The sequence below is a fragment of the Mycolicibacterium tokaiense genome, from assembly GCF_010725885.1.
GTDB classification, from domain to species: domain Bacteria; phylum Actinomycetota; class Actinomycetes; order Mycobacteriales; family Mycobacteriaceae; genus Mycobacterium; species Mycobacterium tokaiense.
Genome location: NZ_AP022600.1, coordinates 5,466,793 through 5,523,795 on the forward strand (window position 1 = coordinate 5,466,793; position 57,003 = coordinate 5,523,795).

Sequence of the window (57,003 nt, forward strand, 5' to 3'; positions counted from 1 at the left end):
TTCAATTACGCTGCGGTGGTCGAGTTCTCCGAGCGGTTGGCCGCCACCCTGCCCGATCCCCTGGACACCGTGTTCCTGGTGAACTCCGGCTCCGAGGCGGTGGATCTGGCTCTGCGCCTGGCGTTCACCACCACCGGCCGCCAGGATGTGGTGGCCGTCGCAGAGGCCTACCACGGGTGGACCTACGCCACCGACGCGGTGTCCACGTCCACCGCCGACAATCCCAACGCCCTGACCACCCGGCCGCAGTGGGTCCATACCGTGCCCTCCCCCAACAGCTTTCGCGGACACCACCGCGGAGCCGACGCGGTTGCCTACGCCCCCGAGGCGGTGGCCGTGATCGAGCACCTGAGCACCCAGGGCACCCCACCCGCGGCGTTCATCGCCGAACCCTTCTACGGCAACGCCGGCGGCGTGGCGCTGCCGGACGGCTACCTCGCGGCGGTGTACGCCGCAGTGCGGGCGGCGGGCGGGCTGGCCATCGCCGACGAGGTGCAGGTGGGCTACGGCCGGCTCGGGCACTGGTTCTGGGGCTTCCAGCAGCAGGGCGTGCTGCCCGACATCGTGACTGTGGCCAAGGCGATGGGCAATGGCCAGCCCCTCGGCGCCGTCATCACCACCAAGGCCATCGCCGACGCCTATCGCGGCCAGGGGTACTTCTTCTCCTCCGCCGGCGGCAGCCCGGTGTCCAGCGTGGTGGGGCTGACAGTGCTGGAGGTGATCCAGCGCGACGGCCTGCAACACAACGCCGCCCAGGTGGGCGAGCACCTGCGCCGACGGCTGACGGAGCTGGCCCAGCGGCACCCGCTGATCGGCGCCGTGCACGGCAGCGGCCTCTACATGGGGGTGGAGCTGGTCCGGGACCGCCGGACGCTGGAGCCGGCCGACACCGAGACCGCGGCGATCTGCGAGCGCATGCGTGAGCTGGGAGTTATCGTCCAGCCCACGGGCGATCACCTGTGCGTGTTGAAGATGAAACCGCCGATGTGCCTGACGGTGGAATCCGCCGACTTCTTCGTCGACATGTTGGATCGGGTATTGCGCACCGGGTGGTGAACCGGCAGCTCACAGCCCGCGTCGGCGGGTCCCGGCCGGGGGCGCGTTGCGCTGGTTAGCTGCGCGAATTAAAGTCCAGACACATGTCCAGACACAGCAGCGCGTTACTCCCCGTCTTCAGCGGCGCCGCGGCTGGTCGGGTATAGGTGAAAGGCATGCGCATCGCCCTGCTGTCGTACCGCAGCAAGACCCACTGCGGCGGCCAAGGGGTGTACGTCCGTCACCTGAGCCGTGGCCTGGCCGATCTGGGCCACCACGTCGAGGTGTTCTCCGGGCAGCCCTATCCGGAAGGCCTGGACCCCCGGGTGCGGCTGTGCAAGGTGCCCAGTCTGGACCTCTACCGGGAACCGGATCCGTTCCGAGTACCGCGGCCCGGCGAGATCCGCAGCGGGATCGACCTGCTCGAGCTCGGCACCATGTGGACCGCGGGCTTCCCGGAACCGCGCACCTTCGGCCTGCGCGCCGCCCGGTTGCTTGCCGAGCGGCGCAGCGAGTTCGATGTGGTGCACGACAACCAGAGCCTCGGTACCGGGTTACGCCGGATCGCCGCGGCGGGCCTGCCGGTGGTGGCCACCGTGCACCACCCCATCACCCGCGACCGGGTGCTCGACCTGGCCGCCGCCAAGTGGTGGCGCAAGCCCCTGGTGCACCGGTGGTACGGCTTTGCCCAGATGCAGAAGCGGGTGGCCAGGGGCATCCCTGACCTGTTGACCGTCTCCACCACCTCGGCCGCCGACATCGCGGCGGATTTCGGCGTCAGCCCCGATCAGCTACATGTGGTGCCACTCGGCGTGGACACCCACGTGTTCGCCCCCACCGACAACCCGCGGGTCCGCGGCCGCATCATCGCCATCGCCAGCGCGGACGTGCCGCTCAAGGGTGTGGCGAACCTGCTGCAGGCGGTGGCCAAGCTGCGCACCGAACGCGACGTCGAACTGCAACTGGTGGCACGGCTGGAGAGCAAGGGCCCCACCGAGAAGCTGATCGCCGAGCTGGGCATCTCCGACATCGTGCACATCTCCAGCGGAGTGTCCGACGCCGAGCTGGCCGCCCTGCTGGCATCGGCCGAGATCGCCTGCATTCCTTCCCTGTACGAGGGTTTCTCGCTGCCCGCGGTCGAAGCCATGGCCAGCGGAACACCCATCGTGGCCAGCCGGGCCGGGGCACTTCCCGAGGTGTTGGGCACCGACGGGGACGCTGCGGTGCTGGTGGCGCCGGGCAACGTCGAGGAACTCACCACGAGCCTGGGCGAGCTGCTGAGCTCGCCGGACGAACTGCACCGCATGGGGATTGCCGGCCGTCGGCGCGCGGTGGACATTTACAGCTGGGAATCGGTTGCCGCACAGACGGTTTCGGTGTACCAGCGCGCAATCGATCGGGGACGTACATGCTGACAGTGGACTTCGACCGGCTCGGTGTCGGCCCGGGCACGCAGGTGATCGACGTCGGCGCCGGAGCCGGCCGGCACAGTTTCGAGGCCTACCGCCGCGGCGCACATGTGATCGCGTTCGACCAGGACAAGGAAGAACTCGAGAACGTCAGCACGATGTTCGAGGCCATGGCCGCGGCCGGCGAGGCACCTGAGGGCGCCGAGGCCGAGGCGGTGGCCGGTGACGCCCTGGCCCTGCCCTATGCCGACGGCACGTTCGACGTGGTGATCGCCTCGGAGATCCTCGAACACGTCCCGGCCGACGAGGCCGCGATCGCCGAGCTGGTGCGAGTGCTCAAGGTCGGGGGCACGCTGGCGGTCACGGTGCCGCGCTGGTTGCCGGAACGGCTGTGCTGGCTGCTGTCCGACGACTACCACGCCAACGAGGGCGGCCACATCCGGATCTACAAGGCCGACGAACTGCGCGCCAAGGTGGAGGCCCGCGGGATGCGGTTCATCCACACCCACCACGCGCACGCACTGCATTCACCGTACTGGTGGATCAAATGCGCTGTCGGCGTGGAGAAGACCCAGCATCCCGCGGTGAGCGCCTACCACCGGCTGCTGGTGTGGGACATGATGTCGGCGCCCGCGCTGACGCGCACCGCAGAGGCCGTACTGAATCCGCTGATCGGCAAGAGCGTGGCGCTCTATTTCGAGAAGTAGGGCGATGATGGCGCGGCGCAGCGAGGTTCCCGAGGTGGCCGGCGTCCTGTCGGCCGAGCAGTGCCTGGAGACGGCGCGGTCCATCGCACGGGCACAGGAACCGTCAGGCGCAATCCCGTGGTCGCCGATGGCGCACACCGACCCGTGGGATCACGTGGAGTGCGCCATGGCCCTGACCACCGCGGGCCTGGTGGAACCCGCCAGAGCGGCGTTCGAATGGTGCCGGCGCGAACAGCGGCCCGACGGCTCGTGGCCGCTGCAGTTCCGGGCCGGCGTGATCGAGGACGTCAACAGCGACAGCAATTTCTGCGCCTACATCGCCACCGGGGTGTGGCACCACATGCTGGTCACCGGCGACGACGGCTTCGCTGCGCGGATGTGGCCCACCGTGCGCGATGCCATTGATTTCGTGATCGGGCTGCAGCTCGACGGCGGGGAGATCTGCTGGGCCGCAGGACCGGCCGGGCGCATCGAGGAAGCGCTGGTGACCGGCAATGCGAGCATCTACCAGAGCATCCGGTGTGCGCTGGCACTGGCCAACTACATGGGCGAGCCGCAACCGGAATGGGAGGTGGCCTGTGGACAGCTCGGGCACGCACTGGTCGCGCACCCGGGACTGTTCACCGACAAGCCTCACCATTCGATGGACTGGTACTACCCCATCCTGGGCGGCGCGCTGCGTGGCGCCGGAGCCCACGAACGCATCGCCGAGCGCTGGTCGGATTTTGTGGTCGACGGACTGGGCATCCGGTGTGTCGATGACCGGCCGTGGGTGACCGGGGCCGAGACCTGCGAGCTGGTGCTGGCGCTGGACGCCATGGGTGAAACCGACCGGGCCCATCAACAATTCGCGGACATGCAACACCTGCGGGAGCGCGACGGCTCGTACTGGACGGGCCTGGTGTACACCGACGGCAAGCGGTGGCCGGTCGAGCGCACCACCTGGACCGGGGCCGCGGTGATCCTGGCCGCCGATGCCCTCTCTCAGACCACACCGGGCGCAGGCATCTTCCGCGCCGATGGGCTGCCCCGCGGCCTGGAGGCCGACTTCGGCTGCGAGTGCGTGGTCAGCGAGCGCTGACGATGCGCTCGAGGACCCGCAACGACTTCATGCTCGAGACCTCTGTGAATTCGCCGCTGTCCAGCGCCCGCCGGTAGATCAGGTACGGTGCCTGCCCGCCGTCGCGGGGATCGGGGAACACATCATGGATCAGCAGTGCCCCGCCGGTCTGCAACCACGGCGTCCAACCCTCGAAGTCGCGCTGCGCGGCCTCCTCGGTGTGCCCGCCGTCGATGAACAGCAGGTTCAGCGGCGTCCGCCAATTCCTGGCCACCACCGGCGATTTGCCCACCACCGCAATCACATTGTCGGGCAACGCCATCTCGTCGAGGGTGTGCCGGAATGTCGGCAGCGTGTCGAAGAGGCCGGTGTTGGGGTCGACCATGGTGGTGTCGTGATACTCCCACCCAGGCTGATGCTCCTCGGAGCCGTGGTGGTGGTCGACGGTGTAGAGGACGCTGTCGGTGGTCAGAGCCGCGGCGCCGAGCAGTACGGTGGATTTTCCGCAATAGGTGCCGATCTCCACTCCCACCCCGCCGTCGAGATACGACGCCGCCGCTTCATAGAGCGCCCGGCCCTCGTCGGCGGGCATGAACCCGGTCACCCGCTCGGCCAGAGCGAACAGACGCTCCGTTTGCTGCGCACGGGTGGTTCCGGGTGGGGTGTCGGTACTGGCCATGCACGCAACTTAACCGCTCGTCACCGCGATGGCCAGCGCACATCCTTGCCCGCCCAGATCTGTTGTAGTAGCGTCCGGACATGTGTCCGATCCGGTAGCTCGGGAAGCCACCAGGCGACGACTGACCGCCAAGCAGGCCGACACCGTGGACCGGCTGGGCCGATCCGCTGTCGACGTACTCAGCCGCGAGGGTTTCGCGGGCCTGACCATCCGCATGGTGGCCGCTGAGGCCGGTGTCGGCGCAGCGACGGCGTACACGTACTTCTCCTCCAAAGAGCATCTGGTGGCCGAGGTGTTCTGGCGCCGACTGGCCGGCACTCCGGCGCCGCCCAACGACTCTCCGGACCGCACCACCCGCGTGATCGCCGTGCTGCGGCACATCGCGCTGCTGCTGGCCGACGAACCCGAGCTCGCGGGTGCGGTCACCACTGCCCTGCTGGGCAAGGACCCCGACGTCGAACACCTGCGACAGCGCATCGGGCGGGAGATCAACACACGTCTGACCGGGGCGCTCGGTGATGACGGGGACCCGGCGGTGATCGAGACCCTGGAGCTGATGTACGCGGGTGCGCTGGTGCGCGCAGGTATGGGCTACAACTCCTATCAGGAGATCGCCGAACTGCTGGAGAAGTCGGCGCGGTTGATACTCACCTGAGCCGCAGCGGGTACCCCCTTTCCATGTTCGAACGCGTGGGCGCCGGGCCCGAGCGGGACGAGACGCACACCGAGAAGCTGGACCGCAACTGGGCAAGTCTGCTGCAGGAGCTGCGGGTGGCGCAGACCGGCGTACAGCTGCTGACCGGGCTGCTGCTGACCCTGCCGTTTCACGACCGTTTCGCGGATCTCAGCCCGCTGCTGCGTACCGTCTATCTGGTCACCGTCGGTTGCTCGATCGTCAGCACGGTGCTGCTGGCCAGCCCGGTGGCCATGCATCGGGTGCTGTTCCGGCAGCACCGCCTCGACCAACTGGTGGCAGCGGCCCACAAGACCACCTACGTGGGCCTGATGTTCCTCGGGATCTCTCTGGTAGGGGTGGTGGTCCTGGTGTTCGGCGCCGTGGCGGGCGATGGTGCCGGGGTGCTCGCCGGCGCGGCGGCGCTGGTCGGATTCCTGCTGTTCTGGGTGGTGCTGCCGCTGGCGATGCGGGCCAGACCGAAGCCGCCGACCGCCCCTCGATCACGGTGAATCACGGGGTTTGTTCCACCGGTAAGCGGGGAACACGGCGGTCATGTTGCTTCGCCGAGTAGCCCGTCCCCTGTTGTCCGCCGCCTTCATCGGCCAAGGCATCGAAGCGTTACGCAGCCCCAAACCGGCTGCCGACGCCGCCCGGCCCACCCTCGAAGGTTTGCAGAAACTGCCAGAACCCGTGGGCCCCAACGTTCCCAAGGACGCGGAGACGTTCGCGAAGATCACCGCAGCGGTCCAGATCGGCGGCGGCGTGTTGTTGGCCACCGGCAAGGTGCCGCGGCTGGCATCGGCAGCCCTGGCGGCCACCGTCATTCCCGCCAACCTCGGCTCCCACATGTTCTGGTCCGAGGCCGATCCCGAGCTCAAGGCGCAGAAGCGCAAGGACTTCCTGGTGGACCTGAGCCTGCTCGGCGGGCTGATCATCGCCTCCGCCGACACCGCGGGTAAGCCGTCCATCGGCTGGCGCAGCCGCCGGGCGGCCCACAAGGTCAGCAACAAGGTGACCGCAGCACTGCCCAGCGGTTCAACCCCGGCGCTGATCGACGGCGAAGTCGTCGACAAGGTGGGCAAGAACCTGCAGGGTGGCCTGCACGCCGGAGCCGAACGCAGCCGGGAGCTGGCCGAGCGCAGCGCGCCGTTGCTCGGGGCGGCCCGCGAGCGCGGTGCCGAGCTCGCCGAGATCGCGCTGGACCGCGGGTCGGAGTGGGCGCACGTGGCCCGCGAGCGGGGTGCCGAACTCGCCGAGATCGCCCGGGAGCGGGGCTTGGAACTCGCTGACGTGGCCCGGGATCGCGGAGGCGATTTCGCCGACGTCGCCCGCGACCGCGGTATCGAGCTCGCTGACGTGGCCCGCGACCGCGGCCTGACTCTGGCCGAGGTGGCCCGTGACCGCGGCGGCGATCTGGCCCACTCGGCCCTGAGTCACAGCGAGGACCTGTCCCGCAAGGCCCGGAAGAAGGCGCGTAAGCAGGCCAAGGCGCTGCGCCGCTGAGGCGATCGATCGGCTCCTGCTCACTGTGCGGCAATGCCGCACAGCGAGTCTTGGTCGCGGTAAGTTAGAGCGTCCATGACTTCGAGCAGGAGCCGATCTGATGACTTCGGGTGACTATCCCAACAATCCGGATCCCAACTACCCGCCTGCGCCCGGCGCCTACCCGCCGCCTCCCCCACCGCAGCAGTACGGACCGCCGCCCGGTGGGGCCTACCCACCCCCGCCGCCCGGCAACTACCCGCCGCCGCCCCAGGGCAACTACCCGCCTCCGCCCCCGTCGCAGTACGGGGCGCCGGGCGGGTACCCACCCCCGCAGTTCGGTCCGACGGGCGGGGCCGAGCCGGGCAGCCTTGGCATTCGCTTTGCTGCCCGACTGATCGACAACATCATCACCGGGATCGTCATCTCGATCCTGCTGCTGGTCCTCGGCTTGTGGGACGGCTATGTAATCCCCGGCATCGTGTCCGGTCTGCTGACCTTCGCCTACTTCGTGGGCTTCGAGGTCACCCAGGGCTGGACCCCGGCGAAGAAGATGCTGGGCCTGTCCGTGCGCGGCCCGGGCGGTGCACCGAAGCCGGACTTCCAGCAGTCGGCCATCCGTAACGCCTTCACGCTGTTCTCGATCATCCCGTTCGTCGGCGGCCTGCTGGCGTTCATCGCCTACATCGTGATCGCCGTGACCATCAACGGCAGTCCCACCAAGCAGGGCAAGCACGACGAGCTCGCCGGTGGAACTCAGGTGGTCAAGGGCTGACCAACCCGCCACGCCGATAAGTAGCGGCCCCCACCTCCAGGTGGGGGCCGCTTCATTTTGCCCGTTCAGGCCTGATTGACCTCGAAGTTCATCATCAGCCCATCCACCGTGGTGACGGTGACCACGGTGTCCAGCGGCTCCCCGCCGAGTTGCATGGAACAGTTGGTCTCGGTGCCTTCGGTGCCCTCGAGCCCACCGTCGCAGGTCACCCCGGTGACGTCGTCTCCCGCGGTCTCGGTGACCAGGTTCGCCACCGCCTTCTCCAGCTGTTCCTGCGAGAGTGCCGGGGTCATCTCGTAATTCACCGTGGTGCCGTCCACCTTGGTGACCTCGACCACCGGCTCGATGGCATTGGTGTCACTGAGCACCACCTCGCACGTGGTGGTCTTGCCCACGACCCCTTCGAGATCAGCGCTGCACGTCACCGACTGCGGCTTCTGGTCGGCATCGGCGAGTCGCTGGGTGATGTCCTTCTCGAGATCGGCCTTGCTCACCGTCGGCGGACCGGAGCCGGCACTGAAGCTGCAGCCGACGGCCGCCGAGACGACCACGGCCGCGGTGGCGACCGTGCGGACCAGTGTGCGCATGACGACCTCCCGATGCTCCCGCCACCGGCGGTGTCCCGGTGGGCGCAGGCAACATAACAGGCGACCGGCGGCGACGGTGGAATACTCCAGCCGTGAGACGTTCCCCCGCACTGGCCCGCCGATTCTTCGATCGCTTCGAACCCGTGCACGCGGTGACCTACTTCGCACCCGAGGCCAGGCGGGCAATGGACGACCTGGGTCTGCGCGGGTTCTGGATGGGCTATTTCGCGGCCCGGTCGGCGCCGCTGGGTCGCGCGCCGGCCGAAGTCGTGGCCGCCACGTTCCACAACTTCTCCAGGTGGCGGGTGGCCACCGCACTGGAGGCAGCCTGGCAGCGCACCACCCCGGGCCAGGCCGTGCAGGCCCGTTCCGGCGGGGCGGTGGCCGCACTGCGCCGCTATGGCCTGGACGAGCACCAGAGTCTCTCTGCCACAGCGGAACTGGCCGCCAAGGCGGCACTGGGGGCAGTGCTGGACGGGCGGCCGCTGTTCGCCGCCAACGCCGCTCTTCCCTGGCCAGAGGAGCCGCTGGCTCGGCTCTGGCACGCGACCACCCTGCTGCGCGAACACCGCGGCGACGGGCATGTGGCCGTGCTGACGGCGAACGGGATCAGCGGTCGTGAGGCCAACGTGTTGCACTGTCTCTCCGGTGCGGTCAGTGAGCAGTACATGCGGCGGGCCCGAGATTACGACGACCAGGAGTGGGCGGCATGCCGGCTCGGTCTGGCCGCGCGCGGCCTGGTCGCGGGCGAGGAGTTGTCACCGGCGGGATGGCGCCTCAAGGACGACATCGAAACCGCGACCGACCGGCTGGCGCTCGACGCACTGTCGGTTTTGGACGACGCAGAGGTGGAGGCGCTGTTCGCCGGCCTGACACCGTTGACCCGTCTGGTGGTCGCCGGCGGCGATGTACCGGAACTGACTCCGATGGGACTGCGCCGAGATGAACTCGACGACAACAGTTCCGGCCTGCGCTGAGCACGGGCCTGCCGGCGGGCGTAGTTTCTTCGGTGTCAGACGGTTCCAACTTCGGCAGAAGAGGCGGTCCATGCCCACCCTCACCACCAGCGACGGCGTCGAGATCTTCTACAAGGACTGGGGATCCGGCCAGCCCATCGTGTTCAGTCACGGTTGGCCGTTGTCCTCCGACGACTGGGACACCCAGATGTTGTACTTCCTGTCCCAGGGCTACCGGGTGGTGGCCCACGACCGCCGCGGTCACGGCCGGTCCACCCAGGTGGCCGACGGCCACGACATGGACCACTATGCCGATGATCTGAAGGCCGTGGTGGACCACCTGGATCTGCGCGACGCGATTCACGTCGGGCATTCGACGGGTGGCGGCGAAGTGGTGCGCTATCTGGCCCGTCATGGTCAGGACCGGGCCGCCAAAGCCGCTCTGCTGTGCGCGGTTCCGCCGCTGATGGTCAAGACCGACGCCAACCCCGACGGGCTGCCGAAAGACGTCTTCGACGGCCTGCAGCAGCAGCTGGCCGCCAACCGCTCGGAGTTCTACCGCGCCCTGCCCTCCGGGCCGTTCTACGGGTTCAACCGACCGGGCGCGCAGGCATCGGAGGCCGTGATCGCCAACTGGTGGCGCCAGGGCATGATGGGCGGCGCCAAGGCCCACTACGACGGCATCGTGGCGTTCTCCCAGACGGACTTCACCGCGGACCTGGGCACCATCACCATCCCGGTATTGGTGGTGCACAGCAAGGAAGACCAGATCGTGCCCTACGTGGCGTCCGGGCCACGGACGGCCGAACTGCTCGCCAACGCGACGCTCAAGACCTACGAGGACTTTCCGCACGGCTTGCCGACCACACACGCCGACGTGCTGAACCCGGAGCTACTGGCGTTCTTCCAGGCTTGAGTTCCGGTTCCACTCGAGCCATCCCGTGCCGTGGCGGCCGTCACCGGTGGTGACGGTCGCCCAGGCGCGCGGAAACTGGCTGACCCGGCCGTCGGCGGCCACCAGCCGCACCGGCGCGTGGCCGACGATCGCAGCCGACACCACCAGCCCACCCGGTTCCAGGCTCAACTCGGTGCTGATCGGAAGAGCGTTGTCGCCGAACACTTCCCGTGCGGTCACGGCGGTCAGTTCGGTGAGCTTACCATCGTGCTGTACGTAACCCACGCCGATCGGATCGATGCCCGGCAGCCGCAGGTCCAGCCCGTGCAGACTGGTGCCGTCGTCGAGGTGCAGTGCGCTCCACACCCATTCCATCCCCCACCAGTCACGGGTCCCCCAGGAGTGGTCGCGCTGCCCGGGCGCCTGCTCGAGGTGCACGGTGCGGCCGTCGGCCACCACCGTCCCCGAGACCACACACGGGATCTCGTAGCGCGCCGCGATCGGATACTGGTAGGGCGTGCCCCTGGTGGTCCAGACCAGGTCGAACTCGGCCTCGACAGGCCGGCCCGGTTTCCCCTGCAACAGCGCCTGCGGCTGGTCGTAGGCCTGGCCCGCACCGCGCACCGTCACCGAGTAGCTCTGCAGCGGTGCGGTCGCGGTGTGGGCGACCCTGATCTGGTCGGTGACCAGCCGGTGCGGATCGGCCGGCAGCGGCGCGTCGAAGTCGGACAGGGCGACGGTCGGCATCCCCGGTCCGCACAGCAGGGCCTGAATCCAGCAGCGCTGTTCATTCGGGATGAGCCCAAGCCGGATCCACCCACCCACCTGCTGCTCGGGGTCGACGAAATCGAAATACCAGCTCTCGCTCCACAGCGGTTCCGCATCGTGCGGGTGCGCTCCTTCGTCGGCAGCAGCGGGGGCGCTCACAGGACGTCCAGCGCGCCGGTGTCCAGCACGTGTGCGCAGTGGCGATCCAGCATCGTCAAGAACATCTGGTCGCCACGCTCGGTGCGCACCACAAGCATGGAGGAGACGATCGCCATCATCACCCCGAAGAAGGTCTGCCGGCGCACCCCCTCGCGCACCGCGTCCACCGTCAGCGGCGCATCGGGGCCCAGCGCGTCGTGATAGGACCGCAGCAACTCGTCGTAGTGCGCGCGCCGGGCCTCGACGGGCAGCGCACACCCCAGGAAGTAGGCCAGGTCGGTCAGCGCGGGTCCCCAGGTGACGGTCTGCCAGTCCACCACGGTCAGCGGGCGGTCGGCGCCGGGCCGGCCGAACAGCAGGTTGTCCAGGCGGTAGTCGCCATGGACCAGCCCGTGCGGCAAGGGATCCTCGGCGTTCAGATAAGCGTCGAAGCCGGCCACCAGCCGGTCACAGACCAGCCGGTGGTCTGCGGTGATCGACGCGCCGTAGCGGTCGGCGAAACCGGCGTAGAGGGCGCCGAGTAGCTCACTGGTGACCGGGGCGTCGCGATTGAGCCAGGCCGCGCCCGCCAAGGACGGGTCGCCGAGCACCGGACCGTGCAGGCGGCCCAGCTCGGATACCGCCAGTTCGGCCTGTTCCCTTGTCGCACCCCGAATCTCGTCGCCCACCTCGGCCGGCGCGGCATCGGCGAGCACCAGGTCGAATATGCCGGTGGCCGGGTCGATGGCCGCGTGCAGGCAGGGCGCCACCGGACCTGCATCCGCCGCCAGCCGGGGTGCGATGTCGGTGTAGAACCGGACCTCACGCTCGTAGAGGCCCAGCGCGGCTCCGGTCTGCCTGCTGGTCGGATCCGACGCCGACACCTTGAGCACCACCGACGCCGACCCGTGGTCCAGGGTGACGCGATAGCACTCGCTCATCTGACCGGTGCCGATGCGCTCGAAGTCGAAGTGGCTCACCGGTTTCTGCGTGATCTCACTGAGCCATTCGACGGTCAGGTCGGCGGGCCGCTCCAGCGCGGTGTCAGTACGCACCGCATCAACGTAGGGCAATGGTGACGCCGGACACAATGGTTTGCGCCGACTTTCTTGACGGTTGTCAATTCGGGGCGTGACAGTGGGCGGGCGGGCTCGCAGGAACATCCAGCGACGGGTTGCGGTCGAAGAATCCGTACGGCTTGAGCCAGAACGACACCACATCGACCGGCATGATCGGCCAGTCCTCCGGCCGGGTGATGTGGTGGATGCCGAAGACGTACCAGAGAACCACATCGGTGTTCTCGATCGACCGGTTGGCGCGGATCCACGCGCCGATTCCGGTGTCCCGGGCCGACTGATTGACGAATTCACCTGCAGGCCAACGCTCATCAGGGCTGTTGGGCGTCACCCACAGGGTGTGGCCGATGACCGTGGCCCGCTGGAACACCGGGGACTCCGGATGGAACATCGACGGCAGCGCGCCGGTGGGCACCAGTTTGTAGGACGGGTGCGTGCCCAGGCCGTTGACGACGTTGGTGTTGACGACCTTCCAGGCGCGCTGCGTCGCGAAGTTCAGATCCTGGATGCCTTGGCCCTCCGAGCGCAGCGGCACGTTGCGCTGCACCACCGACAGTCCGTAGGGATTGTCGTCGCTGGTGGGGGCGGCGTGGGACTCGGTCATGTACACCGTGTTCTCGGTGCCGTCGACGTCGAGGTCCAGGCGCGCCACCAGGAAGTGCTGGTGGAACGGCGCATAGGTGCCCTGATCGACCAGGGTGCCGTTGGGATGCGGTTTGCCCGGGGGCACCGGCGTGGTGACCATGATGCCGGTGGCACGCACCTCGCACTCGATGTTGCCGTCCTGATACAGCCGCCAGTAGATCAGGTACTCGTAGTTGGCCACCGTGACGTGGCTGGAGATGGTGAGCCGCCGCATCCGGCGCACCTCGGCGCTGCCGGCATCGACGTGCTTCCACAGCACCGCGTTGTCCTCCTCGTGGATGCACACCGCATTGGCGATGGTGTACGGCTCACCCTTCGAATTGTGCAGGGTGGCATCGAGGTAGCGGATCTCCCCCAGACAGTCGCAGCCCAGCGCCAGGGAGGTGGTCATGAAACCGAGGCCCCACTCCCCGATGTCGAAGGCGGTGCGGCGGTAGTGGTCCACTGACGGATCGCGGTAGGGCACCATCATCTCCGCAAAGGACAGCCGGTGCGCCACCGAACGGTCCCGTTCACCGTCGCGGTACTTCAGCGTGTGCAGCGTCATGCCCTCACGGTGGTTGAACCCCACCCGCAGCGACCAGTTCTGCCAGCGCAGCAGGTTTCCGGTGAGCGTGAACGACGGCCCGTCGGGCTGGGTGATCTCCAGCGGTTTCAGCGGCTCACGCTGGTAGCCCGCCTTGATCCGGTCCGGAATGTGCTTGGGCACATACTCGCCCATCGTCACCGGCGGTCTACCGCCGGCGGCGAACGGGTCGTCGTCCTCGACCCGCAGCAGTTCCATCGAGTTCAGGTCCACCACGCAGTGCAGGCCGCTGACGGCGGTGGCGTAGGGATTGGCGCCGGGAGCGCTGCGCAGCCAGGTGTCCGACCATCCGATGCGGCGGTCGCGGAATTCCGGGGGCGCCACGGCGTCGCCGTAGGTCCAGGTGTCCATGAAGACCAGCTCCATGTCGGTGATGCCCCGCTTGGCCAGCGCCGCGATGACGTCGGGGTGGCTGCGCAGCATCTCGTCGCACTCGTGGAATTCGTCGACGGTGAAGTTGGCCTGCACACCGGGGACGTGGTCGAAGGTCTCCACCCGGTCGTCGGTCAGCGACACCACGCTGCGGTAGGTCGCATTGGCCGCGCGGTCCAGGCACAGCACCAGGGCCCGGCGCGCAGGGCGCTGCCCGCCGCCGTCGAACGCGGCCAGCTCTGCTTTGCCCGGCTCCACCATCTCGACGCAGTTGATCCGCCAGCCCTCGCCCACCCCGCGCTCGCGGCGCAGGATCGCCGATACCGCGGTGAACTCGTCGGCGGACAACGGATCCAGGGGATGATCGTTCATGGCGCTACGCAATCACATCCGCCGAGGCTGCGCATGACATCGGCGACAAACTCAGGTGGCGGTCACGGCGCCGGGATCACGACGTCAGCGAGAAGCCCGACCACGCCGAGCGGCGGTCCCGATCCGGGTCGAGTTCCACCCGGGTGCGCCGGTCGAACACCAGCACCGACCGGTCGTCGTGGTGGTACGCCGGCCAGTCCCCGCCGGGCACACCGGTGCGGCTGAACTCCAGCCACCGGCTCTGCACGGCACGGGTGACGGCGGCGGCCGAACGCTGATCACCCGCTGCGGTGAGCAGCGAGCCGAACCGGGTGCGGTACACGTCGAAGACCGCCAGCAGTTCGGTGGCATGGGTGGCACCCAGCCCCGACCACTTCAGCGTGCGCGGGGCGTAGTCGTAGCGGTACAGGTAGGTGGGAGCATGGCGGCTGTGGGCCTCGGCGATGTCCCAGGCCGCCGAGGCAAACGCGAAGTCCCCGCCGAGCTGGATGCACGCCGCCGGGCGGGGATAGTCCGGGTAGGCGGCGGTGATGCGGGCGCGGGCATCCGGTCCGGCCTCCGCCAGCAGCGCCTCGATCATCGGTTCGGTGGTCGGCAGCAGTTTGAGGAACCGGGTGAACAGCCGCGCCTCTTCGGCGTTGGTGCCCACGATGAGCGGCACACGGTGCGCCGAACCCCGGCGCATCGCCTCCAGCGGCTCGACCGGCAGATACTCGTCGCCGTGGGTGGGACCGGCCGGGAAGGCGCCGAGCATCTCCTGGCTGCCCTGGGCGATCAGCCCATCCATCGCGTTCACGAGTTCGGCGGCCGGTGCGGTGCGCAGAACCCGCGCCGCCTCGGACTCCTCGATACCCAGCAGGGCCACGAAGCGGTTGGCGAACTCCGCGGCCTGCTCGGCCGACGAGGACATGCCGGCGGCCGGGCTCTCCGAAATGACTTGCGAGAAAAGGCCTTCGGCGGCAGGAACGGCCAGCAGAGAGGTGACGGCGTGGGCGCCCGCGCTCTCTCCGAAGATCGTGACGTTGGCCGGGTCCCCGCCGAACACCGCGATGTTGTCCCGCACCCAGGACAGCGCCAGCACCAGATCACGCAGGAACAGGTTGGAATCGATCGGATGCGCCGCGGTACCCAGCGCCGACAGGTCCAGGCACCCCAACGCCCCCAGCCGGTAGTTCACCGACACATAGACACAGCCCTGGCGGGCCAGCTTCACCCCGTCGTAGATGGGGGTGGCCGAACTACCCAGGATGTAGGCACCGCCGTGGACGAACACCATCACCGGCAGCGGCTCGTCCGACGCGGCCTCGGGTGCGACGACATTGAGCGTCAGGCAGTCCTCGCCCATGGTCTGGTAGCGACCGATCCCGGTGAGGGTGTACTTGCGCTGCTGTGGCGCGCAGTTGGCGAATCCGTGGCAGTACCGCACGCCCCGCCACGGCTCGGCAGGCATCGGCGCGCGAAAACGCAGTGGTCCCACCGGCGGCTTGGCGTACGGGATGGAGCGCCAACGGTTCACCCCGTTGCGGGTGAACCCCTCGACGACACCGCTGGAGGTGGTGACGCGCTTGGTGTGCTCGTGCATGACCCGACGGTAGCGAACTACCGTGGTCAGCATGCGGATGGTTGTGGTTGTGGCGGCGTCGGTGCTGGTGGCGGGATGTTCGACCGGCTCGCAGGAGGCTTCCACCCCCAACGCGGACACCTCGTCACCTGCCTCGACCGCCCTGACGCCGCGCAGCAGTGCGCCGAGTTCGGTCCCCGCGGGACCGCCGCCCGCCGGGGCTCCGGTGACAGCGGTGATCTCGTGGGTGCAAGCGGGCCCGGCCGCCGATCCGGGTGGATTCCGCTCGGCCACCCGCGACGACACGGTGACCGACCTCGGTGATGATGTGGCCTTCGTCACACCATCCGGCACGACCCAGTGCCGGACCGCCGCCGACGTGTTCGACGGCGCCATGGCGTGCCTGGTGGAGCTCACCGACCCGCCGCCGCCGCCGGCCGAGGTGTACGGCCAGTGGGTGGGCAACTGGGTGGACTTCGACGGCGCCGCCGCCCAGATCGGATCCGTGCACGGCGACCCGGGTCCGTTCAGCGAGGGCACCGGCAGTGAGCTGCCCTATGGCAGCTCACTGCGGTTCGGCGACTATCAGTGCCGTACCGACCCGGTGGCCCTGTTCTGCGTCAACTTCGCCCGCCAGACCGCGCTGCAGATGTCCGACGCGGGGGTGGTGCCGTTCGGCTGCCTGCAGAACGTGACAACCCCCGCCGATGTCGGCATCCGCTACGAATGTCGTTGAGCAGCAGAATCTCTGGTTGATCAGTCCTTGGTGAAACTGGTGTCGCCGGTGACCAGCTCGGCAACCACGGGCTGACCGTTGATGGTGGTCCGCAGACCGTCGACGGTCAACGCAGGCGCCGGCGTCAGCTCGCGGGCGTTGCGCACCCGCTGACGAAACTCCTCACCCTGCAACTCGAAGACGGTCTTGTCGTCATCGCGCGGGGTGAACTGGACACCGGTCATGGTGTCGTCGGGGCGCACCACCCAGGAGGCCCGCACGCCACCGAGTTCCGCGGTGTACATCCCGGCCGGGTCGGCCACCTGCGGGGCCGTGAACGTGTAGGAGACCCCGTCCATCGTCAGGTCCCCGACCACGTTGCCACCCTCGTAGTCGGCCACCAGGGTGTCGCGGAACTTGCCGGTGATGTCCAGCGCACCGTCGTCCTGGCTGCCGAAGAACCACGCTTCGTCCTTGCTGCCGTCGCAGGCATAGGCGACCACCTTCTCGCCGCTGACGGCCACGCCGAGGGTCATCGTGCCCCCGTCGGGCATCGGCATGTCGGCGATGTAACGCGCTGTCTGCGGGAAGTCTTCGGCCGGAGCGGCCGCCGCCGAGGTGGCGGTGGTGGAGGATTCCGCCTCGGTGGCGGGACCCGACGAGCTGCCGCCGGAGCAGGCCGGCAGCGAGCCCAGCGCGATCAGGGCGCCGGTGCTGATCATCAGGGTGCGGAACGGTTTTCTCATGCTGACCAGCATGGCGTTCGACCGGCGCCGTTACATGGAGAGAGTGTGGAGATTGGCTGGAGATCTCACGGTCTCAAGAACGCAGCGACCTCGTTGCGGAACACCGCCCACGCCGGCTCGGCACCGGTCAGCAGATGGTTCTTGCTGTCCAGCGTCACCAGGTGCGCGTCCGGAATCAGCGCCGCGAGTTCCTGACCCGATTCCATCGGCACGCGGTGATCCTCACGTGAATGCAGGATCAGCGTGGGACACTGCACTTCCCGAGCGAGGTCGCGCACGTCGATCCTGGCGAACTCCTCCAGGAAACGGACGGCGTTCTCGCCGGAGGTGGTCCGACGCTGCAGCTGGTCGAAGGCCGCCCAGTCCGCGCGGGTCCCGTCGGGCAGGAACTGTGCCGCGAACACCTGCCGGAAGGCCGGATCATCGCGGCCCCACCCCACCCGGGCAAGGTCGAGATCCAGTGCCGCGGCGCGTTTTTCCTGATCACCCACCGCACGCACCGCTCGCCCGCGGGCATAGGCGCCGCACAGCACCAGTTTGCTCACCCGCTCAGGATGCCGAGCCGCGTAGGCCACCGCGACCGCCCCGCCCTGTGACACGCCCAGAAGCGGGAACCGTTCCAGACCAAGGGCTCCGACCACCGATTCCAGGTCGGCCACCCAGTCGTCGAAGGTGAATTCCCCGGCCTCCCAATCGGAGAGTCCGCAGCCTCGCTCGTCGTAGCGGATGAAGGTGTGCCCCTGGGCCAGATCGCGGACCCAGTGACTCCACACCGGGCTCTCGATGTCGTAGCCGAGATGGGTCATCCAGTTGGCGGCGCGTATCAGCGGCGGGCCGTCACCGGCGACGGCGTAGGCCAGCCGAATTCCGTCCGCGGCACGGGTGAACGCGATGCTCTGGCGCGGCAGCGGCGCCTGGGGCGGCTCGTCGGTCACCGACGCATCGCCGACCACGGTGCCGACGAACTGATACCCGCGGCCGCGCACCGTGCGGATGTAGCTCTGCGCTTCCCCGTCGTCCCCGAGCGCCCGACGGGCGGCCTTGATCCGGCTGGTCAGTGCGGCTTCACCGACGAACCGTCCGCCCCAGACACTGTCGAAGAGTTCCTCCTTGCTCACCAGCCGATGCCGGTTGGCCACCAACTGGGTCAACACGTCGAACACCTGTGGTTCGATCCGGATCACCGCACTGTTGCCGCGCAGTTCGTACTGCGCGGTGTCGAGTTCGAATTCGTCGAACCGCCACACCACACCCGCGGACTCGGGTCCGCCGACCGGGCCGGCGGACATCTGATGAGTATTCACGCTCTTGCAAACGGATAGGTCACCCTTACCCATTCCTCCCAGGGTGTGTCAGCGCCACCCATCGGCGGCTTTGGCCGCCCGCACCAGCGCGTCGCACAAGTGTCGCAACTCCTCGCCGTCTGCGCCCTCGTCGACGGCGGTGGCCACGTCTTCGGCGGCACAGCGCACCTGGAACACCCGGTCGGACAATTGTGCGGCCTCGTCGGCCGAGAGCACCACGGCATCCTCCGGTACCGAGGAGCCCTTCACCATCGCCCGCTGCTCGTAGGCCCGCTGGCGGCACGACTGCCTGCAGTACTGCCGCCGCCGGCCCAGCCCGGCGTCGGGCACCTCGCGGCCACACCACCGGCACGGCTGCTGGCGCGTTCTGCGGGTCACGAAGCAGAACTGTAGACGTGCGTGGGCGCCGGGCCGCGGATCCTGAGGGTATTCTGAATAGTCGCGTCGCCACGTCGGGAACCGCTGCGGGCGCCGCTGCGTTGATAGACGCGGAACATCTGTGCTTGAAGGAGTTGACGACGATGGCTGATCGTGTCCTGCGAGGTAGTCGCCTCGGAGCTGTGAGCTACGAGACCGACCGCAACCATGACCTGGCGCCGCGTCAGGTAGCGCGGTACCGCACCGACAACGGCGAGATCTTCGACGTGCCCTTCGCCGACGACGCCGAGATTCCCGGGACGTGGCCGTGCAAGAACGGCATGGAGGGCACCCTCATCGACGGCGACGTGCCGGAGCCGAAGAAGGTCAAGCCCCCGCGCACCCACTGGGACATGCTGCTGGAGCGCCGTTCGGTCGAGGAACTCGAGGAGCTGCTCAAGGAGCGCCTCGACATCATCAAGACCAAGCGGCGCGGCTGATCACCTGGTGACGCCCCGGGCCCGGTCGAGGCGCCCGTTCAACCCCCACTGAGCGACCTTGACCAGGGCCTCGCGGATGTTCGATCCACTCATCTTCGACACCCCGAGCTCCCGCTCGGTGAACGTGATGGGCACTTCGACCACCCGGAAGCCGCTGTTGATGGCACGCCAGGTCAGGTCGATCTGGAAGCAGTAACCCTTCGAGTCCACCGCGGCCAGGTCGATCTTCTCGAGCACCTCGCGCCGGTAGGCGCGGTAGCCGGCAGTGATGTCGTGGATGTCGACGCCCAGCAGGATCCTCGAGTATCCGTTGGCGGTGCGGGACAGCACCAGCCGGCGGGTGGGCCAGTTGCGCACGGTGCCGCCCGGCACATAGCGCGAGCCGATCGCCAGATCCGCGCCGGCATCGACGGCGTCCAGCAGCCGGTGCAGCTGCTCGGGGGCGTGGCTGCCGTCGGCGTCCATCTCCACCAGCACCGTGTACTGGCGGTTGAGACCCCAGGCGAAGCCCGCGAGATAGGCCGCACCGAGGCCGTCCTTGGCGGTGCGGTGCATGACGTGCAGCCGGTCCGGATCGGCCAGTGCGAGTTCGTCGGCCAACTTGCCGGTGCCGTCGGGGCTGCCGTCGTCGACGACGAGCACGTGCACGTCCGGCAGGGCAGCATGGATACGTCCCACGATCAGCGGGAGGTTCTCCAGCTCGTTGTAGGTGGGCACGATCACCAAGGTGCGCTGACTGGGTCGTTCCCCAGGCAGGGACGAACCTGAGCCGATGGTCATGAAGCTCCTCGGGTTTCCAACTCGGAGGCGCCCTGCGTCGGGCGCAATAACCCTCTATTGTGCCGCACTCTGCGCCATGCTCCTGCCAGGATTGCTCCCACACCGAGCGCCACCAGCGCGTATTGCACCAGCGGACCCCACCGGGTGGCGGGCGTGAGGTCGGTGCGCAACCGGATGGCCATGGTGAGCGTGCCCGGCTGGAACCATTCGGTGCGGGCCAGTTCGCGGCCATCCGGCGCGATGATCGCCGAGATGCCGGTGGTGGCGGCCACCACGACGTAGCGGTTGTGCTCCACCGCCCTGGCCCTCGAGAACGCCAGTTGCTGCTCGCTCATGGTCTGGTCGAAGGTGGCGTTGTTGGTGGGCACGGCCAGCACCTGAGCACCGGAGAGCACCGCCTCGCGGGCAGCGCGGTCGAAGATCACCTCCCAGCACGTGGTGATGCCGACGGGGACGCCGGCGGCCTGCACCACCCCGTTGCCCTCGCCGGGCACGAAGTAGCCGGCGCGGTCGGCGTAGGACGACAGTTTGGCGAAGAAGCTGCGCCAGGGCAGGTACTCACCGAACGGCTGGATGATCTTCTTGTCGTGCCGCTCCCCCGGGCCGTTCACCGGGTCCCAGACGATGACGGTGTTCAGCGCGGCCGGGTTGTCCCGGGTGCTGCCGGGCTTGGTCACCACCGACCCGACCAGGATGGGGGCGCCGATGGCCTCGGCCGCCAGCGAGATCTGTTCACCGGCGTCGGCGTTGGCCAACGGATCGATATCCGAGGAGTTCTCCGGCCAGACCACGAATTGCGGTTGCGGCGCCCGGCCGGCCCGCACCTCCTGGGCCAGCCGCATCGTCTCCCTGACGTGGTTGTCCAGGACCGCGCGACGCTGGGCGTTGAAGTCCAGCCCCAGTCGCGGCACATTGCCCTGGATGGCGGCCACGGTCACCGCCGGGTCCGCGTCGGAACCGGCGCCGGACTGCCGCACGCCGGGGTGCACCACCGCGATGGCCAACAGCGCCGCCGCGATGCACAGTCCGGGCAGCACCACCGCGGGTGGCCGGTCCTTGGCCGACTGGCGCCACCAGCTGAGGATCTCCAGGCCGATGGCGACCAGGCAGGCAGCGACGACCGCCACCACGAACGACACCAGCGGCACCCCGCCGAGTCTGGTCAGCGGCAGCAGCGGGCCGTTGGTCTGACTGAAACCGAGTACCCCCCAGGGAAATCCACCGAACGGGATGACGGATTTCAGCCACTCGGCCACCATCCACACTGCCGCGATCCACACCGGCCAGCCGGGCAGGTCCCGCACCCAGATGGCCAGCCAGCCGAACAGGGCCGGGAACAGTGCACACATCAGCGACAGCGCCACCCAGGGCACCGCCCCCACCAGGCCGCTGATCCACGGCAGCAACGGCAGGTAGAACGCGGCGCCGCACAGCGCGCCATATCCCAGTCCGCCGGCCGCGGTGGTGGCCGGGTCCTTGAGCACCACCACCAGCAGCGCGAGCCCGACGATCGCGGCCCACCACCAGCCCAGCGGCGGGAAACTCGCACACAACGCCAGCCCGGCGACGATGGCCAGGCTGAGCCGGATCGCGCGGGGCACCAGCCAGCCCGACACCCTAGACACCGAGGCCGCCGAACAGCACCCGGCCGCGGTGGACGGTCTGCACACAGCGCGGCGAGCGCTCGGTCAGCGCCGGCAGGGCGGGCACGCGGGAGCGCGGATCGGTGGACCACCGGGCCACCGAGTCGGCCGGGGCGGCCACCTCGAGGTCGCCGGCGTCCCAGACCGCGTACGACGCGGGTGCCCCGGCGACCAGGGTGCCGGTGACACCGTCGTGTACCCCGCCCGCCCGCCAGCCACCGCGGGTGGCCGCCGAGAACGCCGACCGGGCCGACACCGCCGCGCCCGGGGTGTGGTGCTCGATCGCCGCACGCACGGTGGCCCACGGGTCCAACCCGGTCACCGGGCTGTCGGAGCCGAACGCCAGCGGTACCCCCGCCGCGGCCAGTTGCGCCAGCGGGTTGAGGCCCAGCGCGCGCTCGCGGCCCAGTCGCTGGGCGTACATCCCGTCCGCCCCGCCCCAGAGGGCGTCGAAGTTGGGTTGCACGCTGGCGATGACACCCCAGGCGCCGAGTTTGGCGGCCTGCTCGCCGGTGACCATCTCGAGATGCTCGAGGCGGTGCCCGCACCGCGCGACGGCGGGCACCCCCAGGGCGTCGACGACCCTCTGCAACGCGTCCACCACGAGGGCAACCGCGGCGTTACCGATGACGTGGAAGCCGGCGGTGATGCCGGCTTCGGTGCACACCCGCAGGTGGGCCTCAACGGCGTCGGTGTCGAGATAACACCGCCCGCAGTGGTCGGCGTCGGCGTAGGGCGCCGAGAGGTAGGCCGTGCGCGAGCCCAGGGCGCCGTCGATGAACAGGTCTCCGGCCAGGCCTCGAAAGCCGTTGTGTGCCATCAGCTCCCGCGCCTGGTCGACCGAGCTGACGGCCTCACCCCAGTACCCCAGCACGTCGACGGTGTGGTCGGTGGCATGCAGGGCGAGCCAGTCGTCGAGGCCACCGATCTGCGGGCCTGCGCACTCGTGCACGGCGACCACACCGGCGGCGGCGAAGGCGTCCAGTGCAGCGGTGCGGGCGTCGCGCTGCTGGGTATCGCTGAGCAGGGTGCGCGCCCGGGTACGGACGGCGTGGTGGGCGTCGGCGCGCAGCGGCCCGGTGGGGTCGTAGCCGTCGGCGGCACTGAGCTCGGGCAGCTGGGCGCGCAGCGCGGTGGACGCCAGCGCGGAGTGCACATCGACCCGGGAGAGGTAGGCCGGCCGGGCGCCCACCGCGGCGTCCACGTCGGCGGTGCTCGGCGGGGCCGGCCAGGCAGAGTCGTCCCAGCCGTGGCCCCAGACCATACCGTCCGGGTGGGCGGCGGCGTAGGCGGCCAGCAGCGCCAGGCAGTGCTCGGCAGAGGTGGCGGCGCGCAGATCGAGGCCGGTGAGCAGCAGCCCGGTGGAGGTCACGTGCACATGGCTGTCGACGAAGGCCGGGGCGACGAAGGCTCCGGCCAGGTCCACGACGTCGGCGTCCGGGAACTGCTCGCGGGCGACAGCGTCACTGCCGAGCCAGGCGATGGTGTCACCGCGGACCGCGAGTGCGGTGGCGTCGGGATGGGTGGGGCTGTGGATGCGCCCGTTGAGCAGCAACTGCGTCACGCGGACACGCTACCTAGTCGGGCTTGGCCTCCAGGGGGCGGTCAACCGGGACGTCATCATGAACATCGACAACCTCGCCGTCGATGTACTGCCCGCGCCCGCGGGGTGGCACCCCGCCGCCCAGGTTGACGACGGTGACGCGGCGGGACAGCCCCTTGGCGGCCACCAGCCCGGCCAGCGGGCGCATGGCGGCCCGGGTGGGCGGAGCCAGCATCAGCAGGCCCACCACGGTGGTGACCAGGCCGGGGACGAACACCAGCACCGAACCCAGCGCCACCAGGGCACTGTCGGTGACGGCACCGTGGGGGTCCTTCATGCCTTGCTGCAGTTTGACGAGCTGACGGCGTGCCTGTGAGCCGGCCAGCAGCAGACCCAGCACGAAGGTGCCGATCAGCGCGATGAGGGTCCAGCCGAAACCGATGGTCGCCGTCAACGCGACGATGACCGCCATTTCGACCAGGACGTACAGCAGGAAGAACCGCTTCACCATGCCCGGATCAACGAACGGCTGCGGTCAGGGGTTCCCCGCCGGGACCGGCGCCGCTTCCACCTCGATGGCGCTGTGCACCTTGTCGATGCCGCCGCGCACCAGCGCCTGCGGGATCCACCACCAGCTGTGCCACCAGTATCGGCGGGTGACCAGGTTGAACACCCGCCGCGCCTCGGACTTCGGCAGGTTGCGCGCGACGGCCTCCATCGGCTCGCCCTTGGGTCTGCCGAGTACGCCGCACTTCTGGATGGTGACCCGCGGGGTGTTGTTGATCCGCTTGGTCTTCCACGACCCGTCGTCGGTGATGATCAGCAGCTTGTCCCCCTGCGGAACCCCCCACACGGCGGTGGGCTTGGGCCTGCCGTCCTTCGTGAACGTCGTCAGCAGCAGGTACTTGGCCTGGGCGATGTCCGCGAAGGTGTCACGCCTGGGGTTGTCCGCCATCGGGTACCGCCTTGATCTCGAGTCCCACGTTGTTCTTCATCCCGCCGCGCAGCTTGGAGAAGAAGTTGAACGTCTTGCCCAGCAGTCCATACCTCTTTCCGATGGCGTCGTAAACCTCGGCGGTGCGGGACGGATCGAGAATGGCGGCGACGGCCTCGACGGGTTCGCTCTTCGGGTTGCCCCGGCGGTCGCAGACGGCGATGGTGACCCGCGCGGTGTTGCGGATGCGCTTGACCTTCCAGGACTTGGCCTGGGTGATCACCAGCAGGCCGTCACCCGAGGGTGCGGCCCAGATGGCGGTGGGCTTGGGCCTGCCGTCCTTCGTGAACGTGGTCAGCAGGATGTACTCGGCTTTGGCGACGTCGGCGAAGGTCGGCATAGACCGAATCTAGCCTTCCAGCTCGCCCTCGGTCTCCAGGAGTACCTGGCGCAACCCGTCGAGAGTCTGCGGATCCGGTTCGGCCCACATCCCGCGTTCGACGGCTTCGAGCAGCCGCTCGGCCATCCCGTGCAGCGCCCAGGGATTGGACTCGTCCATGAACTTCCGGTTCTCGGGGTCCAGCACGTAGCTCTCGGTGAGCTGCTCGTACATCCAGTCCGACATGACGTGCGCGGTGGCGTCATAGCCGAACAGGTAGTCGACGGTGGCCGCCATCTCGAAGGCACCCTTGTAGCCGTGCCGGCGCATCGCCGACATCCAGCGCGGGTTGACCACCCGGGCGCGGAACACCCGGGTGGTCTCCTCGCTCAGGGTGCGGGTGCGCACCGCGTCGGGTCGGGTGTTGTCGCCGATGTAGGCCGCCGGAGCCGTGCCGGTGAGTGCCCGCACCGTGGCGACCATGCCGCCGTGGTACTGGAAGTAGTCGTCGGAGTCGGCGATGTCGTGCTCACGGGTGTCGGTGTTCTTGGCGGCCACCGCGATCCGCCGGTACGCGCGGTTCATGTCCTCGGTGGCTTCCGCGCCGTCGAGACCCCGGCCGTAGGCGAAACCACCCCAGGCGGTGTACACCTGGGCCAAGTCGTTGTCGTCGCGCCAGTTGCGGCTGTCGATCAGCTGCAGCAGCCCGGCCCCGTAGGTGCCCGGTTTGGAGCCGAAAATGCGTGTGGTGGCGCGCCTCTGGTCACCGTGTTCGTCGAGGTCCGCGGCCGAGTGCGCCCGGATGTAGTTGTCCTCGCCCGGCTCATCGAGCCCGGCGACCAGCTGCACGGCGTCGTCGAGCATGGTGACCACGTGCGGGAACGCGTCGCGGAAGAAGCCGGAGATGCGGACGGTGACGTCGATGCGGGGGCGGCCGAGTTCGTCGAGAGCGATCGGTTCCACGTTGACCACGCGCCGGGAGGCGTCGTCCCAGATGGGGCGGACCCCGAGGAGCGCCAGCACCTCGGCGATGTCGTCGCCGGAGGTGCGCATGGCCGAGGTCCCCCACACCGACAGCCCCACCGACTGCGGCCAGGACCCGTAGTCGGCGCGGTAGCGCTCCAGCAGTGAATCCGCCATCGCCACACCGGTTTCCCAGGCCAGCTTGGACGGGACCGCCTTGGGGTCGACGGAGTAGAAGTTGCGCCCGGTGGGCAGCACGTTGACCAGACCCCGCAGCGGCGACCCGGACGGCCCGGCCGCGATGAAGCGGCCCTCGAGTGCCCGCAGCACCTGGTCGATTTCGTGTGCGGTGCCGGCCAGCCGCGGCACCACCTCGGTGGCCGCGAACCGCAGCACCGTCGCGACCTCGGTGTTGTCGGTGTCGATGGCCGCAGGATCCCAGCCCGCCGCCTGCAGGTCGGCCACGAGCTGCCGCGCCCGGGCCTCGGCCTCGTCGACGCTCACCCGCTGCTCGGAGCCATCTTCCTTCAGGCCCAACGCTTCTCGCAGCCCCGGCACCGACTGCTCGCCGCCGAACAGCTGCCGGGCCCGCAGGATCGCCAGTACCAGGTCGAGTTCGCCGTCGCCGGTGGGCTTGTCGCCGAGGATGTGCAGGCCGTCGCGGATCTGCACGTCCTTGATCTCGCACAGCCAGCCGTCGACGTGCAGCAGCATGTCGTCGAAGACGTCCTCGTCGGGGCGGTCTTCGAGGCCCAGATCATGGTCCATCTTGGCCGCGCGCATCAATGTCCAGATCTGCTGACGGATGGCGGGCAGCTTGCCGGGATCCAGCGCGGAGATGTTGGCGTGCTCGTCGAGAAGCTGTTCCAGTCGGGCGATGTCGCCATAGGTCTCGGCGCGGGCCATTGGCGGGATCAGGTGGTCCACCAGCACCGCGTGTGCCCGCCGTTTGGCCTGGGTGCCCTCCCCCGGGTCGTTGACCAGGAACGGGTAGACCAGCGGCAGGTCACCGAGAGCGGCGTCGGTGCCGCAGCTCGCGGACATGCCGAGGGTTTTGCCGGGCAACCACTCCAGGTTGCCGTGCTTGCCCAGGTGTACCACCGCGTCGGCGTGGAACGAGTTGGAGAAGCTGTTGTCCAGCCAGCGGTAGGCAGCCAGATAGTGATGACTCGGCGGCAGGTCGGGGTCGTGGTAGATGGCCACCGGGTTCTCCCCGAAGCCCCGCGGCGGCTGCACCACGATGACGATGTTGCCGGATTGCATTGCGGCGATGACGATCTCACCGTCCGGATCCTGGCTACGGTCCACGAAGAGGTTGCCCGGCGGCGGGCCCCAGTGCTCGACGATCGCGTCGGCGAAGTCCTGCGGCAGCGTGGCAAACCACCGCCGGTAATCAGCGGCGGACACCCGGATCGGGTTGCCGGCCAACTGTTCTTCGGTCAGCCAGTCCGGGTCCTGCCCGCCGCGTTCGATCAGCGCGTGGATCAGGGCGTCGCCGTCCTGCGCCTCGACCCCCGGGACGTCACCGATCACGTATCCGGCGTCGCGCATGGCCCGCAGCACGGCCACGGCGCTGGCCGGGGTGTCCAGGCCGACGGCGTTGCCGATGCGGGCGTGCTTGGTGGGGTAGGCCGAGAAGACCAGGGCCACCTTCTTCTCGGCGTTCGGAATATGGCGCAGCCGTGCGTGCTTGACCGCCAGGCCCGCCACCCGGGCGCAGCGTTCCGCGTCGGCGACATACGCGATCAGACCTTCGTCGTCGAACTCCTTGAACGAGAACGGCACCGTGATGATGCGGCCGTCGAACTCGGGCACCGCCACCTGGGTGGCGACATCCAGCGGGGACAGGCCGTCGTCGTTGGCGTCCCAGGTGGCGCGCGGGCTGGTCAGGCACAGCCCCTGCAATATCGGAACATCCAGTGCGGCAAGGTGTTCGACATTCCAGGCGTCATCGTCACCGCCGGCACCCACCGTCGCGGGCTTGGCGCCGCCGGCCGCGAGCACCGTCACCACCATGGCGTCGGCGGTCTTCAGCGTCTCGAGCAGTTCCGGGGGCGCGCTGCGCAGCGACGCACAGTACAGCGGCAGCGGCCGGGCGCCGGCGGCGTTGATGGCATCACACAACGCCGCGATGTAGGAAGTGTTGCCCGCCAGATGCTGCGCGCGGTAGTAGAGCACCGCGATGGTGGGCCCGTCGTTCACGCTGTCCGGGCGCTCGAGGCGACCCCATTCCGGGACACTGACCGGCGGGTTGAAGCCGAAACCGGTCATCAGCACGGTGTCGGCCAGGAACGCGTAGAGGTTCGCCAGGTTCTCGGTGCCGCCCTGGGCCAGGTAGGCGTGGGTTTGCAGCGCAATGCCCGCGGGCACCGTGGAGCGCTCCATCAGGTCGGCGTCGGGCGCCTGCTCTCCGCTGATCACCACGGTCGGCACGCCGCTGGCCAGCACGGTGTCGATGCCGTCCTGCCAGGCCCGGTAGCCGCCCAGGATGCGCACGATCACCAGATCCACCCCGTCGAGCAGCTCCGGCAGGTCCGCCTCGGGCACGCGGGAGGGGTTGGCCCAGCGGAACCCGGCGCCACTGGCCCGCGCGGTGATCAGGTCGGTGTCGGACGTCGAGAGCAGCAGCACAGTCGGTTCTGGCACAAACCATTGGTACAGCACGCACAGCGGCCGTCGCGACCTACGGTGGTCTATGTGGGCACCACGTTCGTGACCGGCACCCCGCACTCGTCACTGCGGGGTGTGGTGCTGCGGTACGAGGGGTTCACCGATCGCAGCGGACGACCTATGACGTTCCGGGAGCTGCCCTGCAGTTATGTCCCGATCATCATCGATCTGGCCACCGGCTGGACGGTGACCCATGTCGACCGTCCCGCAGTGCGGCTGGGCTCGTTCATCGCCGGCGTCACCGACTCCCCGGTGCTGGTCCACCACGGCGGCAGTGCGGATTGCCTACAGGTGGATCTGACCCCGCTGGGAGCCCGGCGGCTGTTCGGGATCCCGATGCACGAGCTGGCCAACCAGACGGTGTCGATCGAGGACGTACTGGGTGTTTCCGGTGGCCGTCTGGTGCAGCAGGTGGGTGAGGCCGCGGACTGGCCGGAGCGTTTCGGGCTGGTGGACGCAGCGCTGCAGGCCCGGCTGGCGGACTCCGACGACGTGGATCCGGCGGTGTCGTGGTCGCTGGAGCGCATCACGTCGGCCCGGATCGGTGATCTGGCGGCCGAGTTGGGGTGGAGCCATCGCCGCCTGATCACCCGCTATCGCGAGGCGGTGGGGCTGCCGCCGAAGACGGTGGCCCGCATCGTCCGGTTCGAAGCGCTGACGGCCCGCCTAGGTGCGGGGCCGGTGGACTGGGCCGTCCTGGCCGCTGACTGCGGGTTCTTCGACCAGGCGCACCTCGCCCGCGAGGTGCGCAGCCTGACCGGGCAGACGCCCACCGAGCTGCTGGTCAATTTTGTACAAGACGCGCCTGTGAGCTCGGCCTAGCGTGGCCGGCATGGAACTCAACGGCGCTGTCCCGATCGTCCCCTACGTCGACCCGCGTGCGGCCATCAGTTGGCTGGAGAAGGCGTTCGACGCCACGCCCACTCTGGTGGTACCGCCGGAGCCCGATCAACCCCTGGCGCACGCAGAGGTCGCGGTGGGCACCGGAGTGGTCATGATCGACGACGCCGAGCGCACCGACAGTCCGTTCGCCCTGCCCGGGCCGGTGGTGCTGTACGTGGTGGTCGACGATCCAGATCTCCTGCACGCCCGCGCCGAGGCCGCCGGAGCCGAGATCATCATGCCGCTGACCGATCAGGACTACGGCTCGCGTGAGTTCGCCGCCCGCGATCCGCACGGCAACGTCTGGAGCTTCGGGACGTATCGGCCCAGTTCAGCGGGGTGATCGCATCTTGTCGGTGGGTGGTGGCACAATCGAATGTATGTTCGATACGCTTCCGGATCCGGCGACCTACGGGGAGTTGACCCCCAAGGAGCTGGTCTCTGCCATCCGGGAGTACCACCAGGCTGAGGCGCAGATGACGGCCCGCAAACTGGCCTGCATCGCCCACCTGGTGGCCCTGCGCGAAGCCGAAGCCGCCGACGAGGAGAAGCTGTGGGTCTATGACCCCTGGGCCGGCGCCCGAGATGAAGTTGCCGCCGCCCTGGCGTTGAGCCCGCGGCGGGCCTCCGGGCAGCTGCGCCTGGCCGAAGCCCTCGCCGTGCGGCTCCCGAAGGTCGCCGCCCTCTTGGATGCCGGGGTGATCAACGCCCGCGTCGCCGCCAGCATCGTCTACCGCACCGCCCTGGTCACCCCCGCCGCCCAACCCGTCATCGACGCCGAAATCGCCGCCCGCGCCGGCAGCTACACCACCGCATCCGATACCGACGTCGAACTGGCCGTCGACGCCATCATCGACGAACACGACCCCGACGCCGTACGCCGCTACCGCGACGCCACCCACGACCTCGACGTGCAGTTCGGTAAACCCGACGACGTCACCGGCACCGCCTCGGTGTTCGGGCGGATCCTGGCCACCGACGCCGAGGTGGCTGCCCGGGTGTTGAATGCCATGGCCGACACCGTCTGCCGCGACGACCCCCGCAGCCGAGGGGAACTTCGCCACGCCGGATTCGGGGCAGTGTTCCGCGGCCACGACCGCCTGGTGTGCCAATGCGGGCGCCCCGACTGTGTTGCCGCGTCGATCCCATCGAAGGTGACGTCGATCGTGGTGCACATCCTCGCCGAAGCCGGCACCCTCGATGCCGCCCTGGCCGAAGTCGCCGCCGCCCAACACTTCCACCGCAACAGCGACCCGGCCGCACCGACGGTCGACCTCGACGCCATCGCCCGCGACGTCGACGCCGCCGCAGCTGCCCGCCCAGCCGAGCCCGTAACACGGTGGCCCTGGGACAGCCCCACCAACGGCGACGGCAACGGCAACGGCGACAGCCACGACACCCCGCCGCCACCCGAGACGGGATACGACGTCTACCTCACCCCACCTGTCGACAACAGCGATGACGGGGACAACGACGGCGAGGCTCCCCCGTGGGCCGCACCCGGACCCGGCACACCACCACCCCCGCCACCGGATCACCCCGACACCGGCACCGCCGCCACCCCCACCACCGACGATCGTGCGGATTCACCCGCCCCGGACATCCACGGCGAGGCATCAGACTCAGCTACCCCTGACACCCCCAACAGCGAAGCCCCTGCCGCTCAAACCTGCCCACCGGCAGTCAGCACCGGCGGCCACATCATCCCCACCCTGCTGCTCGCCGAACTCATCCGCACCGGCGCCACCATCCAACCCCTACCCCCACCCGCAGCGGACCCCGAACCGCACTACCAGTTCTCCGACCAACTACGCCGCTTCATCACACTGCGCGACCTACGCTGCAGCTTCCCCGGCTGCACCCGCACCGCCGAAAAACTCGACATCGACCACACCATCGCCCACGCCGACCACGGCCACACCCACCCCTCCAACGGCAAACTCCTCTGCCGCGAACACCACCTCGCCAAAACCTTCCCCACCACCGCCGGACAGTGGACCGACGAACAACTCCCCAACGGCGACATCTACTGGACCGCCCCCACCGGCCACTCCTACCTCACCGAACCCCGCAGCAGAACCCTGCTCCCCCACGCCAACCTCACCACCAGCACCACGCCCTTCATCCACCCCAACACACGACGCCGCACCACCACACCCACCACCCCCATGCCCACCCGACAACGCACCCGCGCCAATGACCGCGCCCAACGCATCACCACCGAACGCGAACACAACGCACTACTCCGCGCCCTCGATACCGGCCCACCTACGCGGTCGCCGTTCCGATGACCGGGTAATTGGAATCTGCGGTAGCCAAACGCTGTCCAACGTCAGGGCAACTGGGCAGCATCGGCGCATGTCTCTGCACATAACAAAACTCGGCGCCCACATCGGCGCGCAGATCGATGGCGTCACCCTCTCCGGCGAGCTGGACAGCGCGACCGCAGCGCAGATCAATGCGGCGCTGCTGGAGCACAAGGTGATCTTCTTCCGCGACCAGCACCACCTCGACGACCACAGCCAGTTGGCGTTCGCGCAGCTGCTCGGCACGCCGACCATCGCGCACCCCACCGTCACCTCGCGGGGCCACCAAGTGCTGCCGATCGATTCGCGCTACGACAAGGCCAACAGCTGGCACACCGACGTGACGTTCGTGGACCGCATCCCCAAGGCGTCGCTGCTGCGGGCGGTCACCCTGCCGGAGTACGGCGGCACCACCACCTGGGCCAACACGGAAACCGCCTACAACCAGCTGCCGGAGCCGCTCCAGGCGCTGGCCGACACACTGTGGGCGGTACACACCAACATCTACGACTACGTGGACGCGGCCGCCTCGGACACCACCCGCAAGTACCGCGACGAGTTCGAATCCGCCTACTTCGAGACCGAACACCCGGTGGTGCGCGTACATCCGGAGACCGGTCGCCGGGTGCTGGTGCTCGGGCATTTCGTCAAACGGTTCGTCGGCCTGGCGCCGGCGGAGTCGCGGGCGCTGTTCGACCTGTTCCAGGCCCGGATCACCAGGCTGGAGAACACGGTGCGGTGGAACTGGCGCCTCGGCGACCTCGCGATCTGGGACAACCGTGCCACTCAGCACTATGCCGTGTCCGACTACGACGACCAGTACCGCCGGCTCAACCGCATCACGTTGTCGGGGGACGTGCCGGTCGACATCCACGGACAGTCCAGCCGCGTCATCGCCGGGGACGCCTCGCACTACTCGCCGATCCTGCAGGCGGTCCCGGCCTGAGTACGGTGGACGGGTGGTCCGCGAACGTGACCAGGACGCCTGTCCCGGCGCCCTGCAGGTCCACCAGGCTGCCGACGGTGCCCTGGTGCGGGTCCGCCTGCCCGGCGGCCTGCTGCGCGCCGACCAGCTGGAGGCCCTCGCGCACACCGCGGCCGAACACGGCTCGGGGACGCTGGAGCTGACTTCACGCGGGTCCGTCCAGCTGCGCGGCATCACCGACCCGGCGGCGGTGGCCGATGCCATAGCCGGTGCCGGTCTGCTGCCCTCGCCCACCCATGAGCGGGCGCGCAACATCGTCTCCTCCCCGCTGTCGGGCCGCGTCGGCGGCATGGTCGACGTCCGCGACTGGATCTCCGAACTCGACGCCGCCGTGTGCGCCGATCCGGTACTGGCCGGGCTGCCCGGACGGTTCTGGTTCGGCCTCGACGACGGCCGCGGCGACGTCTCCGGCCTGCGGGCCGACGTCGGGGTCCACGCTGTGGATTCCGACACGGTGGCGCTGCTGTTCGCCGGGGTCGACACCGGGGTGCGGCTGGACCTCGACGACGTGATCGCGACACTACTTGCGGTGGCACGCCGCTTCGTGGCGGTACGTGACAAGAACTGGCGCATCACCGAATTGGACGATCCCCGTGTGCTGCTGGGCGATCTGGCACCCAGCGCCGAACCGGGCCGCAGCTGGCCGCCGAGCACCCGCGGTCCCATCGGGTGGCTCCCGCAAGACGACGGGCGCATCGCGTTGGGCGCCGGAGTACAACTCGGGGTGCTGCCGTCGCGCACCGCGGAATACCTGGCCGCCATCGGTGCCCCGATCGTGGTCACGCCATGGCGGTCGGTGCTGGTGTGTGACCTCTCCGAGGAGATCGCCGACGTCTCCCTGCGCGTGTTGGCACCGCAGGGGCTGATCTTCGACGAGAACTCGCCGTGGCTGGACATCAGCGCCTGTGTGGGTAGCCCGGGCTGCGAGAAATCGGCCGCCGATGTCCGCGCCGACGCGGCCGCGGCCGCCGAAACCGGCGAACACCTGCACCAACACCGGCACTTCGTGGGCTGCGACCGGGCCTGCGGGAGCCCGCAGACCGGCGAGGTTCTCGTGGCGACCGGAGACGGATACCGGACGCGAAACGCGCACGCTTAGGGTGATCGGGTGCTCGACTACATCCGCGATGCCGCCGAGATCTACCGGCAGTCGTTCGCGACCATCCGCGCCGAGGCGGATCTGGACCGGTTCCCCACCGATGTGTCCCGGGTCGTGGTTCGACTGATCCACACCTGCGGACAGGTCGACGTGGCCGACCACGTGGCCTACACCGACGACGTGGTGACACGAGCGCACCGGGCGCTGGCAGCAGGCGCTCCCATTCTGTGCGACTCGTCCATGGTCGCGGCCGGCATCACTGCCGCACGGTTGCCCGCCGCCAACGAGGTGGTGTCGCTGGTGGCCGACCCCCGGGCCCCGGAAGTTGCTGCGCGCACCGGCAATACCCGCTCGGCGGCCGGCGTCGAACTGTGGGCCGACCGCCTCGACGGCGCCGTGGTCGCTATCGGCAACGCGCCGACGGCGTTGTTTCGCCTACTGGAACTCGTTGACGACGGCGTCCCGCCGCCGGCTGCGGTGCTGGGCGGTCCGGTGGGATTCGTCGGCTCCGCGCAGTCCAAGCAGGAGTTGATCGACCGTCCGCGGGGCATGGCGTACCTCATGGTGACGGGTCGGCGCGGGGGCAGTGCCATGGCGGCGGCGGCGGTCAATGCGATTGCGAGTGAGCGCGAATGACGGGCAGGCTCTACGGGGTGGGGCTGGGCCCCGGTGATCCGGAACTGGTGACCGTCAAGGCCGCCCGGGTCATCGGTGCAGCCGACGTGGTGGCGTATCACTCGGCGCGCCACGGCCGCAGCATCGCCCGCGGGATCGCGCAGCAGTACCTGCGGGCCGGGCAGCTCGAGGAACACCTGGTGTACCCGGTGACCACCGAGGTGGCCGATCACCCAGGCGGTTACAGCGGCGCCATGGAGGACTTCTACCGCGAGTCGGCCGAGCGCATCGCCGCGCACCTGGAAGCCGGGCGCGATGTCGCCCTGCTGGCCGAAGGCGACCCGTTGTTCTACAGCTCGTACATGCACATGCACACGCGGCTGACCCAGCGGTTCGGCGCGGTGATCATCCCGGGTGTGACGTCGGTGAGTGCGGCGTCTGCGGCGATCGGCACCCCGCTGGTGCAGGGCGAGGAAGTGCTGTCGATCCTGCCGGGCACCTTGCCCGTCGATGAGTTGACCCGGCGGCTCGCCGACGCCGACGCAGCCGTGGTGATGAAGCTGGGGCGGACGTATCCCCGTGTGCTGGAAGCACTGTCGGCCGCGGGCCGGTTACAGGACACGTTCTACGTGGAGCGCGCGAGCACCGACGGGCAGCGGGTGCTGCCCGCCGAGGACGTCGACGGGTCGACGGTGCCGTACTTCTCGCTGGTGATGATGCCGGGCGGACACGCTCCTGCCGCGCAGAACGGTACCGTCGCCGTGGTGGGCCTGGGCCCGGGTGATATCCAGTGGATGACCCCGCAGAGTCGCCGCGAGCTGGCCGCGGCCACCGACCTGATCGGTTACGGCCCGTACCTGGACCGGATCCCCGCCAGCGCCGGCCAGGTTCGTCACCCCAGCGACAACACGGATGAGGCCGCCCGCGCCCGCCTGGCCTGCACGCTGGCCGAGCAGGGGCGCGCGGTCGCGGTGGTGTCCTCGGGCGATCCCGGGGTGTTCGCGATGGCCACTGCGGTGCTGGAGGAGGCCAAGCAGTGGCCGGGTGTCCCGGTGCGGGTCATTCCCGCGATGACCGCTGCGCAGGCCGTCGCCAGCCGGATCGGCGCGCCGCTGGGCCACGACTACGCGGTGATCTCGCTCTCGGACCGGCTCAAGCCGTGGGACATCATCGAGACGCGGTTGCGTGCGGCGGCGGCCGCCGATCTGGTGCTGGCGATCTACAACCCGGCGTCGAAGACCCGCCGGTGGCAGGTCGGCGCGATGCGAGACCTGCTGCTCGAACACCGGGAACCGGGCACGCCGGTGGTGCTGGGCCGCGATGTCGGCGGCCCCACCGAGGCGGTGACCGTGGTGCGCCTCGACGAGCTGGATCCCGAGGTGGTCGACATGCGCACCATGGTGATCGTCGGCTCGTCGCAGACGCAGTGGTACACCGATTCCGCCGGCGCCGACCGGGTGTTCACCCCGCGCAACTATCCCCAGGAGAGCTGACGCTCACGGGCCGGCGAAGCCTGCGGCGGCGTCCACGCCGATGGCCTGCAGCAGCGTCACCACCTTGGCATCGAGCCCCAGCCCGACCTCGGTGACGGCCGGCTGCCCCAGGCTGGCGAAGGCATCACCGGGTCGGTCCATGCTCCACACGGCGTTGCCGTCGTCGTCGCTGAACACCAGCAACCGCAGCGGCGCGTAGAGCATCGCGCGGGGGTCATGGCGGAACATCGTCTCGGCGATCACGTGATTGCCCAGCAGGTACTCGACGGCCTTGGTCCGGTGACCGGCGATCGCGAAGATCGGGGCGGTGTCGATGCGGGCGTAGATCATCAACTGCAGAGGCGCCATGGCGGTCACCGCGGCCTCGACGTCGGCCCAGCTGCCGCCGCTGTCGGCGATGTGCTGGAACGGTTCCGGATCGAAGCGCGGAGCCACCGCCTCGAAGGCGGTCAGGAAGTCGTCGTACGGGATGCCGGTGGCGATGTCGACCCGGGTCATGGCATGCGTGGTGGTTGTCACTGTGCCCATCGGGCACCTCCTTCGGTCTGACTGGCCCTGACCCAGCGCTCGGCGTCGTCCACCGACGACACGCACCTCACGCCGGAGGGCAGGGCCGGGCGGTCGATCATGACCACCGCGACACCCAGTTCCGCCGCGGCGTCCAGCTTCGGGCGGGTCATCGCGCCGCCGCTGTTCTTGGTCACCAGCACGTCGATGTGATGCTCGCGCAGCAGTGCCACCTCACCGTCGCGGTCGTACGGCCCGCGCGAGAGCAGCAGCTCATGTCGCGGCGGCAGGGTCGCGGTGTCGGGGGCGGTGACCGCCCGGATCAGGAACCAGGCCTCGCTGCCGCGAAACGCTGCGGTGCCGGAGCGCCCCGTGGTCAGGAACACCTGCCGGTAACCCCGACGCGCCACCTCCTCGGCGGCGGCCTGATCCGAGGGCACCACCGTGGCCGATCCGGGGGACCAGGCGGGCCGGGCCAGCACCAGGTGCGCGAGGCCGAGTTCGCGGCAGACCGCTGCGGCGGTGGCGGTGATGGTGGCCGCGTAGGGATGGGTGGCGTCGACCACCGCATCGATGTTGTTGTCCTGCAACCACTGTCGCAGCCCCAATGCCCCGCCGAATCCCCCGATGCGCACCGGCCCGGCCGGCAGCGCAGGGTGGGGCACCCGCCCGGCCAGGGAGCTGACGATCGCGAAGTCCGAATGGAGCCGGGCGGCCAGGGCCCGCGCTTCCGACGTCCCACCCAGCAGCAGCAGCACCATCAGTGCCTGCTCCCCCGCCGCCGGTTGGCGGAGTACAGGTAACTGTCGGTGAATCCTGCTGCTGCCAGGACGTTTCCGACGACGATCACGGCAGTGCGGGTGACTCCCGCGGCGCGCATCTGGTCGGCGATGTCGGCCAGGGTGCCGCGAAGGATGACCTCGGTGGGCCAGGAGGCAAACGCGACCACCGCGGTGGGAGTGTCCGGCGCACAGCCCCCGGCGACCAGATCGGTGACCACCGTGTCGATCTGCGCTGCCGCCAGGTGCAGCACCAGCGTGCCGCCCACGGCCGCCAGCGTCTGCAGATCCTCGCCCGGTGGCATCGCCGTCGAGAGCGTGGCGACCCGGCTCAGCGTCACGGTCTGCGCCACCCCCGGCACGGTGAGCTCCCGTTTCAGCGCCGCGGCGGCAGCCGCGAAAGCCGGTACCCCGGGCACGATCTCGTAGCCCACCCCGGCCTCATCGAGGCGGCGGCACTGTTCGGCCAGTGCACTGTAGATCGCCGGGTCACCGGAGTGCAGCCGCGCCACATCGAGACCCTGCGCATCGGCGGCCACCAGTTCGGCGATGATCTGCTCGAGGTTCAGCGGCCCGGTGTCGATCACCCGCGCGTCCGGCGGGCACAGCGCCAGCAGATCGTCGGGCATGATCGAGCCGGCATACAGACAGACCGGGGCGTTCTGCAGGATTCGTTGTCCTCGCACCGTGATCAGGTCGGCGGCACCGGGGCCGGCACCGATGAAGTAGACGGTCACGGCTTCTCCACGATCCACTGGGTGATGGGCATGGCGGGGCGCCACCCGGTGAACCTGCCCAGCGGTTCCCCGCCGTAGTGCTGGAAGCGGGCCAGCCGGCCGCCGAACAGGCCGTGGAACTTCACCAGTGCGGCCTCGGATTCCGCTGTCACCGCGTTGGCGACCAGCCGACCACCGGGTTTCAGATAGCTGTAGCACTCGCCGAGCAGTTCCGACGTTTCGCCGCCGACGAAGATGGCATCCGGATGCGTTGAAGCCTGCTCGAAGGATCCCGGTGCTGCCCCGTGGATCTCGATGTCGACGCCGTGGCGGATACCGTTGTCGGTGATGCGTTGCCGGCGCACGTCATCGCGCTCGAAGGCCACCGCCCGGCAGCCGGGCCCGCTGCGGCACCATTCGATCGCGACGCTGCCGGAGCCCGCACCGACGTCCCACAGCAGTTCGCCCGGTCGCGGGGCCAGTGCAGCCAGGGTGACGGCGCGGATGCTCTGCTTGGTGATCTGACCGTCGTGCTCGAAATCGCTGTCGGGCAGCGCCTGCAGGCGCCGGTCGTCGGGCAGATACCGCACGGCCACCACATTGAGGTCGTCGACCTCGTCGGGAGACCCACCGGCCCACAGGCGGGCGGTGGTGCTGCGCAGGCGCTCGGCGGGACCGCCGAGTTGCTCGAGGACGCTGAACTCCGAGTCGCCCCGGCCCGTTGCGACCAACAGGGCAGCGAGCTCGGCGGGATCAGTTCCGTTGCGCGCCAAGATGATCGCCTGACCACCGCGGCGCACCGCCGTGTGCAAGGGTCTGGTCATCAAACTGATCACCTCGGTGTCCTGCACCGACCAACCCAACCGGGCGCAGGCCAGCGTCACTGACGACACGTGCGGATACACCGTCACGCGGTCGGCGCCGAAGATCCGCACGCAGGTGGCGCCGATGCCGTGCAGCATCGGGTCGCCGCTGGCCACAATGTGCACGTCGCCGCGGCTGTGGTCACGGATGTCCTGCAGCGCACCGAGCAGCGGCGAGGGCCACACCTGTCGCTGCGCCGTCACCGTGTCGTCCAGCAGATCCAGCTGGCGCTGCGAACCGTGGACGACGGTGGCGGCCTGCAGTTCACGACGTGCCGGTTCACCGAGACCGGCCATGCCGTCGGCACCGATGCCGACCACGATGACCCTGGGAACAACCACTCGGCTCATCGGGGCATCCGCCGCCACAGCGCCTGCGGCAGTAGCCGCATCACGAAGGCCAGCAGAGCCAACGACCCCGGCACCCACACCGTCCGCTTGTCGGTCGCCAGCGCGCGGGCGGTCGCCTCGGCCACCTGCGCGGGAGTGCTGGACAGCGGTGCCGGGTCCATACCGGCGGTCATCCGGCCGATCACGAAACCGGGCCGCACGATCAGCAGGTGTACGCCGCTGCCGTGCAGGGCGTCGGCCAGGCCACTGGCGAAGCCGTCCAGGCCGGCCTTGGCCGAACCGTAGACGTAGTTCGCCCGGCGCACCCGGTTGCCGGCGATGGAGGAGAACACCACGATGCGCCCGCGTCCCGCGGCGCGCATCCGGTCGGCCAGCCGGGTCAACAGGCTGACCTGCGCCACGTAGTCGGTGTGCACCACGGCCACCGCGTGCTCGGCGTCGACCTCGGCGCGGGCCTGGTCACCCAGGATGCCGAAGGCCAGCACCGCGATGCCGATGGGGCCGTGCTCGACGGCGATCTCGTCGAGCAGGGCGCCATGGCCGGCCAGGTCGTCGGCGTCGAAGGCCTTGACGTGGACGGCGGTGGCCCCGGCGGCCCGCAGAGCGGAAACCTGCTGGTCCAGTCCGTCGTCTCCCCGAGTGGTGAGCACCACCTCACGGCCCGGCGCCAAGCGCACCGCGAGCTCGCCGCCGATCTCACTGCGCCCGCCGAAAATCACGACCGCGCCCGTTCCCGTGTCCTCCACGGCAGTGATTATCTCCTGCGCTAGCGTGAGACCCGATGGCGACAACCACCCGGCTCACCAATGACGCCCTGGCGTTCCTCACCGAACGCCATCTGGCGATGCTGACCACCCTGCGGGCCGACGGTTCCCCGCACGTCGTCGCGGTCGGCTTCACCTTCGACCCGAAAACCCACATCGCCCGGGTGATCACCAGCGGCGGCACCCAGAAGGCCGTCAACGCCGAGCGCGGCGAGGTGGCCGTGCTCAGCCAGGTCGACGGCGCCCGTTGGCTGTCGCTGGAGGGCCGGGCCAGTGTGCACACCGACACCGACTCCGTCCGCGACGCCGAGTTGCGCTACGCCCAGCGTTACCGGACCCCGCGGCCGAATCCGCGCCGGGTCGTCATCGAAGTGCACATCGAGCGGGTGCTGGGCAGCTCCTCACTGCTGGACCGGTCCGGCTCCTAGATCGGCACCACGACAAGCTCGTGCGGGCGGGTGTTCACCGGTTCCACCCCGTCGGCGGTGACGATCACGATGTCCTCGATGCGGGCACCCCACTGGCCCGGGAAGTAGATTCCCGGCTCCACGCTGAAGGCCATGCCCGGCACCAGCGGCAGGTCGTTGCCCGCCACGATGTAGGGCTCCTCGTGCACGGACAGACCGATGCCGTGGCCGGTGCGGTGCACGAAGTACTCCCCCAGCCCGGCCTCGACCAGGACGTCGCGGGCGGCGGCGTCGATCTGTTCGGCGGTCACCCCGGGCCGCACCGCGGCGACGGCGGCCCGCTGCGCCTGCTGCAGAAGCGAATACTGCTGCGCCACTTGCGCGCTGGGTTCACCGAGGCTGTAGGTGCGGGTGGAGTCGGAGTTGTACCCCGGTTCGTAGGGCCCGCCGATGTCGACGACGACGATGTCCCCGGCCTGCAGTTCCCGCGTCGACACCTCGTGGTGCGGGTCGGCGCCGTGCGGGCCGGAGCCGACGATGATGAAGGCCGCCGCGGAGTGTCCTTCGGCGAGAATGGCTTTCTCGATGTCGGCGGCCACATCGGCTTCGGTGCGGCCGGGCACCAGGAACTCCGGCACCCGGGCGTGCACCCGGTCGATGGCCGCGCCGGCCTTGCGCAGCGCGTCGATCTCACTGGGGTCCTTGATCATCCGCAGGGTGCGCAGCACGCCGGTGGCCAGTACGGGGATCGCACCGAACTCCCTCGCCAGCGGGATCAGATGCAGCGCGGGCATGGCGTCGGTGACGGCGACGTCCAGGGGTGCAGCGCCCAGCGCGTCGAGCACCAGGGCGTAGGGGTCCTGTCCGTCCACCCAGTCGCGGACCTCGATCCCCAGCTCGGGGACCGCGGACTCTTTGAGTGCAGCCAACTCCAGGCGAGGCACCACCACCGTCGGTGCACCTGATGCCGGGATCACCAGCGCGGTCAGCCGCTCGAAGGTCTCGGCCCGGGAACCCACCAGATACCGCAGGTCGTAGCCGGGAGTGATCACCAGGCCGGCCAGCCCAGCGTCACCCGCAGCCGCTGCGGCCGCCTGGAGTCGGTGAGCGTAGACCGTCGAATCGAAGCGCGAACTCATGCCGTAAGGCTAGTCGCCCTCTGCCGGGCCGGCCGCGTCGGCGGGTTCAGCGGCCACCAGAACCAGCGGCCCAACAGCGCGGCGATCGACGGCACCATGAACGACCGCACGATCAGCGTGTCGAACAGCAGCCCGATGCCGATCATGGTGCCCATCTGCCCGATGGTGCGCAGGTCGCTGACCACCAGCGAGGCCATGGTGAAGGAGAACACCACACCCGCGATGGTCACCACGCTGCCGGTTCCGCCCATGGCGCGGATGATGCCGGTCTTGATACCGCCGGGCAGTTCCTCCTTGAACCGGGCCACCATCATCAGGTTGTAGTCGGCGCCGACGGCCAGTAGCACGATCACCGCCATGGGGACCACCATCCAGTGCAGCGGCAGCCCGATGATGTACTGCCACAACAACACCGACAGCCCGAACGAGGCGCCCAGCGACGTCAGCACCGTCCCCACGATCACCATGGCCGCGATCAGGCTCCTGGTCACCAGCAGCATGACGGCGAAGATCAGGCACACCGAGGCGATGGCGGCGATCAACAGGTCATACCGTGACCCTTCCGCCAGGTCCTTGTAGGTGGCCGCCATTCCGCCAAGCGATACCCGGGCATCTTCCAGCGGGGTGCCCTTGATGGCCTCGATGGCCGCAACCTGGATGGGCTCCACCCGGGAAATGCCCTCCGAGGTGGCCGGATCACCGCGGTGGGAGATGATCATCCGCACCGACGTGCCGTCCGGAGAGACGAAAAGGTCCATGGCCCTGCGGAAGTCCTCGTTCTCGAAAACCTCCGGCGGCAGGTAGAACGAGTCGTCGTTCTTCGCGGCGTCGAAGGCCCGGCCCATCTCGGTGGCACCTTCGCCGGCCTCGTCCATGGCCGAATACATCCCGTACATGGTCGAGTGCATGGTCAGCATCATCTGCTGCATGTTCTGCATCGTGGCGATCATGGCCGGAAACTGGGCCAGCATCTCGGGGAACAGCGCGTTCATGTCCTCGAAGCCGGAGATCATCCGGTCCATCTGATCGGTGATGATGCTGATGCCGTCCAGACCGTCGAACACCCCGCGCAGCGACCAGCACAGCGGGATGTTGAAACACTTGGGTTCCCAATAGAAATAGTTGCGGATGGGCCGGAAGAAGTCGTCGAAGTTGGCCATCGAATCCCGCAGGGTCTTCGCTGTCTCCTGCAGGTCGCCGACGTCGGTCAGCATGTCGTCGGTGATGCCCGACATCCGCGTCATGATGTTCTGCATGTTCTGCATGATCGTGATGGTGTTGCCCAGATCCTCGGCCTGACGCTTCATGTCGTCGAGCCGGTCGAACATGAACTCCATGTTCTGAGCCATGCCCACACCCTGCATGCTGATCATGAACGGGATCGAGGTGTTCTCGATCGGAGTGCCCTGCGGCCGGGTGGGCGCCTGCACCCGGGAGATGCCCTCGACCCGGAACACGGCCTTGGCCACCTTGTCGAGCACCAGGAAGTCCGCCGAGTTGCGTAGGTCGTGGTCGGCCTCGATCAGCAGCACGTCGGGGTTCATCCGGGCCGCCGAGAAGTGCTCGTCGGCGGCGAGATAACCCTGGTTGGACGGGATGTCCTGCGGGATGAACTGCCGGTCGTCGTAGCTGGGCTGGTAGAACGGCAACGCCGCCAGCCCCACCAGCGCAACAGCCAGGGAGGCCAGCAGGATCGGCAGCGGCCAGCGCACCACCGAGGTACCGATCCGCCGCCAGAACCGGATCCGCATGGCGCGCTTGGGTTCCAGCAAGCCGAACCGGCTGGCCACGGTGATCACCGCCGGACCCAGCGTCAGCGCCACCACAACGGCCACCAGCATGCCGACCGCACACGGGACCCCGAGGCTCTGGAAGTACGGCATACGGGTCAGGCTCAGACAGAACGCCGCGCCGGCAATGGTCAGGGCGGAACCGAGGATGACGTGCGCGGTGCCGCGGAACATCTCGTAGTAGGCCGCTTCGGGATCGACCCCCGCCGCCCTGGCCTCCTGGTAGCGGCCCAGCAGGAACACCACGTAGTCGGTGCCTGCGGCGATGGCCATGGCCACCACCAGGTTCACCGCGAAGGTCGACAGCCCGATCACCTGGAAGTGGCCCAGCCCGCCGACCACCGCGCTGGCTGCGCCCAGCTGGATGCCGACCACCACGAGGCCGATCACCACCGTGACGATGGACCGGTAGAAGAACAGCAGCAGCACGATGATGACGGAGAAGGTCACCACGGTGATCAACACGACGGTGCGTTCCCCGGCCAGTTGCAGATCGGCCTGCAGCGCAGCCGGTCCGGTGACGTAGACCGTCACGCCGTCGGGCGCAGGCGCCGCGGCCACGGCGTCGCGCACGGCCTGTACCGACTCGTTGGCCAGCGTCTCGCCCATGTTGCCGGCCAGGAACAGCTGCACATAGGCGGCCCGGCCGTCGGTGCTCTGCGCGCCGGATTCGGTCAGCGGATCACCCCAGAAATCCTGGACGTTCTGGACGTGGTCCGGGTCGGCGCGCAACCGCTCGATCAACTCGTCGTAGTACGCGTGGGCCTCGTCGCCCAGCGGTTCCACGCCTTCGAGCACCACCAGCGCAATGCTGTCGGAGTTGGACTCTCCGAACACCTCGCCCATCTGTTGCATGGCCTGCAGAGACGGGGCGTCGGCGGGGTTCAGCGGCACAGAGTTGGCAGCGGCCACCTCTTCCAGCGGCGGGATGAACAACCCGGCCACCGCCACCATCGCCACCCAGAAGAGGATGATCGGCACCGCGAGGCGACGGATCCAGCGCGCCGGGCCCGAGGGCTGGGCGTCGACGGCGGCGTGCGGGCGCCTCATCAGGTGGACTTCGCCATGCAGTAGACGTACGCGCTCACGGCGCTGGAACTCCGTTCGTCTCGGACGGCGCCGTCAGAGGAGATGCGGCAGCCGAGGAAGTCGGAGTTGCCCTGCGCGACGAGGTTGGCCGCCATGGACGGTGCCGTGGTGCTCACCTCCACCGACCACGGCAGCGCCGCTCCGTCGACCTGGACGGGCTCGCCACTGGGATCGAGGTAGTTGATGTCGGCTGTGGCGCCCGGATTTCCGAACACCTCGTAGACCACCCGTTTGGGGTCCGAGTTGCCGGTGGCGTCCACCATGCTCCCTGCGTAGGTCGGCAACTGCTGCGAGCCGAAGATCCCGCGGACGCGTGAGACGGTGAACCCGCCGAGGGCGAGAACCAGTACCAGCGCCAGCGGAAGCCACACGCGTTTGAGCACGGTGACGATCGCAGTCCCTTTCTCACGCACTCCGCCGCTAGGCCGGTCAAGTGAAGCAAGGCTAACCTATCGAAGCGCCGGAGTGGGCGGTCTACTACCCAAAGCCGTAGATGAGCCGATGATCACGCTGGCAGGATGAGCGTGTGGCTGACACTCCCGCTCCGGTCCTGCTGCTCGACGGGGCCAGCATGTGGTTCCGGTCCTTCTTCGGCGTGCCCTCCTCGATCAAGGCGCCCGACGGCAGGCAGGTCAACGCGGTGCGCGGATTCCTCGACGCGATCGCCACCCTGGTGACCCAGCACCGGCCCGGCCGCCTGGTGGTCTGCCTCGACCTGGACTGGCGCCCGCAGTGGCGGGTGGATCTGATCCCGTCGTACAAGGCGCACCGGGTGGAACAGGAAAGCCCCGCCGGCACACCGGATGTCGAGGAAGTGCCCGACGAATTGAGTCCCCAGGTCGAGATGATCATGGAGTTGCTGGACGCGTTCGGGATCGCCTGCGCCGGCGCGCCCGGATTCGAGGCCGACGACGTGCTGGGCACCCTGGCCGCGCGTGAGCGCCGCGACCCGGTGGTGGTGGTCAGCGGTGACCGTGACCTGCTGCAGGTGGTGACCGATGAACCGGTGCCGGTGCGGGTGCTCTACCTGGGGCAGGGGCTGGCCAAAGCAATGCTGTGGGGGCCGACGGAGGTCGCCGCGAAGTACGCGCTGCCCGCCGACCGGGCCGGTGCGGCGTATGCGGAGCTGGCGGTGCTGCGCGGTGATCCGTCCGACGGCCTACCCGGCGTGCCGGGCATCGGCGAGAAGACCGCGGCCACGCTGCTGGCGCAGCATCACTCCCTGGACGGCATCCTGTCGGCGGCACAGGACCCGAAATCGTCTGTGCCCAAGGGTGTTCGAACCAAACTGAAGGTAGCCGCGGACTACCTGGAGGTAGCGGGGACCGTGGTGCGGGTGGCCACCGACGCACCCGTCACCTTCTCCACCGACGGTGATGCGTTACCACTGGCGGCCGCCCAGCCCCAGAAGGTGGCCGAGTTGGCGCAGCGGTACGGGGTGAGCTCGTCGATCGGGCGCCTGCAGGCCGCCCTCGACAAGCTCTGAAAACTAGCGGGGCCGGCCGACTTCGTAGGTGCCGCTGTCGTCCTGGAACGTCACGGTCACCTGGCGCTTGGTACCGTCGATGCTCACCTCGCAGTCGAAGGTGTCGCCCTTGCGCACGGTCGGGCTCTCGCCGCCGTTGCAGGTGACATCCTCGACGTTGGTGGCGCCGTAGCCGTTGGCCTCGTCGGTCAGGATCTGCTGCACACCTTCCTGGGCGCGGTTGACGTCCAGCTTGGTGGTGACGAAGAAGCCCGGCTTCCAGAATCCGAGCACCAGGACCACGACGACGATGATGGCGCCGAGCACCCCGAGGATGGTGCCGAGTGCGGCCATCGACCGCTTGGAGCCGCCGTCTTCACCCTGTGGCGGCTGACCGTAGGGGTACTGGCCGGGCTGGCCGTACTGCTGGCCGGGCTGCCCGTACTGCGGCTGACCGTACTGGCCGGGCTGCTGCTGACCGGGGTAGCCGTACTGCGGCTGCTGGCCGGGCTGCGGGTACTGGCCGGGCTGGCCGTACTGCGGGTAGGCACCCTGCTGCGGGTAGGCCTGGGTGGGCGTGGGCTGACCGTACTGCTGGGGGGGCGGGTACTGCTGCGGGTTGTACCCCGAGGTCTGACCGCCGGCCGGTGCCTGGTACGGCGAATACTGCTGCTGCGGAGCGGGATACGCAGGCTGCTGCCAGGTGGGCGCCTGCTGGGTGGGCTGCGCGGAGTGCTCGCCGCTGGGCGGCTGCCATGCCGGCTGCTGGCCGGGCGTCTCGCCCTGCGGAGCCTGCCACGCATCCCCTGTGGGTTGGTCGGACGACCCGCTGGAGGGCTGATCCTGACCTTGCCGCCCCTGCCAGGGCTGGGTCGGATCGGTTCCCTGAGGTCCGGTCATCGTCTCTCCTCCGTACTAGCTCGCGGCGCCCGGTTGACCGGCATCAACCGTAGCGCTGGCAACACCCTACCCGCCATCAACAGCGACGACGCCGCGCCGCACGTCCTCGATGGCGCGTTTCGCCGCAGTCCGCAGCGCGGGCTCGCGGGCGGCGTTGCGGACCTGGTCGAGAAGGTCGAGAACCTGGCGGCACCACCGCACGAAATCTCCCGCCGACAGCGTGGTGCCGGCGCCGGCCTCGTCGGACACCGCCAGCGCCGCAGCCAGGTCACCCGAGGTGGCCCACCGGTAGATGGTGTTGACGAATCCCTCGTCAGGTTCCCGGGTGGGTGCGATGCGGTGCCGGTTCTCGTCGGCGCGCAGCTGTCCGGACAACCGGCGTGTCTGCGCCAGTGCGCGCCGCACGGCGGCACTGGACACCTCGTAGGCCCGGGTGGTCGGTCCGTCGCTGCCGCGCGTTTCGAACACCACCGCCGAGAGCACGGCGGCCAGTTCGGCCGGGCCCAGCCCGTCCCAGGCACCGGTGCGCAGGCATTCGGCCACCAACAGGTCACTCTCGCTGTAGATCCGGGCGAGCAGCCTGCCGTCCTCGGTGACCTGCAGATCATCCGCTTCGCCCACCTCGGTGATGAAGCCGCGCTCGGTCAGCAGGCCGACGATGCGGTCGAAGGTGCGGGCCAGGGAGTTGGTGGCGGCACCGATCTTCTTCTCCAGAGCGGCGTTGTCGCGTTCCACCCGCAGGAAGCGCTCGGCCACCCGTGCCTGGGCCTCGCGATCGGCGGATGTGTGGGCGGGATGTTCGCGCATCTGCTGGCGCAGCCGGTGCAGTTCGGGGTCGACGTCCGGGTCCTCCCCGGCCCCGCCCCGCCCGCGTCGGCCTCCCGGGATCACCAGTCCGGCGGCCGCCGACCGCAGCGCCGAGGCCAGGTCGCGACGCACCCGCGGCTGGCGGTGCTCCACCCGCTTGGGCAGCGTCATGGTGCCCAGCGCCGACGCGGCACCGGCGTAGTCGGCCGACGAGATCCGCCCGGCCCACCGGTGTTCGGTGAGGACCAGCGGGCGGGGTTCGAGGCTCTCGCGATCGGGTTCGAGCACCACCGCCAGACCGCCGTGGCGCCCGCCGAGGGTGATGATGTCGCCGCGCTGCAGCCCCGCCAGGGCGTCGTTGACGGCCCGGCGCCGCTGCAGCCGTGACGACCGCGCCTGTGCGCGTTCGCGCTCGGAGATCTGCCCGCGTAACCGCGCATAGTCCAGCATCGGGGCGTCCCGCCCGCCGAGTTCGGCAGCGATGTCGTCGAGCATGCGCTCACCGCGCTCGACCCCACGCACCAGGCCGACCACCGAACGGTCCGCCTGGTACTGCGCAAACGACTGCTCCAGCAGCCGGCGCGCCTGCTCGGGACCCATCTGCTGCACCAGGTTGATGGTCATGTTGTAGGACGGGGCGAACGAGCTGCGCAGGGGGAAGGTGCGGGTGGAGGCCAGGCCGGCCACCTCGGCCGGCTCCACCTCCGGGGTCCAGATCACCACCGCGTGGCCTTCGACGTCGATGCCCCGGCGCCCGGCGCGGCCGGTGAGCTGCGTGTACTCCCCCGGCGTCAACGGCGCATGCTGCTCACCGTTGAACTTCACCAGCTTCTCCAGCACCACGGTGCGGGCCGGCATGTTGATGCCCAACGCCAGCGTCTCGGTGGCGAACACAGCCTTGACCAGGCCGGCGGTGAAGAGCTCCTCGACGGTGTGGCGGAAGATGGGCAGCATCCCGGCGTGGTGGGCGGCCAGCCCGCGCAGCAGCCCCTCACGCCACTCGTAGTAGTCCAGCACCGCCAGGTCGGCGTCGGGCAATTCGCCGCAGCGCCGGTCGACGATCTCGGCGATGCGGGCCCGCTCGGCGTCGGTGGTCAGCTTCAGCGACGAACGCAGGCACTGCTTGACCGCGGCATCACAGCCGGCCCGGGAGAAGACGAAGGTGATGGCGGGCAGCAGCCCTTCCCGGTCCAGCGTGGTGATCACGTCCGGACGGCTGGGCGGGCGGTAGAAACCGGGCCGCCCCCGGTCGCGGTCGCGGCTGCGGCCCCGCCCCCGTGGCTGCCAGTCGGTGAGCCGTTCGGCTTCGCGGCGATGCGCGATGTGGCGCACCAGCTCGGGATCGACCAGCACTTTCTGCCGTTCACCGGGGCGGTGCCGGTCCAGGTCGAAGAGGTCGAAGAGTCGCTTGCCCACCAGCATGTGCTGCCACAGCGGCACCGGCCGGTGCTCGTCGACGATCACCGTGGTGTCGCCGCGCACGGTCTGGATCCACCCGCCGAACTCCTCGGCGTTGCTCACCGTCGCCGACAGGCTGACCAGCCGCACCTCGTCGGGCAGGTGCAGGATCACCTCTTCCCAGACGGCGCCGCGCATCCGGTCGGCCAGGAAGTGCACCTCGTCCATCACGACGTAGGCCAGCCCCTGCAGCGCCGACGAGCCGGCGTAGAGCATGTTGCGCAGCACCTCGGTGGTCATCACCACGATGGGCGCGCCGGCGTTGATGGACACATCGCCGGTCAGCAGCCCGATGCGCTCAGGGCCGTACCGACGGACCAGATCGGTGTGCTTCTGATTGCTCAGCGCCTTGATGGGCGTGGTGTAGAAGCACTTGCGGCCCGCAGCCAGGGCCAGGTGCACGGCGAACTCACCGACCACCGTCTTGCCGGCTCCGGTGGGTGCGCACACCAGCACGCCGTGCCCGTTTTCCAGCGCCTCGCAGGCCCGCCGCTGGAAACCGTCGAGCGGGAACGGCAGCTCTGCGGCGAACCTGTCCAGCTCAGGTGATGTCATCGTGGACAGGCACCGGCGTAGGTGCCTCGATCGGTGACGCCTCATCGTCGGAGAGCTCTTCGCGCGCTTCCCGCTTGGCCTTGCGCCTGTCGTGCAGACGGGCGACCTGGATGGCGAACTCCATCAGGACCGTCAGCGACGCGCCCAGCGCCAGCATCGAGAACGGATCCGAACCCGGAGTGGCGAACGCGGCGAAAGTGAACACTCCCATGATCAGCCCACGCCGCCAGGACTTGAGCTTCTCGTAGGGCAGCACGCCCACCAGGTTGAGCATGATGATCAGCAGCGGGAACTCGAAGCCCACGCCGAACACCAGCAGCAGGTTGATCAGGAAGCTGAAGTACTGGTCACCGGACAGTGCGGTCACCTGCACGTCGCTGCCGACGGTCAACAGGAAGGCCAGGGCTTTCGACAGCACCAGGTAGGCCAGCAGCGCACCGCCGATGAACAGCGTCGCGGCGGCGACCACAAAGGCGGCGGCAAAGCGGCGCTCCTTGGCGTACAGGCCCGGGGTGATGAAACCCCAGAACTGGTAGAACCAGACCGGGCAGGCCAGCACCACCCCGGCCAGCAGGGCCACCTTCAACCGCAGCATGAACTGGTCGAACGGTGCCGTGGCCAGCAGGCGGCAGCCGCCGTCGGGGGTGATCTCGGCCCGCGCGGAGGCGGGCAGCGCACAGTAGGGTCCACGCAGCCATTCGCCCAGGCTGTCCATACCGAAGATGCCGTGGCTGTACCACCAGAATCCGAAGATGGTGGTGACCACGATGGCGGCCGCGGAGATCAGCATCCGGGTGCGTAGCTCACGGATGTGATCCACCAGCGACATGGTGCCGTCGGGGTTCGCCTTGGCGCGCCGCTGCCGCGGATCGAGCCGTTTGAACACGCCGGGGGTTCTCACAGGATCAGGCTTCTCGGGTCGTCATGACACCGTCAGCCAGCCGCACCCGCAGGTGGGCTGGCTGGTGTCCGCAGTGGTCAGGCGGGGCGAACGTCGGTGTGGTTGGTGGCCGGCGGCGGCACATCCACGCGCTCCGACTGCACCGGTGTCGCCGTCGGCGGCTGCGGGGTGACGGTCGGCTGCTCTTTGTCGCTCTGAAGTTCCTTGACCTCAGACTTGAAGATCCGCATCGACTTGCCCAGCGAACGGGCAGCGTCCGGCAGGCGCTTCGCGCCGAACAGCAGCACGAACACCACGATCAAGATGACCCAGTGCCAGGGTTGCAGAGCACCCACTTCGGTTACCTCCAGATTGTTCGATCCGTGCCCCAGCGATGCTACCCCGCTGCCGCATATGCGCCCAGCGCTGCGGCGGCGGCAGCCCGCACGTTGTCGGCCAGCTCCGCAGGCGCCCGCACCGTCACCAGGTCACCGAGACCGAGCACCAGGCGGGTCATCCACTCCGGGCTGCCGTAGGTCATCTCGGCCTCGAAATGCCCGTCGGACAGCTCGCGTACCGATCGCAACGGGTAGTACTCCAGCATCCAGGACGCCTCCGGGGCGATGCGCAGTGTTGCCGACGGCAGCGCCCGCTCGACCTCGGAGTCGGCGCCGAACAGGGACATGTCCGGGGCGTCCTGCACCGCAGGCGCGGGCGGCGCCGACGGTTCGTCGAGGGCGGTGGCGTCGACGATCCGGTCGAACCGGAACAGCCGCACGCCCTCGGCCTCGCGTGACCACGCCTCGAGGTAGCTGTGGTCATTGACCAAGAGGATGCGGATCGGATCCACCACACGGCTGGTCAGAGTGTCGCGTGATGCCGAGTAGTACTCGATGACCAGCGCCTTCTCCTGGCGCACCGCGTCGCGGACGGTAGTGGCGGCGTGGTTCTCCACCGGCGCCGGTTCCGATTCGGCGGCGGGAACCCCCGGCACGTGTGTGGCATTGCCGGCGGCGGCCTCGATCTTGGCGATGGCGCTGCGCGCCGCCTCGGGATCCACCACGCCGGGCACGTCGGCCAGCGCCCGCAGTGCAACCAGCAGACCGGTGGCCTCCGGCGAGGTCAGGCGCAGCGGGTGGTCGATGCCGGCGGTGAACGTCACCTCGATGGTGTCCTCACCGGCGAACTCGAAGTCGATCAGGTCCCCCGGGCCGTATCCGGGCAGCCCGCACATCCACAGCTGGTTGATGTCGTCCTGCAGCTGTTTAGGGGTGACACCGAGGTCGCTGGCCGCCTCGGCGAAGGTGATCCGCGGGTTGGCCTGGAAGTACGGGACCATGTTGAGCAACCGCACCAGCCGCGTCGACACGCCGCTCACGAAGCCTGGGCCTTCAGTCGGGCGATCACATCGTCGCGCAGCGTGTCGGGTTCCAGCACCAGCGCGTCGGCGCCGTACCCGGCTATCGCGCGCGCCAACCGGTCCCGCCAGCCGATGTCGAGTTCGAGGACCTCCCCGGCCCGGCCACCAAGTTCGCGTGGGCCCAGCGATGTTCCGGCCCGCCGCAGCGCGGTGGCCCGACCGTCGGCGACCCACACCCGGGCCAGCTGACCCGAGGGCGTCTCCCCCACCACCGCGGTCACGATGGCCCGCAGATCCAGCCCGGCGGGCCGGGTGACGGCACCGTCGGGTCCGAGGGCCTGGATCCCGTCACCGATGCGGGAGAGCCGGAAGGTTCGGGTGGCGTCGCGGTCGCGGTCGTGACCCACGAGATACCACCGCCGGTTCACCGTCACCACACCCCAGGGTTCGACGGTGCGGGTGGTGAACGGCTCGGTGGGCGACGCGCGGTGCGGGAACCGCACCGCACGCCCGGCGTTGATCGCCGCCAGCAGCACTCCCAGCACCTCTTCGGAACCACGCAGGCCCGGCAGCCCGGCCGCCGACGAGATGGTGACCGTGTCGCCGGCGTCGACGTCCACCCCGGCCGCCCTCAGTTTGAGCAACGCGCTCTGGGTCGCCGTGACCAGTTCGGGTGACTCCCACAGCTGCGTTGCCACCGCCACCGCCGCGGCCTCGTCGGCGGTCAGCTCAATCTCGGGCAGCGCATAGGCCTCCCGGTTGATCCGATAGCCCTCACTGGGGTCGAAGGAGGACACCCGCCCCGTCTCCAGCGGGATCCCGAGGTCGCGCAACTCGTTCTTGTCGCGTTCGAACATCCGCGAGAAGGCCTCGTCGCTGGGACTGTCGGTGTATCCGGCGACACTGCGGCGGATCCGGTCGGCGGTGATGTACCCCTGCGTCGACAGCAACGCGATGACGAGATTCATCAACCGTTCGACTTTGGAGATCCCCACGGGCTAGACCTTAGAGGTCAACCCCGCGACAGGCTCACATCGACGCGATCAACCGCTTGACCCGCTCGTCGACCGCGCGGAACGGGTCCTTGCACAGCACGGTGCGCTGGGCCTGGTCGTTGAGCTTGAGGTGCACCCAGTCGACGGTGAAGTCACGACCGGCTTCCTGTGCAGCGCTGATGAACTCGCCGCGCAGCTTGGCCCGGGTGGTCTGCGGCGGGGTCTCGACGGCCTCGTCGATCTCCTCGTCGGTGGTGATGCGGGCGGCCAGACCCTTGCGCTGCAGCAGATCGAACACCCCGCGGCCGCGCTTGATGTCGTGGTACGCCAGGTCGAGCTGGCTGATCTTCGGGTCGGAGAGGTCCATGTTGTAGCGGTCCTGATAGCGCTGGAACAACTTGCGCTTGATCACCCAGTCGATCTCGGTGTCCACCTTGGCGAAGTCCTGGCTCTCCACCGCGTCGAGCTGGCGGCCCCACAGATCCACCACCTGCTCGATCTGGGGATTCGGCTCGCGGGTCTGCAGGTGCTCGACGGCCCGGGCGTAGTACTCACGCTGGATGTCCAGGGCACTGGCCTGGCGCCCGCCCGCCAACCGGACCGGGCGCCGGCCGGTGAGGTCGTGGCTGACCTCGCGGATGGCCCGGATGGGGTTGTCGAGTGAGAAGTCGCGGAACGGGACGCCGGCCTCGATCATCTCCAGCACCAGGGCGGCCGTGCCGACCTTGAGCATGGTGGTGGACTCGCTCATGTTGGAGTCGCCGACGATGACGTGCAGGCGGCGGTACTTCTCGGCGTCGGCGTGCGGCTCGTCGCGGGTGTTGATGATGGGCCTGCTGCGAGTGGTGGCGCTGGAAACGCCCTCCCAGATGTGTTCCGCGCGCTGACTGAGGCAGAAGGTGGCGGCCTTGGGGGTCTGCAGCACCTTGCCCGCGCCGCAGATCAACTGCCGGGTCACCAGGAACGGCAGCAACACATCGGAGATCCGGGAGAATTCGCCGGCGCGCACGATGAGGTAGTTCTCGTGGCAGCCGTAGGAGTTCCCCGCGGAGTCGGTGTTGTTCTTGAACAGGTAGATGTCCCCGCCGATGCCCTCGTCCGCCAGCCGCTGCTCGGCGTCGATCAGCAGGTCTTCGAGAACCCGCTCACCTGCGCGGTCATGGGTGACGAGCTGGATGAGGCTGTCACATTCGGCGGTGGCGTACTCGGGATGGCTGCCCACGTCGAGGTACAGGCGGGCGCCGTTGCGGAGGAAGACATTGCTGCTGCGGCCCCACGACACCACCCGGCGGAAGAGGTAGCGCGCCACTTCGTCCGGCGAGAGCCGCCGGTGGCCGTGGAAGGTGCAGGTGACACCGAATTCGGTCTCGATTCCCATGATTCGTCGCTGCACACGATCGAGACTACTTGTTCTCCTGCGCAGCGGCCTGTGGATGGCGGTCGGCGCGTCTGCCGCCGCAGCTGCCAGCATGCGCCATGGCGCCTCGACCCACCCTCAGCGAAGCCCGCGTCTGGGACCCGGATTCGCTCTCCGAGCTGGCTCAGGCATGGGATCGGGCGGCCGGCCAAGTGCAGATCCACCTGGAGCAGGTGGCCCGCACGACCGTCGGCACCGGCGAGTTCTGGGTGGGTTCGGCCGCCCAGAAAGCCCGCGCGCACGCCGAGGCGGTCACCGCCCCGGCCCGCCAGGCCGCGCGGGCCCTGATCGCGGCGGCGGCCGCCGCCCGCGACGGGGCCCGGCTGATCGCCGACGCCAGAGCGACGGTGCTGTCCCTGGCCGACGCCGCGGTCTCCGAGGGCTACGCGGTGGCCGACGACGGCACGGTGACCGCCCCGGCGGAGCTGCCCGAGCTGCTGCGACTGTTCGCCGGCGAGTCGGCCGGTGAGCTCATGATGGCCAGGCGGGCAATCGAATCGACCGGCGAGCTGCACGACGCCCTGGATCGGCTCGGGGCCGCCGACCGCGACACCGCCGCCCGGATCGACCTGGTGTTCAGCGGTGGGCAACCGGAAGCCACCTTCCCGGCCGGGGCCACCGACCTCGCCCCGGCGGAGGTGGTGGGCGCCTGGACCGCGATGAGCCAGGACCGCATCGCCGAGCAGGTGGCCGCGATGTCACCGCAGCAGCGCCAAAGCTTGATCGACGCCGAACCGAGCCAGGTCGGCAACACCGATGGTGTGCCCTGGGACCTGCGCATGCAGGCCAACCGGATCAACATTGCCGACGCCGTGCTGGCCCAGCGCCGGATCGTCGACCTCCCCGAGGAAGACAAGATCGCCCGCATGTTCGCCGCCGGCCTGGGCCTGGACACCGGCAGTGCCGAGCGGGTGTGGCTGGCCGCCCACAGCGACCCGGTGGTGCGTGCCTCCATCGTCGCCACCCACGACCGGGAAGCCAACGCGCGCATCAACTTCTACTCCAGCCTGCTGTCCGGTGACCGGCAGATCATCGGGTTCGACCCGCAGCGGTCGTCGTTCATCGAACTGCTCGGCGACCTGGATCAGGCCCGCGCGGTCGGCGTGCTCGTCCCCGGCCTGAACACCACGATCGAGACGTCGGCGGCCGACACCGAGACCGCCCGCCGCTTCGTCACCGCCAGGCACGGCGACGTGGCGATGGTGACCTATCTCGGCGGCCCGTTTCCCACCGGCGAGCTGGCCGCCGGCGTGCTCGACGCCGGCAAACCCACCTACGCGCTGCAGATGGCGCCGCGACTGGCGGCCTTCAGCGAGGACGTCGCGCGGACGGTGGGCCCAGACGTCCCCGTGACCTACATCGGACACTCCTATGGGGGCTCCATCCTCGGCACCGCCGAGCAGCTGGGCCTGACCGCGGATCGCACACTCTATGTTGCGGCCGCCGGAAGCGGTGTGGGCGTGGATGATCCGAGCGACTGGCACAACCGCAATCCGGACGTGCGACGGTTCTCGATGACCGCCCCCGGCGACTGGATCGAGCTGGTGCAAGGCATGGCGCTGAGCCCGCACGGCGCTGACCCGGATTCGATGCCCGGCGTGGTCCGCCTGCAGACCGGCCGGCGCCTGGACGGCAGCCTGATGGCCGGTCCGGACGCCCACAGTGCTGTGATCAACGAACCGTCGGACGCCTGGCACAACATCCTGACTGTCATCCCCGGCGAGTGGGAGCAGTTGAAGGTGGCGGGGTGACGCCGCCACAACGGTAGAACTACGCGGGTGACTCGTCCTGAGGCGAGTCGTCCTGCGGCAGAAGCGCATCCAGTGCGGCCCCGGTGATGCGACGGAACGCACGCCGGGGCCGGTTGGCGTCCAGGATCGCCACCTCGAGCGTCGAGGCGCCGAGGGTGCGTTGTTCGCCGTTGGTGCCGGCCTGTAAGGCGCTGACCGCGATCTTCACGGCATCACCGAGACTGGCGTTCTCCGCGTACGTGTCCTTCAGCGCGGTGGCGATGGGCTCGGTGGTGCCGCCCATCACGACAAAATGCGGCTCATCGGCGATGGATCCGTCGTAGGTGATGCGGTAGAGCTCGGGGGCCTTGGTCTCGCCGAAGTGGGCCACCTCGGCCACACACAGCTCCACCTCGTACGGCTTGGCCTGCTCGGTGAAGATGGTGCCCAGGGTCTGGGCGTACACGTTGGCCAGCTGCCTGCCGGTGACGTCACGCCGCGAGTAGGCGTAGCCCTGGGTGTCGGCGAACCGGATGCCCCCGCTGCGCAGGTTGTTGAACTCGTTGAATCGGCCCACGGCGGCGAAGCCCACTCGGTCATAGAGCTCGCTGACCTTCTGCAGGGACCGCGACGGGTTCTCCGCCACGAACAGCACACCGTCGGCATAGGCCAACACGACCACACTGCGGCCGCGCGAGATGCCCTTGCGGGCGAGCTCGCTGCGCTCGCGCATCGCCTGTTCGGGCGAGATGAAATACGGGAAACTCATGAAACTGGGGCCTCACCGGCGTCGGGTCCGAAAGTGTCTGTGCGCGAACGGTTTGCGATCACCTCGCGGGCCAGCTGGGCGATCCGCGCCTCGGGGATCTCCTCGGCGCCCTCGGCACCGATCGTGACCGCGGTGGGATAGATACCGCGCACCAGGTCCGGACCGCCGGTGGCCGAATCGTCGTCGGCGGCATCGTAGAGCGCCTCGACGGCCACCCGCAGCGCGGATTCGGCGTCGGTGACCCCCGAATAGAGCTTCTTCATCGACGATTTCGCAAACAGCGACCCTGAACCAACCGAGTGGAAGCCCTCTTCTTCGAGGTTGTGTCCGCCGGCGGCGTCGAAGGACACGATCCGTCCGGCGCCCACCGGATCGGGGGCGTCGAGGTCGTAACCGACCAGCAGCGGCAGCGCGACGAAACCCTGCAGGGCCGCACCGAGATTGCCGCGGACCATGGTGGCCAACCGGTTCACCTTGCCCGGGAACGTCAGCGCAACACCTTCGAGCTTCTCGTAGTGCTCGAGCTCGACAGCGTAGAGCCGGGCGAACTCCACGGCGATGGCGGCGGT

General features: G+C 69.2%; 53 protein-coding genes and 1 pseudogene (2 of these 54 cut by a window edge). 22 read left to right on the forward strand and 32 right to left on the reverse strand.

What is annotated here, in order from left to right; all coding sequences use genetic code 11:
• The 4 genes from G6N58_RS26380 to mmpH form a co-directional block, all read left to right on the forward strand.
• Window positions 1-1,056: the final stretch of an aminotransferase gene (locus G6N58_RS26380; protein WP_115280871.1), read on the forward strand. The gene continues 1,818 nt to the left of window position 1, outside the view; only the last 1,056 of its 2,874 coding nucleotides appear in the window; its start codon lies off the left edge, out of view; the stop codon is at window positions 1,054-1,056.
• Between the two features lie 155 nt (window positions 1,057-1,211).
• Window positions 1,212-2,450: an MMP alpha-(1->4)-mannosyltransferase gene (gene manT / locus G6N58_RS26385; protein WP_115280870.1), complete on the forward strand. Its 1,239-nt coding sequence runs from the start codon at window positions 1,212-1,214 to the stop codon at window positions 2,448-2,450.
• Entirely contained in the window at window positions 2,444-3,151 is a 708-nt protein-coding gene (locus G6N58_RS26390; protein ID WP_115280869.1) for a class I SAM-dependent methyltransferase, read from the forward strand. The genes manT and G6N58_RS26390 overlap by 7 nt, the downstream gene beginning before the upstream one ends.
• Window positions 3,152-3,158: 7 nt before the next feature.
• Window positions 3,159-4,232 carry an MMP endo-(1,4)-3-O-methyl-alpha-D-mannosidase gene (mmpH, locus tag G6N58_RS26395; protein WP_115282045.1) on the forward strand — a complete coding sequence of 358 codons (1,074 nt, stop codon included), beginning with the start codon at window positions 3,159-3,161 and terminating at the stop codon, window positions 4,230-4,232.
• On the opposite strand, the gene G6N58_RS26400 is transcribed toward mmpH, so the two are convergent.
• A complete protein-coding gene (locus tag G6N58_RS26400; protein ID WP_115280868.1) occupies window positions 4,219-4,890 on the reverse strand; it encodes a class I SAM-dependent methyltransferase in 672 nt (223 codons plus the stop codon). The two genes, mmpH and G6N58_RS26400, sit on opposite strands and share 14 nt — an antisense overlap.
• Before the next feature lie 82 nt (window positions 4,891-4,972).
• Between G6N58_RS26400 and G6N58_RS26405 the strand changes: the two genes are divergently transcribed.
• The 4 genes from G6N58_RS26405 (at window position 4,973) to G6N58_RS26420 (ending at window position 7,823) form a co-directional block, all read left to right on the forward strand.
• Window positions 4,973-5,545, forward strand: a complete 573-nt coding sequence (locus tag G6N58_RS26405) for a TetR/AcrR family transcriptional regulator (protein ID WP_115280867.1) — start codon at window positions 4,973-4,975, stop codon at window positions 5,543-5,545.
• A 23-nt stretch (window positions 5,546-5,568) separates the two neighbouring features.
• The gene (locus tag G6N58_RS26410; RefSeq protein ID WP_115280866.1) at window positions 5,569-6,075 is read left to right on the forward strand and encodes a DUF6328 family protein; all 507 of its coding nucleotides are present in this window, start codon (window positions 5,569-5,571) and stop codon (window positions 6,073-6,075) included.
• 43 nt (window positions 6,076-6,118) lie between these two features.
• The gene (locus G6N58_RS26415) at window positions 6,119-7,069 is read left to right on the forward strand and encodes a DoxX family protein (RefSeq protein ID WP_115280865.1); all 951 of its coding nucleotides are present in this window, start codon (window positions 6,119-6,121) and stop codon (window positions 7,067-7,069) included.
• Window positions 7,070-7,169: 100 nt separating this feature from the next.
• Window positions 7,170-7,823, forward strand: a complete 654-nt coding sequence (locus G6N58_RS26420; protein WP_115280864.1) for an RDD family protein — start codon at window positions 7,170-7,172, stop codon at window positions 7,821-7,823.
• Window positions 7,824-7,888: 65 nt separating this feature from the next.
• On the opposite strand, the gene G6N58_RS26425 is transcribed toward G6N58_RS26420, so the two are convergent.
• On the reverse strand, window positions 7,889-8,410 hold the full coding sequence (locus G6N58_RS26425; RefSeq protein WP_115280863.1) for a DUF4333 domain-containing protein: 522 nt from the start codon (window positions 8,408-8,410) through the stop codon (window positions 7,889-7,891).
• A 92-nt stretch (window positions 8,411-8,502) separates the two neighbouring features.
• On the opposite strand from G6N58_RS26425, the gene G6N58_RS26430 reads away from it, so the two are divergent.
• A complete protein-coding gene (locus G6N58_RS26430; RefSeq protein WP_115280862.1) occupies window positions 8,503-9,387 on the forward strand; it encodes an SCO6745 family protein in 885 nt (294 codons plus the stop codon).
• A gap of 70 nt (window positions 9,388-9,457) precedes the next feature.
• The gene (locus G6N58_RS26435; protein WP_115280861.1) at window positions 9,458-10,282 is read left to right on the forward strand and encodes an alpha/beta fold hydrolase; all 825 of its coding nucleotides are present in this window, start codon (window positions 9,458-9,460) and stop codon (window positions 10,280-10,282) included.
• Here G6N58_RS26435 and G6N58_RS26440 read toward each other — a convergent pair.
• The 3 genes and pseudogenes from G6N58_RS26440 to G6N58_RS26450 all read right to left on the reverse strand — a co-directional run bounded on the left by G6N58_RS26440 (window position 10,259) and on the right by G6N58_RS26450 (window position 15,800).
• Window positions 10,259-12,222: pseudogene (locus G6N58_RS26440) on the reverse strand (DUF7064 domain-containing protein). The gene G6N58_RS26435 and the pseudogene G6N58_RS26440 overlap by 24 nt on opposite strands.
• A gap of 64 nt (window positions 12,223-12,286) precedes the next feature.
• Window positions 12,287-14,218, reverse strand: coding sequence for a primary-amine oxidase (locus G6N58_RS26445; RefSeq protein WP_115280860.1), 1,932 nt, complete (start codon window positions 14,216-14,218; stop codon window positions 12,287-12,289).
• Between the two features lie 76 nt (window positions 14,219-14,294).
• A complete protein-coding gene (locus tag G6N58_RS26450) occupies window positions 14,295-15,800 on the reverse strand; it encodes a carboxylesterase/lipase family protein (RefSeq protein WP_115280859.1) in 1,506 nt (501 codons plus the stop codon).
• Between the two features lie 31 nt (window positions 15,801-15,831).
• Between G6N58_RS26450 and G6N58_RS26455 the strand changes: the two genes are divergently transcribed.
• Window positions 15,832-16,515, forward strand: a complete 684-nt coding sequence (locus G6N58_RS26455) for a hypothetical protein (RefSeq protein WP_115282044.1) — start codon at window positions 15,832-15,834, stop codon at window positions 16,513-16,515.
• 20 nt (window positions 16,516-16,535) lie between these two features.
• Here G6N58_RS26455 and G6N58_RS26460 read toward each other — a convergent pair whose 3' ends face one another.
• The 3 genes from G6N58_RS26460 to G6N58_RS26470 form a co-directional block, all read right to left on the reverse strand.
• Window positions 16,536-17,240 (reverse strand): hypothetical protein, encoded by a 705-nt coding sequence (locus G6N58_RS26460; protein WP_115282043.1) that lies wholly within the window; start codon window positions 17,238-17,240, stop codon window positions 16,536-16,538.
• A gap of 65 nt (window positions 17,241-17,305) precedes the next feature.
• Window positions 17,306-18,529 carry an alpha/beta hydrolase gene (locus G6N58_RS26465; RefSeq protein WP_163908441.1) on the reverse strand — a complete coding sequence of 408 codons (1,224 nt, stop codon included), beginning with the start codon at window positions 18,527-18,529 and terminating at the stop codon, window positions 17,306-17,308.
• A 63-nt stretch (window positions 18,530-18,592) separates the two neighbouring features.
• Window positions 18,593-18,922 carry a hypothetical protein gene (locus tag G6N58_RS26470; protein WP_115280858.1) on the reverse strand — a complete coding sequence of 110 codons (330 nt, stop codon included), beginning with the start codon at window positions 18,920-18,922 and terminating at the stop codon, window positions 18,593-18,595.
• A 143-nt stretch (window positions 18,923-19,065) separates the two neighbouring features.
• Between G6N58_RS26470 and G6N58_RS26475 the strand changes: the two genes are divergently transcribed.
• Window positions 19,066-19,401: an RNA polymerase-binding protein RbpA gene (locus G6N58_RS26475; RefSeq protein ID WP_068917407.1), complete on the forward strand. Its 336-nt coding sequence runs from the start codon at window positions 19,066-19,068 to the stop codon at window positions 19,399-19,401.
• On the opposite strand, the gene G6N58_RS26480 is transcribed toward G6N58_RS26475, so the two are convergent.
• Genes G6N58_RS26480 through cobN form a run of 7 tightly spaced genes read right to left on the reverse strand, consistent with a single transcriptional unit; the run spans window position 19,402 to window position 28,289 of the window.
• Window positions 19,402-20,181: a polyprenol monophosphomannose synthase gene (locus tag G6N58_RS26480; protein ID WP_068917408.1), complete on the reverse strand. Its 780-nt coding sequence runs from the start codon at window positions 20,179-20,181 to the stop codon at window positions 19,402-19,404. It lies immediately after the preceding gene.
• A complete protein-coding gene (gene lnt / locus G6N58_RS26485) occupies window positions 20,178-21,806 on the reverse strand; it encodes an apolipoprotein N-acyltransferase (protein WP_407664126.1) in 1,629 nt (542 codons plus the stop codon). Before lnt ends, G6N58_RS26480 begins: the two co-directional genes overlap by 4 nt.
• Window positions 21,799-23,388 (reverse strand): amidohydrolase, encoded by a 1,590-nt coding sequence (locus G6N58_RS26490; protein WP_115280856.1) that lies wholly within the window; start codon window positions 23,386-23,388, stop codon window positions 21,799-21,801. The genes lnt and G6N58_RS26490 overlap by 8 nt, the downstream gene beginning before the upstream one ends.
• 13 nt (window positions 23,389-23,401) lie before the next feature.
• A complete protein-coding gene (locus G6N58_RS26495; RefSeq protein ID WP_115280855.1) occupies window positions 23,402-23,878 on the reverse strand; it encodes an FxsA family protein in 477 nt (158 codons plus the stop codon).
• 24 nt (window positions 23,879-23,902) lie between these two features.
• The gene (locus tag G6N58_RS26500; RefSeq protein WP_115280854.1) at window positions 23,903-24,322 is read right to left on the reverse strand and encodes a PPOX class F420-dependent oxidoreductase; all 420 of its coding nucleotides are present in this window, start codon (window positions 24,320-24,322) and stop codon (window positions 23,903-23,905) included.
• A complete protein-coding gene (locus G6N58_RS26505; RefSeq protein ID WP_115280853.1) occupies window positions 24,300-24,701 on the reverse strand; it encodes a PPOX class F420-dependent oxidoreductase in 402 nt (133 codons plus the stop codon). The genes G6N58_RS26500 and G6N58_RS26505 overlap by 23 nt, the downstream gene beginning before the upstream one ends.
• 9 nt (window positions 24,702-24,710) lie before the next feature.
• Window positions 24,711-28,289 (reverse strand): cobaltochelatase subunit CobN, encoded by a 3,579-nt coding sequence (gene cobN, locus G6N58_RS26510; RefSeq protein ID WP_232068014.1) that lies wholly within the window; start codon window positions 28,287-28,289, stop codon window positions 24,711-24,713.
• 51 nt (window positions 28,290-28,340) lie between these two features.
• On the opposite strand from cobN, the gene G6N58_RS26515 reads away from it, so the two are divergent.
• From G6N58_RS26515 to G6N58_RS26545, 7 genes are all read left to right on the forward strand, one after another.
• A complete protein-coding gene (locus tag G6N58_RS26515) occupies window positions 28,341-29,135 on the forward strand; it encodes a helix-turn-helix domain-containing protein (RefSeq protein WP_147289420.1) in 795 nt (264 codons plus the stop codon).
• A 10-nt stretch (window positions 29,136-29,145) separates the two neighbouring features.
• The gene (locus tag G6N58_RS26520; protein WP_115282040.1) at window positions 29,146-29,538 is read left to right on the forward strand and encodes a VOC family protein; all 393 of its coding nucleotides are present in this window, start codon (window positions 29,146-29,148) and stop codon (window positions 29,536-29,538) included.
• Between the two features lie 37 nt (window positions 29,539-29,575).
• Window positions 29,576-31,486, forward strand: coding sequence for an HNH endonuclease signature motif containing protein (locus G6N58_RS26525; protein ID WP_115280851.1), 1,911 nt, complete (start codon window positions 29,576-29,578; stop codon window positions 31,484-31,486).
• Between the two features lie 67 nt (window positions 31,487-31,553).
• Window positions 31,554-32,447: a TauD/TfdA dioxygenase family protein gene (locus G6N58_RS26530; protein ID WP_172545036.1), complete on the forward strand. Its 894-nt coding sequence runs from the start codon at window positions 31,554-31,556 to the stop codon at window positions 32,445-32,447.
• A 13-nt stretch (window positions 32,448-32,460) separates the two neighbouring features.
• Window positions 32,461-33,585, forward strand: a complete 1,125-nt coding sequence (gene cobG / locus G6N58_RS26535; RefSeq protein WP_172545035.1) for a precorrin-3B synthase — start codon at window positions 32,461-32,463, stop codon at window positions 33,583-33,585.
• Window positions 33,586-33,594: 9 nt separating this feature from the next.
• On the forward strand, window positions 33,595-34,221 hold the full coding sequence (locus G6N58_RS26540; RefSeq protein ID WP_115280848.1) for a precorrin-8X methylmutase: 627 nt from the start codon (window positions 33,595-33,597) through the stop codon (window positions 34,219-34,221).
• Complete coding sequence (locus tag G6N58_RS26545; RefSeq protein WP_115280847.1) at window positions 34,218-35,693, forward strand: precorrin-2 C(20)-methyltransferase; 1,476 nt, start codon at window positions 34,218-34,220, stop codon at window positions 35,691-35,693. Before G6N58_RS26540 ends, G6N58_RS26545 begins: the two co-directional genes overlap by 4 nt.
• 3 nt (window positions 35,694-35,696) lie before the next feature.
• Here G6N58_RS26545 and G6N58_RS26550 read toward each other — a convergent pair whose 3' ends face one another.
• The 5 genes from G6N58_RS26550 to dprE2 are packed head-to-tail and all read right to left on the reverse strand — an operon-like array spanning window position 35,697 to window position 39,655.
• Window positions 35,697-36,221 (reverse strand): DUF302 domain-containing protein, encoded by a 525-nt coding sequence (locus G6N58_RS26550; protein ID WP_115280846.1) that lies wholly within the window; start codon window positions 36,219-36,221, stop codon window positions 35,697-35,699.
• Window positions 36,209-36,961: a cobalt-precorrin-6A reductase gene (locus G6N58_RS26555; RefSeq protein ID WP_115280845.1), complete on the reverse strand. Its 753-nt coding sequence runs from the start codon at window positions 36,959-36,961 to the stop codon at window positions 36,209-36,211. Before G6N58_RS26555 ends, G6N58_RS26550 begins: the two co-directional genes overlap by 13 nt.
• On the reverse strand, window positions 36,961-37,716 hold the full coding sequence (cobM, locus tag G6N58_RS26560) for a precorrin-4 C(11)-methyltransferase (RefSeq protein ID WP_115280844.1): 756 nt from the start codon (window positions 37,714-37,716) through the stop codon (window positions 36,961-36,963). The genes G6N58_RS26555 and cobM overlap by 1 nt, the downstream gene beginning before the upstream one ends.
• A complete protein-coding gene (gene cbiE, locus G6N58_RS26565; RefSeq protein WP_115282039.1) occupies window positions 37,713-38,909 on the reverse strand; it encodes a precorrin-6y C5,15-methyltransferase (decarboxylating) subunit CbiE in 1,197 nt (398 codons plus the stop codon). Before cbiE ends, cobM begins: the two co-directional genes overlap by 4 nt.
• Window positions 38,906-39,655 (reverse strand): decaprenylphospho-beta-D-erythro-pentofuranosid-2-ulose 2-reductase, encoded by a 750-nt coding sequence (gene dprE2, locus G6N58_RS26570; RefSeq protein WP_115280843.1) that lies wholly within the window; start codon window positions 39,653-39,655, stop codon window positions 38,906-38,908. The genes cbiE and dprE2 overlap by 4 nt, the downstream gene beginning before the upstream one ends.
• Before the next feature lie 35 nt (window positions 39,656-39,690).
• On the opposite strand from dprE2, the gene G6N58_RS26575 reads away from it, so the two are divergent.
• On the forward strand, window positions 39,691-40,101 hold the full coding sequence (locus G6N58_RS26575; protein ID WP_115280842.1) for a F420-dependent biliverdin reductase: 411 nt from the start codon (window positions 39,691-39,693) through the stop codon (window positions 40,099-40,101).
• Here G6N58_RS26575 and G6N58_RS26580 read toward each other — a convergent pair.
• Genes G6N58_RS26580 through G6N58_RS26590 form a run of 3 tightly spaced genes read right to left on the reverse strand, consistent with a single transcriptional unit; the run spans window position 40,098 to window position 44,481 of the window.
• Entirely contained in the window at window positions 40,098-41,219 is a 1,122-nt protein-coding gene (locus G6N58_RS26580) for a M24 family metallopeptidase (protein WP_115280841.1), read from the reverse strand. The two genes, G6N58_RS26575 and G6N58_RS26580, sit on opposite strands and share 4 nt — an antisense overlap.
• Entirely contained in the window at window positions 41,216-44,059 is a 2,844-nt protein-coding gene (locus G6N58_RS26585; RefSeq protein ID WP_115280840.1) for an MMPL/RND family transporter, read from the reverse strand. Before G6N58_RS26585 ends, G6N58_RS26580 begins: the two co-directional genes overlap by 4 nt.
• Complete coding sequence (locus tag G6N58_RS26590; protein ID WP_115282038.1) at window positions 44,059-44,481, reverse strand: MmpS family transport accessory protein; 423 nt, start codon at window positions 44,479-44,481, stop codon at window positions 44,059-44,061. Before G6N58_RS26590 ends, G6N58_RS26585 begins: the two co-directional genes overlap by 1 nt.
• 143 nt (window positions 44,482-44,624) lie before the next feature.
• Here G6N58_RS26590 and G6N58_RS26595 point away from each other — a divergent pair, with 143 nt between their 5' ends.
• The gene (locus G6N58_RS26595; RefSeq protein ID WP_264038496.1) at window positions 44,625-45,584 is read left to right on the forward strand and encodes a 5'-3' exonuclease; all 960 of its coding nucleotides are present in this window, start codon (window positions 44,625-44,627) and stop codon (window positions 45,582-45,584) included.
• A gap of 3 nt (window positions 45,585-45,587) precedes the next feature.
• Here G6N58_RS26595 and G6N58_RS26600 read toward each other — a convergent pair whose 3' ends face one another.
• From G6N58_RS26600 to pafA, 7 genes are all read right to left on the reverse strand, one after another.
• On the reverse strand, window positions 45,588-46,463 hold the full coding sequence (locus tag G6N58_RS26600) for a DUF4333 domain-containing protein (protein WP_115280839.1): 876 nt from the start codon (window positions 46,461-46,463) through the stop codon (window positions 45,588-45,590).
• Window positions 46,464-46,529: 66 nt separating this feature from the next.
• Window positions 46,530-49,283 (reverse strand): DEAD/DEAH box helicase, encoded by a 2,754-nt coding sequence (locus G6N58_RS26605; protein WP_115280838.1) that lies wholly within the window; start codon window positions 49,281-49,283, stop codon window positions 46,530-46,532.
• Window positions 49,270-50,184, reverse strand: coding sequence for a twin-arginine translocase subunit TatC (tatC, locus tag G6N58_RS26610; protein WP_115280837.1), 915 nt, complete (start codon window positions 50,182-50,184; stop codon window positions 49,270-49,272). Before tatC ends, G6N58_RS26605 begins: the two co-directional genes overlap by 14 nt.
• A gap of 77 nt (window positions 50,185-50,261) precedes the next feature.
• Window positions 50,262-50,519, reverse strand: a complete 258-nt coding sequence (tatA, locus tag G6N58_RS26615; protein ID WP_115280836.1) for a Sec-independent protein translocase subunit TatA — start codon at window positions 50,517-50,519, stop codon at window positions 50,262-50,264.
• Between the two features lie 41 nt (window positions 50,520-50,560).
• Window positions 50,561-51,541, reverse strand: coding sequence for a helix-turn-helix transcriptional regulator (locus G6N58_RS26620; protein WP_115280835.1), 981 nt, complete (start codon window positions 51,539-51,541; stop codon window positions 50,561-50,563).
• On the reverse strand, window positions 51,538-52,518 hold the full coding sequence (locus tag G6N58_RS26625) for a helix-turn-helix transcriptional regulator (RefSeq protein WP_115280834.1): 981 nt from the start codon (window positions 52,516-52,518) through the stop codon (window positions 51,538-51,540). The genes G6N58_RS26620 and G6N58_RS26625 overlap by 4 nt, the downstream gene beginning before the upstream one ends.
• A 34-nt stretch (window positions 52,519-52,552) precedes the next feature.
• Window positions 52,553-53,911: a Pup--protein ligase gene (gene pafA / locus G6N58_RS26630; RefSeq protein WP_115280833.1), complete on the reverse strand. Its 1,359-nt coding sequence runs from the start codon at window positions 53,909-53,911 to the stop codon at window positions 52,553-52,555.
• A gap of 83 nt (window positions 53,912-53,994) precedes the next feature.
• Between pafA and G6N58_RS26635 the strand changes: the two genes are divergently transcribed.
• The gene (locus G6N58_RS26635) at window positions 53,995-55,686 is read left to right on the forward strand and encodes an alpha/beta hydrolase (RefSeq protein WP_115280832.1); all 1,692 of its coding nucleotides are present in this window, start codon (window positions 53,995-53,997) and stop codon (window positions 55,684-55,686) included.
• Between the two features lie 19 nt (window positions 55,687-55,705).
• Here G6N58_RS26635 and prcA read toward each other — a convergent pair whose 3' ends face one another.
• Window positions 55,706-56,434, reverse strand: coding sequence for a proteasome subunit alpha (prcA, locus tag G6N58_RS26640; RefSeq protein ID WP_115280831.1), 729 nt, complete (start codon window positions 56,432-56,434; stop codon window positions 55,706-55,708).
• Window positions 56,431-57,003 carry the 3' portion of a proteasome subunit beta gene (prcB, locus tag G6N58_RS26645; RefSeq protein WP_115280830.1) on the reverse strand. The gene runs 291 nt beyond the window's last position, so only the last 573 of its 864 coding nucleotides appear in the window; the start codon falls outside the window, past its right edge; its stop codon occupies window positions 56,431-56,433. Before prcB ends, prcA begins: the two co-directional genes overlap by 4 nt.

What these genes read in the sequence shown, in the direction of transcription:
- manT (WP_115280870.1), top strand. Translation starts at nt 1,212, where the DNA reads ATGCGCATCGCCCTGCTGTCGTACCGCAGCAAGACCCACTGCGGCGGC.
- G6N58_RS26390 (WP_115280869.1), top strand. Translation starts at nt 2,444, where the DNA reads ATGCTGACAGTGGACTTCGACCGGCTCGGTGTCGGCCCGGGCACGCAG.
- mmpH (WP_115282045.1), top strand. Translation starts at nt 3,159, where the DNA reads ATGGCGCGGCGCAGCGAGGTTCCCGAGGTGGCCGGCGTCCTGTCGGCC.
- G6N58_RS26400 (WP_115280868.1), bottom strand. Translation starts at nt 4,890, where the DNA reads ATGGCCAGTACCGACACCCCACCCGGAACCACCCGTGCGCAGCAAACG.
- G6N58_RS26410 (WP_115280866.1), top strand. Translation starts at nt 5,569, where the DNA reads ATGTTCGAACGCGTGGGCGCCGGGCCCGAGCGGGACGAGACGCACACC.
- G6N58_RS26415 (WP_115280865.1), top strand. Translation starts at nt 6,119, where the DNA reads ATGTTGCTTCGCCGAGTAGCCCGTCCCCTGTTGTCCGCCGCCTTCATC.
- G6N58_RS26420 (WP_115280864.1), top strand. Translation starts at nt 7,170, where the DNA reads ATGACTTCGGGTGACTATCCCAACAATCCGGATCCCAACTACCCGCCT.
- G6N58_RS26425 (WP_115280863.1), bottom strand. Translation starts at nt 8,410, where the DNA reads ATGCGCACACTGGTCCGCACGGTCGCCACCGCGGCCGTGGTCGTCTCG.
- G6N58_RS26435 (WP_115280861.1), top strand. Translation starts at nt 9,458, where the DNA reads ATGCCCACCCTCACCACCAGCGACGGCGTCGAGATCTTCTACAAGGAC.
- G6N58_RS26445 (WP_115280860.1), bottom strand. Translation starts at nt 14,218, where the DNA reads ATGAACGATCATCCCCTGGATCCGTTGTCCGCCGACGAGTTCACCGCG.
- G6N58_RS26450 (WP_115280859.1), bottom strand. Translation starts at nt 15,800, where the DNA reads ATGCACGAGCACACCAAGCGCGTCACCACCTCCAGCGGTGTCGTCGAG.
- G6N58_RS26455 (WP_115282044.1), top strand. Translation starts at nt 15,832, where the DNA reads ATGCGGATGGTTGTGGTTGTGGCGGCGTCGGTGCTGGTGGCGGGATGT.
- G6N58_RS26460 (WP_115282043.1), bottom strand. Translation starts at nt 17,240, where the DNA reads ATGAGAAAACCGTTCCGCACCCTGATGATCAGCACCGGCGCCCTGATC.
- G6N58_RS26465 (WP_163908441.1), bottom strand. Translation starts at nt 18,529, where the DNA reads ATGTCCGCCGGCCCGGTCGGCGGACCCGAGTCCGCGGGTGTGGTGTGG.
- G6N58_RS26475 (WP_068917407.1), top strand. Translation starts at nt 19,066, where the DNA reads ATGGCTGATCGTGTCCTGCGAGGTAGTCGCCTCGGAGCTGTGAGCTAC.
- G6N58_RS26480 (WP_068917408.1), bottom strand. Translation starts at nt 20,181, where the DNA reads ATGACCATCGGCTCAGGTTCGTCCCTGCCTGGGGAACGACCCAGTCAG.
- G6N58_RS26495 (WP_115280855.1), bottom strand. Translation starts at nt 23,878, where the DNA reads ATGGTGAAGCGGTTCTTCCTGCTGTACGTCCTGGTCGAAATGGCGGTC.
- G6N58_RS26500 (WP_115280854.1), bottom strand. Translation starts at nt 24,322, where the DNA reads ATGGCGGACAACCCCAGGCGTGACACCTTCGCGGACATCGCCCAGGCC.
- G6N58_RS26505 (WP_115280853.1), bottom strand. Translation starts at nt 24,701, where the DNA reads ATGCCGACCTTCGCCGACGTCGCCAAAGCCGAGTACATCCTGCTGACC.
- G6N58_RS26520 (WP_115282040.1), top strand. Translation starts at nt 29,146, where the DNA reads ATGGAACTCAACGGCGCTGTCCCGATCGTCCCCTACGTCGACCCGCGT.
- G6N58_RS26525 (WP_115280851.1), top strand. Translation starts at nt 29,576, where the DNA reads ATGTTCGATACGCTTCCGGATCCGGCGACCTACGGGGAGTTGACCCCC.
- G6N58_RS26530 (WP_172545036.1), top strand. Translation starts at nt 31,554, where the DNA reads ATGTCTCTGCACATAACAAAACTCGGCGCCCACATCGGCGCGCAGATC.
- G6N58_RS26545 (WP_115280847.1), top strand. Translation starts at nt 34,218, where the DNA reads ATGACGGGCAGGCTCTACGGGGTGGGGCTGGGCCCCGGTGATCCGGAA.
- G6N58_RS26550 (WP_115280846.1), bottom strand. Translation starts at nt 36,221, where the DNA reads ATGGGCACAGTGACAACCACCACGCATGCCATGACCCGGGTCGACATC.
- G6N58_RS26555 (WP_115280845.1), bottom strand. Translation starts at nt 36,961, where the DNA reads ATGGTGCTGCTGCTGCTGGGTGGGACGTCGGAAGCGCGGGCCCTGGCC.
- cbiE (WP_115282039.1), bottom strand. Translation starts at nt 38,909, where the DNA reads ATGAGCCGAGTGGTTGTTCCCAGGGTCATCGTGGTCGGCATCGGTGCC.
- G6N58_RS26575 (WP_115280842.1), top strand. Translation starts at nt 39,691, where the DNA reads ATGGCGACAACCACCCGGCTCACCAATGACGCCCTGGCGTTCCTCACC.
- G6N58_RS26580 (WP_115280841.1), bottom strand. Translation starts at nt 41,219, where the DNA reads ATGAGTTCGCGCTTCGATTCGACGGTCTACGCTCACCGACTCCAGGCG.
- G6N58_RS26585 (WP_115280840.1), bottom strand. Translation starts at nt 44,059, where the DNA reads ATGAGGCGCCCGCACGCCGCCGTCGACGCCCAGCCCTCGGGCCCGGCG.
- G6N58_RS26600 (WP_115280839.1), bottom strand. Translation starts at nt 46,463, where the DNA reads ATGACCGGACCTCAGGGAACCGATCCGACCCAGCCCTGGCAGGGGCGG.
- G6N58_RS26605 (WP_115280838.1), bottom strand. Translation starts at nt 49,283, where the DNA reads ATGACATCACCTGAGCTGGACAGGTTCGCCGCAGAGCTGCCGTTCCCG.
- G6N58_RS26635 (WP_115280832.1), top strand. Translation starts at nt 53,995, where the DNA reads ATGGCGCCTCGACCCACCCTCAGCGAAGCCCGCGTCTGGGACCCGGAT.
- prcA (WP_115280831.1), bottom strand. Translation starts at nt 56,434, where the DNA reads ATGAGTTTCCCGTATTTCATCTCGCCCGAACAGGCGATGCGCGAGCGC.